54 protein-coding genes and 6 tRNA genes are annotated in these 56,065 nt (G+C 69.4%); 38 read left to right on the top strand and 22 right to left on the bottom strand.

Translation table 11 applies throughout. The annotated features are described in order from the left end of the window. Positions 1 to 1,122: alpha/beta hydrolase fold domain-containing protein (locus ACFU5V_RS10930; protein WP_378699113.1), on the top strand; the 1,122-nt coding region annotated here is incomplete at its 5' end. Position 1,123: 1 nt separating this feature from the next. Here the strand turns inward: ACFU5V_RS10930 and ACFU5V_RS10935 are convergent. Continuing rightward, entirely contained in the window at positions 1,124 to 1,717 is a 594-nt protein-coding gene (locus ACFU5V_RS10935) for a DUF3000 domain-containing protein (protein WP_072942294.1), read from the bottom strand. A 161-nt stretch (positions 1,718 to 1,878) separates the two neighbouring features. Here ACFU5V_RS10935 and hemE point away from each other — a divergent pair, with 161 nt between their 5' ends. From hemE to ACFU5V_RS10955, 4 genes are read left to right on the top strand one after another with little or no spacing between them, the layout of a single operon-like run. Further along, a complete protein-coding gene (gene hemE, locus ACFU5V_RS10940) occupies positions 1,879 to 2,946 on the top strand; it encodes a uroporphyrinogen decarboxylase (protein WP_378437852.1) in 1,068 nt (355 codons plus the stop codon). Then, the gene (locus ACFU5V_RS10945) at positions 2,943 to 4,304 is read left to right on the top strand and encodes a protoporphyrinogen oxidase (RefSeq protein ID WP_378699115.1); all 1,362 of its coding nucleotides are present in this window, start codon (positions 2,943 to 2,945) and stop codon (positions 4,302 to 4,304) included. Before hemE ends, ACFU5V_RS10945 begins: the two co-directional genes overlap by 4 nt. Positions 4,305 to 4,308: 4 nt before the next feature. After that, positions 4,309 to 5,004, top strand: coding sequence for a hydrogen peroxide-dependent heme synthase (gene hemQ, locus ACFU5V_RS10950; RefSeq protein WP_378437834.1), 696 nt, complete (start codon positions 4,309 to 4,311; stop codon positions 5,002 to 5,004). A 15-nt stretch (positions 5,005 to 5,019) separates the two neighbouring features. Then, complete coding sequence (locus ACFU5V_RS10955) at positions 5,020 to 7,368, top strand: molybdopterin-dependent oxidoreductase (protein ID WP_378699117.1); 2,349 nt, start codon at positions 5,020 to 5,022, stop codon at positions 7,366 to 7,368. Here ACFU5V_RS10955 and msrB read toward each other — a convergent pair. From msrB to ACFU5V_RS10975, 4 genes are read right to left on the bottom strand one after another with little or no spacing between them, the layout of a single operon-like run. Then, on the bottom strand, positions 7,328 to 7,765 hold the full coding sequence (gene msrB / locus ACFU5V_RS10960) for a peptide-methionine (R)-S-oxide reductase MsrB (RefSeq protein ID WP_378437838.1): 438 nt from the start codon (positions 7,763 to 7,765) through the stop codon (positions 7,328 to 7,330). The genes ACFU5V_RS10955 and msrB overlap by 41 nt on opposite strands. Positions 7,766 to 7,822: 57 nt before the next feature. Beyond that, the gene (locus ACFU5V_RS10965; RefSeq protein WP_378699119.1) at positions 7,823 to 9,133 is read right to left on the bottom strand and encodes a glycosyltransferase family 87 protein; all 1,311 of its coding nucleotides are present in this window, start codon (positions 9,131 to 9,133) and stop codon (positions 7,823 to 7,825) included. Between the two features lie 56 nt (positions 9,134 to 9,189). Then, positions 9,190 to 10,746, bottom strand: a complete 1,557-nt coding sequence (locus ACFU5V_RS10970) for an alpha/beta hydrolase (protein WP_378699121.1) — start codon at positions 10,744 to 10,746, stop codon at positions 9,190 to 9,192. Between the two features lie 23 nt (positions 10,747 to 10,769). Next, positions 10,770 to 11,558, bottom strand: coding sequence for a pyrimidine reductase family protein (locus ACFU5V_RS10975; protein ID WP_378437854.1), 789 nt, complete (start codon positions 11,556 to 11,558; stop codon positions 10,770 to 10,772). Between the two features lie 34 nt (positions 11,559 to 11,592). Between ACFU5V_RS10975 and zapE the strand changes: the two genes are divergently transcribed. After that, complete coding sequence (gene zapE / locus ACFU5V_RS10980) at positions 11,593 to 12,609, top strand: cell division protein ZapE (RefSeq protein WP_378437844.1); 1,017 nt, start codon at positions 11,593 to 11,595, stop codon at positions 12,607 to 12,609. A 9-nt stretch (positions 12,610 to 12,618) separates the two neighbouring features. Here the strand turns inward: zapE and ACFU5V_RS10985 are convergent, their stop codons facing one another. Both ACFU5V_RS10985 and ACFU5V_RS10990 read right to left on the bottom strand, forming a co-directional pair. Next, positions 12,619 to 13,149 (bottom strand): GNAT family N-acetyltransferase, encoded by a 531-nt coding sequence (locus ACFU5V_RS10985; protein WP_378699124.1) that lies wholly within the window; start codon positions 13,147 to 13,149, stop codon positions 12,619 to 12,621. Continuing rightward, the gene (locus ACFU5V_RS10990; RefSeq protein WP_378437848.1) at positions 13,146 to 13,487 is read right to left on the bottom strand and encodes a hypothetical protein; all 342 of its coding nucleotides are present in this window, start codon (positions 13,485 to 13,487) and stop codon (positions 13,146 to 13,148) included. The genes ACFU5V_RS10985 and ACFU5V_RS10990 overlap by 4 nt, the downstream gene beginning before the upstream one ends. 527 nt (positions 13,488 to 14,014) lie before the next feature. Here ACFU5V_RS10990 and ACFU5V_RS10995 point away from each other — a divergent pair. Beyond that, positions 14,015 to 14,503: a 2-isopropylmalate synthase gene (locus tag ACFU5V_RS10995; RefSeq protein WP_378699126.1), complete on the top strand. Its 489-nt coding sequence runs from the start codon at positions 14,015 to 14,017 to the stop codon at positions 14,501 to 14,503. Between the two features lie 70 nt (positions 14,504 to 14,573). Here the strand turns inward: ACFU5V_RS10995 and ACFU5V_RS11000 are convergent. From ACFU5V_RS11000 to ACFU5V_RS11020, 5 genes are all read right to left on the bottom strand, one after another. Then, positions 14,574 to 14,648: transfer RNA gene (locus ACFU5V_RS11000), tRNA-Val, on the bottom strand. 16 nt (positions 14,649 to 14,664) lie between these two features. Next, positions 14,665 to 14,737, bottom strand: a tRNA-Gly gene (locus tag ACFU5V_RS11005). A gap of 73 nt (positions 14,738 to 14,810) precedes the next feature. Continuing rightward, positions 14,811 to 14,882: transfer RNA gene (locus ACFU5V_RS11010), tRNA-Val, on the bottom strand. A gap of 1 nt (position 14,883) precedes the next feature. Beyond that, positions 14,884 to 14,954: transfer RNA gene (locus ACFU5V_RS11015), tRNA-Cys, on the bottom strand. 24 nt (positions 14,955 to 14,978) lie between these two features. After that, a tRNA-Gly gene (locus tag ACFU5V_RS11020) sits at positions 14,979 to 15,051 on the bottom strand. A gap of 251 nt (positions 15,052 to 15,302) precedes the next feature. On the opposite strand from ACFU5V_RS11020, the gene ACFU5V_RS11025 reads away from it, so the two are divergent. The 11 genes from ACFU5V_RS11025 (at position 15,303) to ACFU5V_RS11075 (ending at position 25,786) form a co-directional block, all read left to right on the top strand. Continuing rightward, positions 15,303 to 15,374, top strand: a tRNA-Val gene (locus ACFU5V_RS11025). Positions 15,375 to 15,529: 155 nt separating this feature from the next. After that, positions 15,530 to 16,732, top strand: coding sequence for an RtcB family protein (locus tag ACFU5V_RS11030; RefSeq protein ID WP_378699128.1), 1,203 nt, complete (start codon positions 15,530 to 15,532; stop codon positions 16,730 to 16,732). A gap of 29 nt (positions 16,733 to 16,761) precedes the next feature. Beyond that, positions 16,762 to 17,235 (top strand): TIGR02611 family protein, encoded by a 474-nt coding sequence (locus ACFU5V_RS11035; protein ID WP_378699130.1) that lies wholly within the window; start codon positions 16,762 to 16,764, stop codon positions 17,233 to 17,235. A gap of 95 nt (positions 17,236 to 17,330) precedes the next feature. Continuing rightward, positions 17,331 to 19,388 (top strand): threonine--tRNA ligase, encoded by a 2,058-nt coding sequence (thrS, locus tag ACFU5V_RS11040; protein ID WP_378440699.1) that lies wholly within the window; start codon positions 17,331 to 17,333, stop codon positions 19,386 to 19,388. Between the two features lie 5 nt (positions 19,389 to 19,393). Further along, positions 19,394 to 19,969 carry an HIT domain-containing protein gene (locus ACFU5V_RS11045; RefSeq protein WP_015890535.1) on the top strand — a complete coding sequence of 192 codons (576 nt, stop codon included), beginning with the start codon at positions 19,394 to 19,396 and terminating at the stop codon, positions 19,967 to 19,969. Positions 19,970 to 20,048: 79 nt separating this feature from the next. After that, complete coding sequence (pgsA, locus tag ACFU5V_RS11050) at positions 20,049 to 20,714, top strand: phosphatidylinositol phosphate synthase (protein WP_206005101.1); 666 nt, start codon at positions 20,049 to 20,051, stop codon at positions 20,712 to 20,714. Further along, positions 20,711 to 21,616: a phosphatidylinositol mannoside acyltransferase gene (locus ACFU5V_RS11055; protein ID WP_378699133.1), complete on the top strand. Its 906-nt coding sequence runs from the start codon at positions 20,711 to 20,713 to the stop codon at positions 21,614 to 21,616. Before pgsA ends, ACFU5V_RS11055 begins: the two co-directional genes overlap by 4 nt. Further along, entirely contained in the window at positions 21,613 to 22,740 is a 1,128-nt protein-coding gene (locus ACFU5V_RS11060) for a glycosyltransferase family 4 protein (protein ID WP_378699135.1), read from the top strand. The genes ACFU5V_RS11055 and ACFU5V_RS11060 overlap by 4 nt, the downstream gene beginning before the upstream one ends. Beyond that, positions 22,737 to 23,759, top strand: a complete 1,023-nt coding sequence (locus ACFU5V_RS11065) for an NUDIX domain-containing protein (RefSeq protein ID WP_378699137.1) — start codon at positions 22,737 to 22,739, stop codon at positions 23,757 to 23,759. The genes ACFU5V_RS11060 and ACFU5V_RS11065 overlap by 4 nt, the downstream gene beginning before the upstream one ends. Positions 23,760 to 23,910: 151 nt before the next feature. Beyond that, positions 23,911 to 24,813 carry a pyridoxal 5'-phosphate synthase lyase subunit PdxS gene (pdxS, locus tag ACFU5V_RS11070; RefSeq protein ID WP_015890540.1) on the top strand — a complete coding sequence of 301 codons (903 nt, stop codon included), beginning with the start codon at positions 23,911 to 23,913 and terminating at the stop codon, positions 24,811 to 24,813. Positions 24,814 to 24,964: 151 nt separating this feature from the next. Next, on the top strand, positions 24,965 to 25,786 hold the full coding sequence (locus tag ACFU5V_RS11075; protein WP_378699139.1) for an acyl-CoA thioesterase: 822 nt from the start codon (positions 24,965 to 24,967) through the stop codon (positions 25,784 to 25,786). 6 nt (positions 25,787 to 25,792) lie between these two features. On the opposite strand, the gene ACFU5V_RS11080 is transcribed toward ACFU5V_RS11075, so the two are convergent. After that, on the bottom strand, positions 25,793 to 26,416 hold the full coding sequence (locus tag ACFU5V_RS11080; protein ID WP_378439009.1) for a hypothetical protein: 624 nt from the start codon (positions 26,414 to 26,416) through the stop codon (positions 25,793 to 25,795). Between the two features lie 56 nt (positions 26,417 to 26,472). On the opposite strand from ACFU5V_RS11080, the gene ACFU5V_RS11085 reads away from it, so the two are divergent. Together ACFU5V_RS11085 and pdxT are read left to right on the top strand one after the other, a co-directional pair. Next, positions 26,473 to 27,327, top strand: a complete 855-nt coding sequence (locus tag ACFU5V_RS11085; RefSeq protein WP_378699141.1) for an acyl-CoA thioesterase — start codon at positions 26,473 to 26,475, stop codon at positions 27,325 to 27,327. Continuing rightward, positions 27,324 to 27,932 carry a pyridoxal 5'-phosphate synthase glutaminase subunit PdxT gene (gene pdxT, locus ACFU5V_RS11090; protein WP_087555886.1) on the top strand — a complete coding sequence of 203 codons (609 nt, stop codon included), beginning with the start codon at positions 27,324 to 27,326 and terminating at the stop codon, positions 27,930 to 27,932. Before ACFU5V_RS11085 ends, pdxT begins: the two co-directional genes overlap by 4 nt. Before the next feature lie 151 nt (positions 27,933 to 28,083). On the opposite strand, the gene ACFU5V_RS11095 is transcribed toward pdxT, so the two are convergent. Further along, positions 28,084 to 28,440, bottom strand: a complete 357-nt coding sequence (locus ACFU5V_RS11095; protein ID WP_378699143.1) for a GntR family transcriptional regulator — start codon at positions 28,438 to 28,440, stop codon at positions 28,084 to 28,086. A 144-nt stretch (positions 28,441 to 28,584) separates the two neighbouring features. On the opposite strand from ACFU5V_RS11095, the gene ACFU5V_RS11100 reads away from it, so the two are divergent. From ACFU5V_RS11100 to ACFU5V_RS11145, 10 genes are all read left to right on the top strand, one after another. Then, entirely contained in the window at positions 28,585 to 29,337 is a 753-nt protein-coding gene (locus tag ACFU5V_RS11100; protein ID WP_072942248.1) for a YebC/PmpR family DNA-binding transcriptional regulator, read from the top strand. 136 nt (positions 29,338 to 29,473) lie between these two features. Next, entirely contained in the window at positions 29,474 to 30,043 is a 570-nt protein-coding gene (gene ruvC, locus ACFU5V_RS11105; protein ID WP_087555889.1) for a crossover junction endodeoxyribonuclease RuvC, read from the top strand. Next, on the top strand, positions 30,040 to 30,642 hold the full coding sequence (ruvA, locus tag ACFU5V_RS11110; RefSeq protein WP_378439000.1) for a Holliday junction branch migration protein RuvA: 603 nt from the start codon (positions 30,040 to 30,042) through the stop codon (positions 30,640 to 30,642). Before ruvC ends, ruvA begins: the two co-directional genes overlap by 4 nt. After that, the gene (ruvB, locus tag ACFU5V_RS11115) at positions 30,639 to 31,736 is read left to right on the top strand and encodes a Holliday junction branch migration DNA helicase RuvB (RefSeq protein WP_378438998.1); all 1,098 of its coding nucleotides are present in this window, start codon (positions 30,639 to 30,641) and stop codon (positions 31,734 to 31,736) included. The genes ruvA and ruvB overlap by 4 nt, the downstream gene beginning before the upstream one ends. Positions 31,737 to 31,872: 136 nt before the next feature. After that, positions 31,873 to 32,265 carry a preprotein translocase subunit YajC gene (yajC, locus tag ACFU5V_RS11120; RefSeq protein ID WP_378438996.1) on the top strand — a complete coding sequence of 131 codons (393 nt, stop codon included), beginning with the start codon at positions 31,873 to 31,875 and terminating at the stop codon, positions 32,263 to 32,265. A 144-nt stretch (positions 32,266 to 32,409) separates the two neighbouring features. Further along, positions 32,410 to 34,071, top strand: a complete 1,662-nt coding sequence (gene secD / locus ACFU5V_RS11125; protein WP_378699146.1) for a protein translocase subunit SecD — start codon at positions 32,410 to 32,412, stop codon at positions 34,069 to 34,071. Next, positions 34,068 to 35,297 carry a protein translocase subunit SecF gene (secF, locus tag ACFU5V_RS11130; protein WP_378699148.1) on the top strand — a complete coding sequence of 410 codons (1,230 nt, stop codon included), beginning with the start codon at positions 34,068 to 34,070 and terminating at the stop codon, positions 35,295 to 35,297. Before secD ends, secF begins: the two co-directional genes overlap by 4 nt. 1 nt (position 35,298) lies before the next feature. Further along, a complete protein-coding gene (locus ACFU5V_RS11135; protein WP_378699150.1) occupies positions 35,299 to 37,035 on the top strand; it encodes an ABC transporter substrate-binding protein in 1,737 nt (578 codons plus the stop codon). Further along, a complete protein-coding gene (locus tag ACFU5V_RS11140; protein WP_378699152.1) occupies positions 37,032 to 37,565 on the top strand; it encodes an adenine phosphoribosyltransferase in 534 nt (177 codons plus the stop codon). Before ACFU5V_RS11135 ends, ACFU5V_RS11140 begins: the two co-directional genes overlap by 4 nt. A 103-nt stretch (positions 37,566 to 37,668) precedes the next feature. Further along, a complete protein-coding gene (locus ACFU5V_RS11145) occupies positions 37,669 to 40,044 on the top strand; it encodes a RelA/SpoT family protein (RefSeq protein WP_378699154.1) in 2,376 nt (791 codons plus the stop codon). A 91-nt stretch (positions 40,045 to 40,135) separates the two neighbouring features. Here ACFU5V_RS11145 and ACFU5V_RS11150 read toward each other — a convergent pair whose 3' ends face one another. Together ACFU5V_RS11150 and ACFU5V_RS11155 are read right to left on the bottom strand one after the other, a co-directional pair. Then, on the bottom strand, positions 40,136 to 40,930 hold the full coding sequence (locus ACFU5V_RS11150) for a peptidylprolyl isomerase (RefSeq protein WP_378699156.1): 795 nt from the start codon (positions 40,928 to 40,930) through the stop codon (positions 40,136 to 40,138). Positions 40,931 to 40,952: 22 nt separating this feature from the next. Next, positions 40,953 to 41,831, bottom strand: coding sequence for a peptidylprolyl isomerase (locus tag ACFU5V_RS11155; RefSeq protein WP_378441580.1), 879 nt, complete (start codon positions 41,829 to 41,831; stop codon positions 40,953 to 40,955). A 177-nt stretch (positions 41,832 to 42,008) separates the two neighbouring features. Here ACFU5V_RS11155 and ACFU5V_RS11160 point away from each other — a divergent pair, with 177 nt between their 5' ends. The 3 genes from ACFU5V_RS11160 to ACFU5V_RS11170 are packed head-to-tail and all read left to right on the top strand — an operon-like array spanning position 42,009 to position 44,598. Further along, a complete protein-coding gene (locus ACFU5V_RS11160; RefSeq protein WP_378441582.1) occupies positions 42,009 to 42,689 on the top strand; it encodes an MBL fold metallo-hydrolase in 681 nt (226 codons plus the stop codon). A gap of 15 nt (positions 42,690 to 42,704) precedes the next feature. Further along, the gene (gene hisS, locus ACFU5V_RS11165) at positions 42,705 to 43,976 is read left to right on the top strand and encodes a histidine--tRNA ligase (protein ID WP_378699158.1); all 1,272 of its coding nucleotides are present in this window, start codon (positions 42,705 to 42,707) and stop codon (positions 43,974 to 43,976) included. Beyond that, positions 43,939 to 44,598, top strand: coding sequence for a hypothetical protein (locus tag ACFU5V_RS11170; protein WP_378441586.1), 660 nt, complete (start codon positions 43,939 to 43,941; stop codon positions 44,596 to 44,598). The genes hisS and ACFU5V_RS11170 overlap by 38 nt, the downstream gene beginning before the upstream one ends. A 4-nt stretch (positions 44,599 to 44,602) precedes the next feature. On the opposite strand, the gene ACFU5V_RS11175 is transcribed toward ACFU5V_RS11170, so the two are convergent. From ACFU5V_RS11175 to ACFU5V_RS11185, 3 genes are read right to left on the bottom strand one after another with little or no spacing between them, the layout of a single operon-like run. Beyond that, complete coding sequence (locus ACFU5V_RS11175) at positions 44,603 to 45,988, bottom strand: hypothetical protein (RefSeq protein WP_378699159.1); 1,386 nt, start codon at positions 45,986 to 45,988, stop codon at positions 44,603 to 44,605. Then, positions 45,985 to 46,314 carry a type VII secretion target gene (locus tag ACFU5V_RS11180; RefSeq protein WP_378439681.1) on the bottom strand — a complete coding sequence of 110 codons (330 nt, stop codon included), beginning with the start codon at positions 46,312 to 46,314 and terminating at the stop codon, positions 45,985 to 45,987. The genes ACFU5V_RS11175 and ACFU5V_RS11180 overlap by 4 nt, the downstream gene beginning before the upstream one ends. Positions 46,315 to 46,374: 60 nt before the next feature. Beyond that, on the bottom strand, positions 46,375 to 47,088 hold the full coding sequence (locus tag ACFU5V_RS11185) for a TetR/AcrR family transcriptional regulator (RefSeq protein WP_378699161.1): 714 nt from the start codon (positions 47,086 to 47,088) through the stop codon (positions 46,375 to 46,377). Between the two features lie 221 nt (positions 47,089 to 47,309). On the opposite strand from ACFU5V_RS11185, the gene ACFU5V_RS11190 reads away from it, so the two are divergent. Genes ACFU5V_RS11190 through ACFU5V_RS11205 form a run of 4 tightly spaced genes read left to right on the top strand, consistent with a single transcriptional unit; the run spans position 47,310 to position 52,330 of the window. After that, complete coding sequence (locus tag ACFU5V_RS11190) at positions 47,310 to 48,848, top strand: amino acid permease (protein ID WP_378699623.1); 1,539 nt, start codon at positions 47,310 to 47,312, stop codon at positions 48,846 to 48,848. A gap of 1 nt (position 48,849) precedes the next feature. After that, a complete protein-coding gene (locus ACFU5V_RS11195) occupies positions 48,850 to 49,695 on the top strand; it encodes an urea amidolyase associated protein UAAP1 (RefSeq protein ID WP_378439686.1) in 846 nt (281 codons plus the stop codon). Continuing rightward, a complete protein-coding gene (locus ACFU5V_RS11200; RefSeq protein ID WP_378699163.1) occupies positions 49,692 to 50,348 on the top strand; it encodes an urea amidolyase associated protein UAAP2 in 657 nt (218 codons plus the stop codon). The genes ACFU5V_RS11195 and ACFU5V_RS11200 overlap by 4 nt, the downstream gene beginning before the upstream one ends. After that, entirely contained in the window at positions 50,345 to 52,330 is a 1,986-nt protein-coding gene (locus tag ACFU5V_RS11205; protein WP_378439691.1) for a 5-oxoprolinase/urea amidolyase family protein, read from the top strand. The genes ACFU5V_RS11200 and ACFU5V_RS11205 overlap by 4 nt, the downstream gene beginning before the upstream one ends. 51 nt (positions 52,331 to 52,381) lie before the next feature. On the opposite strand, the gene ACFU5V_RS11210 is transcribed toward ACFU5V_RS11205, so the two are convergent. From ACFU5V_RS11210 to ACFU5V_RS11220, 3 genes are read right to left on the bottom strand one after another with little or no spacing between them, the layout of a single operon-like run. Continuing rightward, complete coding sequence (locus ACFU5V_RS11210) at positions 52,382 to 52,858, bottom strand: SRPBCC family protein (RefSeq protein WP_378439693.1); 477 nt, start codon at positions 52,856 to 52,858, stop codon at positions 52,382 to 52,384. Further along, positions 52,855 to 53,211, bottom strand: coding sequence for an ArsR/SmtB family transcription factor (locus tag ACFU5V_RS11215; protein ID WP_378439695.1), 357 nt, complete (start codon positions 53,209 to 53,211; stop codon positions 52,855 to 52,857). The genes ACFU5V_RS11210 and ACFU5V_RS11215 overlap by 4 nt, the downstream gene beginning before the upstream one ends. Before the next feature lie 56 nt (positions 53,212 to 53,267). Continuing rightward, complete coding sequence (locus ACFU5V_RS11220; protein WP_378699166.1) at positions 53,268 to 54,353, bottom strand: dihydrodipicolinate reductase; 1,086 nt, start codon at positions 54,351 to 54,353, stop codon at positions 53,268 to 53,270. Positions 54,354 to 54,462: 109 nt separating this feature from the next. On the opposite strand from ACFU5V_RS11220, the gene ACFU5V_RS11225 reads away from it, so the two are divergent. Then, a complete protein-coding gene (locus ACFU5V_RS11225) occupies positions 54,463 to 56,055 on the top strand; it encodes an HD domain-containing phosphohydrolase (RefSeq protein WP_378699168.1) in 1,593 nt (530 codons plus the stop codon). Positions 56,056 to 56,065 lie beyond the last annotated feature (10 nt).

Genomic DNA, 56,065 nt, shown 5'->3' on the forward strand with positions numbered 1-56,065 from the left:
CCCCACCTCCTCGCCGTGACCGCCGCCGACGCCGCCCAGCACACCGCCCGTCACGGAACGCGGACCCGCAGCGACCGCGTCGGCCTCGCGCTGGCCGTCGCCTCCGCCGCCGGGCTCGCCGCCGTCATCGCGACCGGCCGGGGCGCCGGAGCCGAAGCCGAATCCGCGCTCGTCGAGACGCTCGGGGAGAACTACACCGACCGCGACCACGCCATCGACCGTCCCGGGCGACCGGTGTGGCGGCAACTCCTCAACCCGTTCTGGATGCGGAACAAGGCCGTCACCCGGGTCCGCAACCTCGCGTACGGGCCGGGCGGGCGCCGGGCCCGCCTCGACATCTACCACCGGCAGGATCTGCCGTCGAAGAGCCCGGTCCTCCTCCAGATCCACGGCGGCGGCTGGGTGATCGGGAACAAGGACCAGCAGGGTCTGCCGCTGATGCTCGAGATGGCCTCGCGCGGGTGGGTGTGCGCGGCCGTCAACTACCCGCTGTCGCCGAAGGCGACATGGCCGGAACACCTGATCGCGATCAAGCGCGCCCTGGCCTGGCTCCGGGAGCACGTCGACGAGTACGGCGGCAACCCCGACTTCATCGCCGTCACCGGAGGTTCCGCGGGCGGCCACCTCGCCGCCATGGTCGGTCTCACCGCGAACGACAGCCGGCTGCAGCCCGGATTCGAGGACGTCGACACGGCGGTCCAGGCGTGTGTGCCCTACTACGGCGTCTACGACTTCGCCGGCGACACCGGAATCAAGGCCGTCCTCCAGCGTGTGCACTCCGGACTGATGCCCATGGTGCTCGGCAAGAACGCCACGTTCCCCGACGACTACCGGGCCGCGTCGCCGCTCGCGCACCTCCGGGCGGATGCACCGCCGTTCTTCGTGATCCACGGCACGAGCGATTCGCTCATTCCCGTCGCCGAGGCGCGGATCTTCGTCGACGAACTCCGGCAGGTGTCCGACAACCCCGTCGTCTACGCGGAACTGAAGGGCGCGCAGCACGCGTTCGACGTGTTCCCCTCGATCCGCAGCATCTCGGTCACGCAGGCGGTCGGGCGGTTCCTGGAATGGTCGCGCAGCGCCACCACCGACGTGCCCGCGGCGGGCACGGAATCGGCCTGACCTACTTGCCGCCGAGCGTCTTCAACTGCGCCACCCCGGCGGGCGGCAGACCGGCCGCGTACGCCAGCACCTCGCAGAACGCCTCGACGTGCGCGGCCAGCTCGACCGACGTCGCCGTCCACGACGCGCGCAGCTCCAGCTGATGCGCATGCGGGGGACCGGCGATGTCGCCGTACCGCACCGACGTCGTCGCGGTCACCGTCCCGCCGAGCGCGTTGAGGGGTTCGTGGCGCGACTCCAGCGCGTCGACGAGCCAGCTCCACGCCACCTCGGGAAGCAGGGGGTCGGACGCCACGGCCGCGTCCAGGTCGGCCTGGATGTAGGCGACGAGCCGCATCGTGCCGTTCCAGGCCTCGTCGCCCTCGGGGTCGAACAGGAGGATCAATCTGCCGAACGCGTCACCCTCGCTCTGCTCGGCGACGACCCCGGTGTCCTCGTGCACGACCTCGGCGCCGACGGCGTAGCTGAACGGCGCGAGTCGTTGCGGGGGCCGGATGGGACCCAGCTCGATGTCCGCGCGGACCTGCGCGGAATTCATCGCTTCGACGGCGGCGCGGAACTCGGCCGGTTCGGCGGGCGATCCCGAAGTCGTCACAGCCCGGGACGTTAGACCCGGACCCACGCATCTCGTCGGAGGCGCGCCGAGCAGGGCCGATCGGCGGCGGAGCCGCGGCATGGCAGCATGAGAGCTGCCGAAATTCGAGCAGGCAGAGAGCGCGAGGACCGATGAGCGGGTTGGAAAGCACCAATGCAGGCATGAGCGAACGGGCGACGTACGCCGCGAGGCGGGTGCTCCCCGACGCGCCCCTCCTGGCGGCCGCGGAAGGCCGCGCTCCCGGCCGGCGCCCCGTGTGGTTCATGCGGCAGGCGGGTCGCTCGCTTCCCGAGTACCGCGAGATCCGGTCGGGGATCGGCATGCTCGAGTCGTGCTTCGATCCGGCACTGGTCTGCGAGATCACCATGCAGCCCGTGCGCAGGCACGGGGTCGACGCCGCGATCCTGTTCTCCGACATCGTGGTGCCGCTCAAGGCGGCCGGCATCGATCTGGACATCGTGGCCGGCACCGGTCCCGTCGTCGCGAATCCGGTCCGCTCGATCGCGGACGTCGCCGCCCTGCCCCGGCTCGTGCCCGAGGAGGTCGGCGCGGTCGCGCAGGCCGTGCAGCTGCTCACCGCGGAACTCGGGTCGACACCGCTGATCGGTTTCGCCGGCGCCCCGTTCACCCTCGCGTCGTACCTGGTCGAGGGCGGACCGAGCCGCAACCACGAGCGCACGAAAGCGCTGATGCACTCCGACCCGAAGACGTGGCACGCGCTGCTCGGCACCCTGGCCGACACCACCATCACGTTCCTGCAGGCGCAGTTGCGCGCCGGCGTCGACGCGATCCAGCTGTTCGACTCGTGGGCGGGTGCGTTGTCGTTGGCCGAGTACCGCGAATTCGTGCTGCCGCACTCGGAGCGGGTGTTCGCCGAGGTGGAGAGCGCGAAGGTGCCGCGGATCCACTTCGGTGTCGGAACGGGTGAACTGCTCGGCGCGATGGGCGAGGCGGGCGCGGACGTGGTCGGTGTCGACTGGCGCATCCCCCTGGACGTCGCGGCGCGCCGGGTCGGCCCGGGCAAGGCGCTGCAGGGCAACCTCGACCCCGCGGTGCTGTTCGCGGGACCGGCGGCCGTCGAGAAGCAGGTGCGCCGCATCACTGCGGAGGCCGACGCCGCGCTCGCCGCAGGCGCCACGGGGCACATCTTCAACCTCGGGCACGGCGTCCTGCCCGACACCGACCCGGGCGCGCTGACCGCGCTGGTCGAGTTGGTGCACTCGCTGTGACCGGGTCGTCGCCGAACGTACTCGTCGTCGGCGGCGGCATCTCCGGGCTCGTGGCCGCGTACCGCTTGCGGCACCACCTCGGCGCCGGTGCCCGGATCGTCGTCGCCGACGGCGCGGGGCGGCTCGGGGGCAAGCTGCGCACGGTGGATCTGGCCGGGGAACCCGTCGACGTCGGGGCGGAAGCCTTCATCGCGCGGCGCCCGGAACTGCCGGCCCTGCTCGGCGAACTCGGCCTCGCCGACCAGCTCGTGCATCCGGCGGGACTGCGTCCGCTCATCTGGTCCGAGAACGCTCTGCACCCGCTGCCCGCGGACACCCTCATGGGGATACCCGCCGACGCGAACAGCCTCCGCGGGCTCGTCGACGACCGGACCCTCGCGCGGGTGGCGGGGGAGCGGGCGGTGCCCCTCGACTGGCCGCCGGGCTCCGATCTCGCCGTCGGTGCGCTGGTCGGCGACCGGTTCGGCGCGCAGGTGGTCCGGCGGTCGGTGGATCCGCTTCTCGGAGGGGTCTATTCGGGGCTGGCGGACACCATCGGTGTCCGCGCCGCGCTCCCCACCCTCGCGGCCGCCCTCGACCGCGGTGCCACGAGCCTGTCCGCGGCCGTGGCGGAGGCGCTTCCCCCACCCGCCGCGGGACCGGTGTTCGGGGCGCTGCGCGACGGCTACGGCGTCCTGCTGCGCGCCCTCACGGACGCCGCGGGCGCAGAGATCGTGCACGAGCGAGTACGCGCGCTCGGCCGCGACGGCGACGGCTGGTCGGCGGACCCGGTGGGCCGGGTGGACGGCGTCGTGCTCGCCGTGCCCGCCCCGCAGCTCGCCGAACTGCTCGCCGGTATCGCACCCCGCGCGTCGGCGGCCGCCGCCGACATCCCGCTGGCCTCCTCGGCCGTCGTCGCGCTGGCGCTGCCCGCCGGCACCGACGTCCCGCAGAACTCCGGGATCCTCGTCGCCACCGACACGCCGCTCGGCGCCAAGGCGTTCACCCTGTCGAGCCGCAAGTGGCCGCACCTCGCCGAGCGGGAGGTCACCCTCGTGCGGGCGTCGTTCGGACGGTTCGGTGACGCCGCCGTCGTCGACGCACCCGACGACGAGCTGATCGCCGCGGCCCGGCGCGACCTCGCGACCGTCGCCGGGGTGTCCGCCGAGCCCGTCGCCGCGCACGTCCAGCGCTGGCACGGCGGACTGCCACAGTACGGTCCCGGCCACCTCGAGCGGGTGGCGGTGATCGAGCAGGAAGTCGCAGGTCTGGACGGTGTCGAGGTGTCCGGGGCGCTCCTGCGGGGAGTGGGTGTACCCGCGTGCGTGGCCGCTGCGACGACGGCGGCTGCACGGCTCTCCGGGCGAGTGGCACGATAGACCCATGGCACGCCTCGACTTCGACGCATTGAACTCTGAAATCCGCTACCTCATGTTCTCGGTGTTCCAGGTGGAACCCGGCGTACTCGGGGACGACCGGGAAGCTGTGATCAAGGAGGCGCGGATCTTCTTCGAAGGTCAGGCCGAGAAGGGCGTCGTGGTGCGCGGGCTCTACGACGTGGCGGGGCTGCGCGCCGACGCCGACTTCATGATCTGGACGCACTCGGCGAGCATCGAGGCACTGCAGGCCACGTACGCCGACTTCCGCCGCACCACCGCGCTGGGCCGTGCGAGCAAGCCCGTGTGGAGCAACGTCGCGTGCCACCGTCCGGCCGAGTTCAACAAGAGCCACATCCCGGCGTTCCTGGCGGGCGAGGATCCGGGCAACTACATCTGCGTGTACCCGTTCGTCCGCTCCTACGAGTGGTACCTGCTGCCCGACGACGAGCGCCGGAAGATGCTCGCCGACCACGGCATGGCGGCCCGCACCTACAAGGACGTGCGCGCCAACACCGTGCCCTCGTTCGCGCTCGGCGACTACGAGTGGATCCTCGCGTTCGAGGCGCCCGAGCTGTACCGCATCGTCGACCTCATGCGCGACCTGCGCGCGACCGAGGCCCGGCTGCACGTCCGCGAGGAGGTGCCGTTCTTCACCGGCCCGCGCGTGGATGTGGAGAAGCTCGTCGCGGCTCTGCCGTGATCTGACACCCGAGAGATGAGTGACGCCGACGGGGCCCGCAGGGCGCCCCGCTACCAGCACATGTCGCACTGGGGCATGTTCGAGGCCGAAGTCGCCGACGGCGACGTCGTCGCCGTGCACCCGTACACCGGTGACGCCGACCCGTCACCGGTGCTGGGCAACCTCGCCGGGTCGGTCCGCACCAAGGCCCGGATCACCGGCCCGGTGGTGCGCCGCGGGTGGCTCGAGAACGGCCCGGGACCGAGCACTTCCCGCGGCTCCGACGAGTTCGTGCCGGTGGACTGGGAAGAGCTGACCCAGCGGCTGGCGAACGAACTGCGCAGGGTGGTCGACACCCACGGCAACAGCGCGATCTACGGCGGTTCGTACGGGTGGGCCAGCGCGGGCCGGTTCCACCACGCGCAGAGCCAGGTCCACCGGTTCCTGAACACCCTCGGCGGTTACACCCGTTCGGTGCACAGCTATTCGCTGGGCGCGACGGGCGTCGTCATGCCGCGGGTGGTGGGCACGCACTGGAAGATGTTCGCCCGCTCCACGTCCTGGAGGCTCATCGCCGAGCACACCGACGTCATGGTGTGCTTCGGCGGCGTCCCCCTCAAGAACACCGGCGTCAATCACGGCGGCACCAGCGACCACCCCACCCGCGACGCCCTCGACGCCCTGCGGCGGCGCGGCGGATCCGTCGTGTCGTTCAGTCCGTTGAGCGACGACATGCACGGCGTCGCCGAACGGCATGCGCCGGTGCCCGGCACCGATGTCGCGATCATGCTGGCCCTCGCGTACGTTCTCGCGACGGAGGGCCTGCACGACACGGCGTTCCTCGCCGGCCACTGCGTCGGCTACGACCGCTTCGAGGACTACCTCCTCGGACGCTCCGACGGTGTCCCGAAGTCGCCGGCCTGGGCGGAGCAGATCTCCGGCATCGCCGCCCCGGACCTGGTGGCCCTCGCCCGGCGGATGGCGGCGGGCCGCACGATGGTGACCGTCACCTGGTCGCTGCAGCGGGTCCGGCACGGCGAGCAGGCCCCGTGGATGGGGGTCACCCTCGCCGCGATGCTGGGCCAGATCGGTCTTCCCGGTGGAGGTTTCGGTCACGGCTACGGTTCCATGAACGAGCCCGGGCTCGCCCCGGTCCCGTACCCGCTGCCCACCCTTCCTCAGGGTCTGAACCCGGTCCGCGACTTCATCCCCGTGGCCGCGATCTCGGACATGCTCCTGAACCCGGGCGCCCCGTTCGACTACGACGGTCAGCGGCTGACGTACCCGGACATCAAGATGCTGTACTGGGCCGGCGGCAACCCGTTCCACCACCATCAGGACATTCCGCGTCTGCGCCGCGCACTGGCCCGGCCCGACACGATCGTGGTCCACGACCCCTACTGGACGCCGATGGCCCGGCACGCCGACATCGTCGTCCCGTCCACCACGTCGCTCGAGCGGGCCGACATCAGCTGCACCCGCAACGATCCGCTGCTCGTCGCCATGCACGCCGCGGTGACGCCGTACGCCGACGCCCAGGACGACTACGACACGTTCGCCGCCGTCGCCCGGAAGCTGGGCGTCGGCGAGAAGTTCACCGAGGGCCGCACGTCGGGGCAGTGGCTCGAGCACCTGTACGGGCAGTGGCGGGACTTCGTCCGCGCGGACGGCGGACCGGCGCCGAGTTTCGACGACTTCTGGACGCAGGGCCACGTGCGGATGCGGACCGAGGACGACCTGATCCTGTTCGGCGACTTCCGGGCGGATCCGGTGAAGTTCCCGCTCGGTACCCCGAGCGGGCGGATCGAGATCTTCTCCGAGGACATCGACGGATTCGGCTACGACGACTGCGCCGGGCACCCCCGTTGGTACGAGCCGGAGGAATGGCTCGGCGGCGCGCGGGCCCGGCAGTTCCCGCTGCATCTGATCGCCAACCAGCCACGCACCCGTCTGCACAGCCAACTCGATCACGGCGGCACCAGCCAGCAGTCGAAGATCCGGGGCCGCGAACCGCTGCGCATCCATCCCGGCGACGCCGCCGACCGCGGACTGACCGGCGGCGACGTCGTCCGGGTGTTCAACGACCGCGGCGCCTGCCTCGCCGGGGTGGTGATGGACGAGGGTGTCCGCCGCGGGGTGGTGCAGCTGTCGACGGGGGCCTGGTACGACCCGCTCGACGCGACCGACCCGGATTCGCTCTGCGTGCACGGGAACCCGAACGTGCTGACCCCGGACGTGGGGACGTCATCACTCGCCCACGGCTGCACGGGCCAGCACGTGCTCGTGCAGATCGAACGCTACGACGGCGAGCTGCCGCCGATCCGGGCGTTCGATCCGCCCGCGATCATTCGCCGGCGGGTTCCAGAACCAGCGAGATCGAATTGATGCAGTACCGCTGATCGGTGGGGGTGGGGTAGCCCTCGCCCTCGAAGACGTGGCCGAGGTGGCTGTGGCACGTCGCGCAGACCACCTCGACGCGGCGCATGCCCAGCGAGGTGTCCTCGCGGAGGACGACGGCGTCCGAGTCGGACGGGTCGAAGAACGACGGCCACCCGCAGTGGGATTCGAACTTCTCGGTGCTGCGGAACAGTTCGGCGCCACAGGCCCGGCAGTGGTAGACGCCTTCCGTCTTCGTGTCGGTGTACTCGCCGACGAAGGGTCGCTCGGTGCCGGCCTGGCGCAGCACCGCGTACTCCTCGGGAGTCAGTTTCTCGCGCCACTCGCTGTCGGAGAGAGCAACCTTTGGGGCGGACTGCGTGGGATCCTGCTGCTGCGAACTCATGGCTCCACGCTAATACGTTTCGCCGATTCCGGCCGTGACGCCCGGCGTGTGACCGGGCTACGTCTTGGCGGCGGCCGACTCGACCTGCGGCTGCTCGTCCGGTTCCGGCTCCCGTGGAGTCTCGGGGGTCTTCTCGCCCGGTTCGAGGAGGAACGCCGGATCGATGCCCCGGTCGAGGCGGCCTTCGCGTCGCGCCGTGACGTAGCGGACGGTGAGCACACCGAAGATGACGAGGAGCATCAGACTCCACCCCAGCGTGGTCTTCATGTACTCGGCGGTCCGGCCGGCCTCGACGAACCGGCTCGACAGCCAGCTGTCGTAGCTCATGAAGCCGTACACGGCCAGCCAGGCAGGCCAGTTCCGCATCACCGAATTCTTCAGCACCACCGACATCAGGAGCGGGAACAGCATCATCGAGTAGTACATCTGGCCCAGCGAGCCGAGCAGCCACGACGCGGTCAGCAGAACACCGGACGTGGTGGCGACGAAGAACAGTTCGTCGTGGCGGTAGAAGCGGTGGAGCAGCCACAGCGACGAGAACACGATGGCGGCGAAGACGCCGCGCAGCGCCCAGATCATGCCGGTGGGCAGGCCGTAGTACTTGCCGTTGCCGACGATCGCGCTGTTGAAGTAGTCGCGCGACTCCATCAGGTACGGCACCGTGTGGTGCACGAAGTCCATCGGATCCGTGGACAGCGGCCACGCGACGGCGGTGAGGATCAGGGGGATGCCGATCGCGGTGACGAACACCTTCCACTGTCCGCGCACCAGTGGCAGCAGCAGGAGTGGGGCGAGGATCGGTTTGACCGCGAACGTCAACCCGATGGCGACACCGGACCACATGTCCCTGCGCTTCATGAGCAACACCAGGAACGCGATCTCGCCGAGCAGGACGAGGCCGTTGATGTTGGTGAAGACCAGGGTGTTGGTGACGGTCTCGGACGAGAACGTGGCGAGCAGCAGGATCGGGGCCGCGATCGAGTTCAGTCCCAGGCCGAACAGCCGCAGCAGCAGGTACAGGGCGATCACGATGGCGATCGCGTTGGCGATGATGAACAGCCAGCGGGACTTCTCGGGGTCGATCACCGCGATCGGCGCCATCAGCAGTGTTCCGGACGGCGGATACAGGTAGTGCGGGTCGACCCAGTTGAAGTTGGCGGTGTAGACGGGTCGCCCGTTCAGGAAGGCCAGCGCAGCGTTGTAGACCGGCCGGAAGTCGTCGGTGATGTACCCGTTGACCGCCTTGACGACCACTCGATGCAGCACGGTCATGACGGCGATCGGCCACAGCGCGAAGTTGATTACCTCGTTGGCAGTCCGCCCGGTGCGCGGTTCGAGTTGTCGAAGGAACACCACGGCACGGTACACCGATGCCCTGACGTGCGGTCACGCACCCCCTGTGGGTGTCGGGCGGAACACCTCCGCTAGGCGGGGCAGGCGCTGCCGTCCGGCGGCAGCTTCCCGTCCGTGACGTAGGTGACGATCGACTTCTGCGCGCAGTCCGAATGGGTGGCGGGGTGGCCGCTGCCGTGCCACGTCAGCGTCGCCGTCGCGGCGCCCGCGCTCGACACGGCCCCCGTCACCGTCCCCACCCCGGCGTTCCCGACGACCGGGTCGGCAGTGCCGCTGAGCACCAGGACCGGCAGCGTCAGCTCGCCGGGCAGGGCGGGGGGCGCGGTCGCGGGCCAGGACGTGCAGGTGAGCAGGCCGACGGCGGCGTTCGGGCCGAACAGCGGGAATCGTTCGCCCCACAGCTTCTGCAGTTCGCGGACCCGGTCCGGGGCGGGCCACTGCTGGCCGTCCGTGCAGCGGGTGATGAACTGGCCGTCGCTCTCGTAGGCGGCCTCGGCCTGCGCGACCGCCGCGAGGATCGGCGCCGTGTTCCCGGCGAGGGCGGCGGAGACCGCATCCGACAGGGCGCGGACGCGGCCCTGCTGGTCGCCGCCCGCCGCCGCGAGCGACCCGGACACCGCGGTGAGGAGGGCGTTCGCGGACACCTGCGGGATCTGCCCGTTCGCGGCGCGGGTGACGGCGTCCGTCACCGCCGCGCGGGGATCGGCGCCGAGGGAGCAGTTCAGGGCGGTGCACTGGCGGGCGAACGCGTCGAACGCCGCCTCCTGACCCGCCACCTGCTGCTCCGTGACGGTCGCGGCGTCCACGGTGGTGACGGCGGGGGAGTCGAGGACGAGCCGGCCGACCCGGCCGGGGTACTTGGCGGCGTAGCTGAGCGCGACGGCGCTGCCGTTGCCGGTGGCGAGGATGCCGAGCGCGTCGACGTCCCAGGTGCGGCGCAGTTCCTCGATGTCGTCGGCGGCATGGGTGCTGTCGAACGCGAGTTCCTGCGGCTGCAGGTAGTCGGTACACGCGATGGTGGCGTCGCGGCCCAGCGCGGTCACCTTGTCGACCTGGTCACCCGTCCCCGGGTCGAACTGCCCGAGATTCGCCAGGCTGCTGCGGAGCTCCGGGGTGAGGCACTCGATCTCCTGCGAGGCGGCGATCCCGCGGCGGTCCACTGCGACCACCGGACGCGTCGACAGCAGCGACGTCAGGCCGCCGGTGCTCAGCGCTGCGAGCGTCGCGGTCGACGACCGGTCCGATCCCGATGTGAGCACGAGCGGGGCCGCGTTCTCGGGGGTGTCCGCGAGCCGCGCCCGCATCGCGCCCATCGTGAAGGTCCCGGGTAGGGTGCCGCTCTCGTCGACGGCCGCCTCGTAGGAGCCGCATTCGAAGATGAGCCCGGCCGGGGGTGTCGTGCCCGGGCCGAGGGCGCCGAGAGTGCTCTGCGTGCAGTCGGTCCATGCCAGGTCGCTCTTCGGGGTCTGCAACACGGGCGGGGCGGCGTCGGGGTTCTCGGTCTCGGTCGCGGTGGGTTCGCTGCCGCCGCCCTCGCGCTCCACCGCCACGTGCGGGCGGTTGGACGGTCCGGCTCCGCACGCGGTGCACACCACGAGAACCATTGCGAGCAACACCGATCTGCGCATGGCGACCACCCTGCCAGGTTCCCCTACGGGCGGGGCAGCCGCACCCATCGGGTGAGGACGGTGCCGTCGGTGTCGGTGAGGATGTGCGCGGGAGTCATCGCGGTGATCCGGGCACTCGGTGCGGTGGCGACACGACCGGCGGCTCCGCCGGCGAGCACCGGCGCCGTGGTCAGGCAGACCTCGTCGACGGCGTCGTCCGCGATCAGCTGCCCGAACAGGCTCGGGCCGCCCTCACAGAGCACCCGCCGGTGACCGACGTCGTCCAGCGCCGCGAGCAGTCCTTCGCTGGTGATCTGCCCGTCGCCGGCCGTGACGATCCGGGCGCCCGCGTCGGCGAGGGCACGGATCCTGACCGGGTCGGCGTCGGCGCACGTGACGACGATCGGGGCCACCTCGGTGTCCGTGAACAGGCGGGCCCGCGGGTCGAGGTGGGCGCGGGCGGACACGACGGCGATCGGCGGGACCTCCGGCATCCCCGCTGCCACCCGCCGCCGCCGTCCCTCGGCGCCGATGCGCACCCCGCCGTAGTTCTCCGCCCGCACGGTTCCGGCCCCGACCAGCACGACGTCGGCCAGTTCCCGCAGCGTCGCGAAGACCAGTGCGTCCGCGGGGGTGCCGAGCGCCCCGCTGACCCCGTCGACGGAGACGGCGCCGTCGATGCTGCTCACGAAGTTGACGCGGATCCACGGCCGCGGCGTCCCCGGCGGATAGGCGTACAACTCACGCAACGCGTTCGCGGTCGATTCGCTGGACTCCTCCCGGGCGGGCGGACGGTCCGGTGTGAAAAATGTCGCAATATGTACACGGTGCATGTTGGTGATCACAGCACGTGGATACCCTGCTTGTATGCATGCACGTCTTGTCGATCGCAGCCCCGTGGTCCCCGCTGATCAGTTGGTAGCTCAGATGGTGCCCCCGGCCATGTTCGACGAGGTGAGCTTCGCGTCGTACATTCCCGATCCCGCAGAACCCAGCCAGGCCGTCGCGGTCCAGAAGGCGGAGGAGTTCGCGAAGAAGGTCGTGAAGATCCGCAGCGGCGGTCGACGCGGTCTGTTCGGGAAGAAGACGCCGGCCACCGGGGCCGGTCTCTACCTCGACGGCGGCTTCGGCGTCGGCAAGACCCACCTCCTGGCCTCGATCTTCCACAGCGTCCCGTCGCCCAAGGCGTTCGGCACGTTCGTGGAGCTGACGCACGTCGTCGGCGCCCTCGGCTTCAACAAGGCCGTCGAGCAGCTGTCCGACCACAGCGTCCTCTGCATCGACGAATTCGAACTCGACGACCCGGGCGACACCATGCTGGTCTCCCGCCTGCTGTCGGAGTTGTCGGCACGCGGCGTGTCCATCGTGGCGACGTCGAACACGCTGCCCGGCCAGCTCGGTGAGGGCCGGTTCGCCGCGCAGGACTTCCTCCGCGAGATCAAGAAGCTCGGCTCCATCTTCGAGACGATCCGCGTCGACGGACCCGACTACCGACACCGCGACCTGCCGCCCGCCCCGGACCCGATCTCCTCGGAGGAGCTCGCCGAGCGTGCCGACAGCATCCCCGGCGCCACCCTCGACGACTTCGACGCGCTGTGCAAGCACCTCAGCACGCTGCACCCGTCCCGCTACAACAAGCTGGTCGAGGGCATCCCGGCCGTGTTCCTGGACGGGGTCCACCCCGCGGAGGACCAGTCGGTCGCGCTGCGGCTGGTGGTCCTCGCCGACCGCCTCTACGACGCGAGCATCCCGGTCACCGTGGCGGGGGCCAAGCTCGACGCGATCTTCACCCCCGAGATGCTGGCCGGCGGGTACCGGAAGAAGTACCTGCGTGCCACGTCGCGCCTGCTGGCGCTCTCGCGTTTCGAGGTCGCGGCGAGTTGACCCGGCTCGCTACAGCGCCCGCTGCATCACGAAATCGTGGTGCAGCTGGGTGCCGACGAGGAACGTCTTCGTTCCGACCTGCGTGAATCCGTGCTTCGCGTAGAAGCGCTGGGCGCGCACGTTCTCCTGGTTCACGCCCAGCCACAACCCGGCACACCCGGCCGCGACCGCGCGTTCGACGATCGCATCCATCAGGGCGGACGCGACACCGGTCCCGTGATTGCCGGGCAGCACGTACAGCTTGCTGATCTCGGTGGTCGGCCGCAGGGTCACGACCCGGCCGACGTCCGGGTCGGCGGGTTCCCCGTCGATCAGCATCGCGTAGCCGACGATCGCCCCGCCGTGCGTGACCTTGAGAACGGTGCGGTCGGGGTCGGTGAGGTACTCGGAGAACCGTTCGGCGGACAGCACGTCGTCGATGAACGTGGCGATGTCGTCCTGCGTCGCCCCGGGCGGGCACGCGAGGGGGAACGTCGCCGCGGCGACGTCGGCGATCGCTTCGGAATCCCAGATTCCCGCCGGGTCGATTTCGACAGTCACAGCTGATCCACCGCGTCCTTCGCTTCCCGAACCGTCATCCCCGTACTGTCCCGCAGCAGACCGATCGCCGCAACGGTGCGGCCGTACTCGACCGTGGCTTTCGCGTGCCGCGCGCCGATTCCGTCCCGCGCGACGAGAAGCTTGATCGCCTCGGTGGTCCGGCCCCGGTCCAGGAGGCACGTCACTTCGCCCCGGGTGGCGTCGTCGAGTTGCCGCCACGTCGATGCGGGATGCAGGTCGGGCGGGGTGTGCGAGCCGCCGCGGCAGGACCGCGACGAGACCAGAACCGCGACGTAGACGTGTCCCACCGCGATCACGAACCATCCCCAAGTCGGCATGACCTAAGTAGAACATCTGCCGTCAGTCGTAATTCGGGGCCCACTCGGAATGCTCGTCGCGGTCCCGGTCCGGGGCGGGCGCGGGCGTGAGGAGCAGGCGCCCCACCGGGATACCAGTGCCGCGCACTGGTACAGGTCAAGTGTCAGGGAGGCGGTGCCCGCGGATCGGCGGGCGATATGTCCGAAGGCGACGGTCGGTGAGGTGCCCGGAACAAGACTGAGCCCCAGCCTTGGATGGGGGGTCATGGCTGGGGCTCATTGCCATCGGGGGGGTGGATGGCAAGTTCGACGATACATGAGGAATTCCTCACGTTCCAGAAGCAGGGGTAACGATTTCGTCACCCGGCCGTCGCCGGCACTACCGCATGCACCGGGGTTGTCTCGGCGGACGGTTGTCGCTTACAGTGTCCTCCATGCAGCGCATCCTCGTAGTTCTCCGCCGTAGCGGGGTCTGACACGGACCGACCCCTCGCTGCGGGTCGTTGAGCTACGCGTTGGTCCTCCCTTCTTTCAGGAAGACCACGAGAATGAGCGCCAACCCTTCTTTCGCTTCGACCTTTCCCTCGTCCACGCCGGCCGCCGATCCGTTCGCCGCGCGCCACGGCAAGTCTCTGCCGTCGGAACTCCGCACCGAGGCTGCCGGGATGACCTGGAACGCGTTCGACACCGTCTACGCGCCGTCCAACGGCCCGTTCCGCCTGGGTAGCTGGTCGGAAACGAAGACCGGACCCGGAATGTGGGATTTCGAAGCCACCCTCGGCATCGGCGAATCGATCTGCAAGACCGGTGCGAGCGCGCCCGGCCCCGTGGCCGCCATGACCTCGATGCTGTACGACGCGGGGTGCGCGATGGAGATCCTGTCCTTCCATCAGCACGAGATCGGGCACCGCACCGCTACCTTCCTGCTCTGCGAGAGCGCGGGCACCCGGCTCTGGGCGATGGGGATCGGTGAGTCCCACACGGAATCGACTCTGCGCGCGATGATCTCCGGCGCCAACCGGCTCCTGCCCGCCTGACGCGCAACGACGTGCGGCCCCGGTCGATGACCGGGGCCGCACATCGTGAACTCTTCGATTGAACGCGAAATGGTGCGCGATACTGGGATTGAACCAGTGACCTCTTCCGTGTCAGGGAAGCGCTCTCCCGCTGAGCTAATCGCGCGGGACGGAATAAAGAGAGCGGACGACGGGATTCGAACCCGCGACCCCAACCTTGGCAAGGTTGTGCGCTACCAGCTGCGCCACGTCCGCATTCGTGAAGGCCCCTTCCGGGGCCGACACTGTCGAGCAAGTCAAACATCTATCAGTCGAGCATCTATCTCGGTGCGCGATACTGGGATTGAACCAGTGACCTCTTCCGTGTCAGGGAAGCGCTCTCCCGCTGAGCTAATCGCGCGAGGTGGAGACGGGAATCGAACCCGTGTGCACGGCTTTGCAGGCCGTTGCCTCACCACTCGGCCACTCCACCGTGAAGGTTGAGTCCAACCTCTCGAGCGGACGACGGGATTCGAACCCGCGACCCCAACCTTGGCAAGGTTGTGCGCTACCAGCTGCGCCACGTCCGCATGCACCGTGTAACTCGTGGAGAATGTTCTCCGTGGTGCGGTTGAGAACATTAGCGGACCATCCGCGATAGTTACAAATCTGCAGGTCAAGGCATCAGACGGTGAACTGGGCGTGAACGGGACGGGGTCGCGGGCGTGCCGCGGGCAGGGTTCGGCGCGCATCCCACCCGAATCCCATCGGGGTGATTTTCGTTCGGCCGCTCGGTCTGTTAATGTTCCAACTCGTTCGAGCGCGAGTGTTTGCGCGTCTCGGTCCCGTGGCTCAGTGGAAGAGCGTCCCGTTCACACCGGGGAGGTCGCTGGTTCGATCCCAGCCGGGACCACCGAAAGAAGAGGCCGTTTCCGAAATCGGAGACGGCCTCTTCTTTTTCGTGTGCGCACCCGGAAAATCGGTTGTTGCCGCTCTCCGGTGCGACGGACAATGAACTGAGCCGGCCGAAAATTCCCGGGTGATCCGCTACCGAAGGACTGAAGTCCCATGTTCCCCGTGAGGCTGGAAGGCACCACCGCGCCGACATTGATGTGGGCCGAGGAGCAGACCATCGAGCAGGCTGCGTTGCAGCAGCTGCGGAACATGGCCGACCTGCCGTGGGTGCACGGGGTGCGCGTCATGCCCGACGTCCATGTGGGCAAGGGCGCGACGGTCGGTTCCGTCATCGCGATGCGGGAGGCGGTCGCCCCCGCGGCGGTCGGCGTCGACATCGGCTGCGGGATGACGGCGGTCCGCACCGATGTGACCGCGGGCGACCTGCCCGACAGCCTGCGGTCGATGAGGTCGCACATCGAGCGGGCGGTGCCCGTCGGGTTCGCGATGCACGAGCATTCGGTGAACGTCGGCGCCCTGGGTGCTGATGCCGGGGGAGTGACGAAGGGGTGGCACCGCTTCTGGCAGGAGTTCGGCGAACTGCATTCCGGTGTGCAGTCCCGGGAATCGCGGGCGATGAAGCAGATCGGCACACTCGGCGGCGGCAACCACTTCATCGAGGTGTGCCTGTCGGACGCCGACGAGGTCTGGCTGATGCTGCACTCCGGGTCACGCAACATCGGCAAGGAACTGGCGGAGCGGCACATCGCGGTGGCGCGGGCCCTGCCGCACAACCAGCGGCTCGTCGATCGCGATCTCGCGGTGTTCCTCGTGGGCAGCACGGAGATGGACGCGTACCGCCACGACCTGACGTGGGCGCAGGAGTACGCCGCCCGCAACCGCGCCGTCATGCTCACGTTGGTGATGCAGGCCTTCCGGCAGTCCCTGCCCGGCAGGACGGTGCGCTTCGACGAGCCGATCTCCTGCCACCACAACTATGTGTCGGAGGAGATCGTCGACGGCGAGCCGATGCTCGTCACGCGTAAGGGCGCCATCCGGGCGGGCCGGGGTGATCTCGGCCTCATCCCCGGGTCGATGGGCACCGGGTCCTACGTGGTGCGGGGCCTGGGCTCCGAGTTGTCGTTCAATTCGGCGTCGCACGGGGCGGGACGGACGATGAGCCGCACCAAGGCAAAGAAGCGGTTCACCGTCGACGACCTCGTGCGGCAGACGTCCGGCGTCGAATCACGCAAGGACGCCGGCGTGATCGACGAGATCCCCGGCGCCTACAAGGACATCGAGCAGGTGATCGACGCGCAGGCCGATCTCGTCGAGGTCGTGGCCCACCTGCGGCAGGTCGTCTGCGTGAAGGGGTGACCGCAGGTCGCGGTCGGTAGGGTGGACTGGTGACCAGCAGAGAAGCCCGACCGGGTCCCGCGCCCGAGAACAGGGACGTCGACGACTCGGACCTGTCTCCGTTCCAGGAAGCGGAGAGCCGCTGGCGCCGGTGGCGCGCACACGTCGCCGCGCGCCCGAGCCTCAACCTGGCGTACCGCATCGGGGTGGGGGTGATCGGCGCTTTCGTGCTCGCCGCCGGGATCGTTGCGATCCCGTATCCCGGCCCCGGTTGGCTGATCGTGTTCGCGGGGCTCGGAATCCTCGCGTCCGAGTTCGCGTGGGCCCATCGGTTGCTGCACTACGCGCGGCAGCGTTACGACAAGTTCATGGACTGGTTCTCGCGGCAGTCGCTGGTGGTGAAGGGGCTGGGCGCGGTGCTGACGTGTGCCGTCGTCCTCGCCACGCTGTGGTTGCTCGGGACGTTCGGTCTCGTCGGGACGTGGATCGGCCTCGACTACCCATGGCTGGAGAGCCCGCTCTAGCCGGACGCATGATTGGGTGTCACTGCTGGGCCGATAACATGGGCTGGCACATTCACCATGTCTGCACCGCACACCTCACCTAGGAGAACATCGCCGTGAGCACCCCCGCATCCGCCGCCCCAGCCGCCCTCGTCCGGGTGCCCGCGGGGACGACGGCCGGTACAGCGGTTCGGGAGGCCGGCTACCCGAGCAAGGGCCCGGACGTCGTCGTCGTGGTCCGTGACGCCGAGGGCCAGCTCAAGGACCTGTCCTGGGTGCCCGACGCCGACGTCGAGGTCGAACCGGTCGCGGCGAACACCGACGACGGACGCAGCGTCATCCGCCACTCGGCGGCGCACGTGCTCGCGCAGGCCGTCCAGCAGGAATTCCCCGACGCCAAGCTCGGCATCGGCCCGCCGATCAAGGACGGCTTCTACTACGACTTCGCCGTCGACCGCCCGTTCACCCCCGAGGATCTCGCGAATCTCGAGAAGCGGATGAAGAAGATCGTCAAGGGGTCGCAGCGGTTCTCGCGCCGCGTCGTCGATTCGCTGGAGGAGGCGCGCACCGAACTGGCGAACGAGCCCTTCAAGCTCGAACTCATCGACGACAAGTCGGGAATCGACGACCCGGAGATCATGGAGGTGGGCGGCAACGAGCTCACCATCTACGACAACCTGGATCCGCGGACCGGCGAGAAGGTGTGGGGCGACCTGTGCCGCGGCCCCCACATTCCCACCACCAAGCACATCCCGGCGTTCAAGCTCACCCGCAGCTCGGCGGCGTACTGGCGTGGCAATCAGGACAACGCCGACCTCCAGCGCATCTACGGCACCGCGTGGGAGTCGGCGGAGGCGCAGGAGCAGCACCTGGAACTGCTCGCCGAGGCCGAGCGCCGCGACCACCGCAAACTGGGGTCGGAACTCGACCTCTTCAGCTTCCCCGACGAGCTCGGCTCGGGACTGCCCGTGTTCCATCCGCGGGGCGGGATCATCCGCACCGAGATGGAGGACTACTCCCGCAAACGCCACGTCGAGGAGGGGTACGAGTTCGTCAACACCCCCCACATCACCAAGGGCCACCTCTACGAGGTGTCGGGTCACCTGGACTGGTACCGCGACGGCATGTTCCCCGCGATGCACATCGACGAGGAACTGAACGAGGACGGCACCGTGCGCAAGCCGGGCCAGGACTACTACCTCAAGCCGATGAACTGCCCGATGCACAACCTGATCTTCCGTTCCCGCGGACGGTCGTACCGCGAACTGCCGTTGCGGCTCTTCGAGTTCGGTTCGGTGTACCGGTACGAGAAGTCGGGTGTCGTCCACGGACTGACCCGCGTGCGGGGCATGACGCAGGACGACGCGCACATCTACTGCACCCGCGAGCAGATGCGCGACGAACTGGCGACCACCCTGCAGTTCGTCCTCGGGCTGCTGAAGGACTACGGGCTGGACGACTTCTACCTCGAGCTCTCCACCAAGAACCCGGACAAGTTCGTCGGCGACGACGCCGTGTGGGAGGAGGCGACGGCGACGCTCGCCGAGGTCGCGGAGTCGTCGGGGCTGAACCTCGTTCCCGATCCGGGCGGCGCGGCGTTCTACGGTCCGAAGATCTCGGTGCAGGTGCAGGACGCCCTGGGGCGCACCTGGCAGATGTCGACCATTCAGCTCGACTTCAACCTGCCCGAGCGATTCGACCTCGAATACACCGCCACCGACGGCACCAAGCAGCGCCCCGTCATGATCCACCGGGCCCTGTTCGGGTCCATCGAACGGTTCTTCGGTGTGCTCACCGAGCACTACGCGGGTGCGTTCCCGGCCTGGCTGGCGCCCGTCCAGGTGGTCGGCATCCCGGTGGCCGAGACGTTCGCCGATCACCTCTTCGACGTGGTGAAGCGGCTGAAGGCCGCCGGTGTCCGCGCCGAGGTCGACGCGAGCGACGACCGCATGCAGAAGAAGATCTTCAACAACACGGCGCAGAAGGTGCCGTTCATGCTGCTGGCGGGTGCGCGTGACGTCGAAGCCGGCGCCGTCAGCTTCCGGTTCCGCGACGGCACCCAGGTCAACGGCGTGCCCGTCGACGACGCCGTGCGCATCGTCACCGAGTGGATCGGCCGCCGCGAGAACGCGTCGCCGACGGCGGAACTGCTGCAATCCGGTCAGGAAGGGTGACGCACATGACCGGAGGTGACGACGTGACCGCCGACGAGATGCTCGGCGGCCCCGGCCGCCTCGTCGACCGCGGCCCCGGCGAGCCCGATCACCTTCAGCGGATCTGGTCGCCGCACCGCATGTCGTACATCGCCGAGACGCCGAAGTCGCGCGACACCCCGAACGAGCCGTTCATCGACATCCCGAAGATGGACGACGAGGACGGGCTGATCGTCGCCCGCGGGGAGCACGTGTACGCGGTGCTCAACCTGTACCCGTACAACCCGGGGCACCTGATGGTGGTGCCCTACCGCAAGGTCGCGGCGCTCGAGGACCTGACGGAAGAGGAGAGCGCCGAGCTGATGTCGTTCACGCAGCAGGCGCTGCGCGTGATCAAACGGGTGTCGCGGCCGGACGGTTTCAACGTCGGCCTCAATCTCGGTGCGGCGGCGGGTGGTTCGCTCGCCGAGCACCTGCATCAGCACATCGTTCCGCGCTGGGGCGGGGACGCGAACTTCATCACGGTCCTCGCCGGGGTCAAGGTCATGCCGCAGTTGCTGCGCGAGACCCGGGGGCTGCTGGCGAAGGCCTGGAATGAATGACGCGATAGATGAGTGACGCGCGAGTCGCTGACTCACGCGTTCGGGGTTCCTGTCGGGAAGTGAAGAACGGGGTGGAGAGGTGCTGAGCTTCTTCGGGCGGGCATCGGTGTCCAAGGTGACGGCGCCGCTGGGGAAGGCCCTGGTCAAGACCGGGCTCACCCCCGATTCCGTTACCGTCATCGGCACCGTCGCGACCGTGGCGGGTGCGGTCACGCTGTTTCCCAGCGGACATCTGTTCTGGGGAGCGATGTTCATCTGGCTGTTCGTGATGTTCGACATGCTGGACGGCGCGATGGCACGCGCGCGGGGCGGCGGGACCCGGTACGGCGCCGTCCTCGACGCCACCTGCGACCGGGTGGCCGACGGCGCGATCTTCGCCGGCCTCGCCTGGTGGGCCGTCTACCACGAGAACAGCAAGCCGCTGCTGATCGCGACGCTGCTGTGCCTCGTCACCTCGCAGGTGATCTCGTACGCCAAGGCGCGCGCCGAGGCGAGCGGACTGTCCGCCGACGGCGGGCTCATCGAACGACCCGATCGGCTGATCATCGTGCTCGTCGGCGCCGGCGTCACCGGGCTCGGAGTGCCGTGGGCCGTGCACGTCGCGATGTGGTTGCTGTCGGTGGGCAGCGTGATCACCGTGTTCCAGCGCGTCCTGGCGGTCCGCCGGTCGCCGGGGGCGCGGGACGTGCTGCCCCTGCCGCCCGCGGACGCGACGCCGGAAGACGGACAGGCGACTGCGCAGTGAGCGGCGTGTCCGAACGCCTCAGCGACCTGGGGTACGCGGCCGGCTGGCGGTTGGTGCGTGCCCTGCCCGAGAAGGCCGCGGTCACCCTGTTCGACAAGGGAGCGGACTTCGCCGTCCGGAACGGTGGCCCGGACCAGTTGCGCCGCAATCTCGCCCGCGTGCTGGGTGTGCCCGCCGCGGAGGTGCCGGACACGCTGATGCGGGCGTCGATGCGGTCCTACGCGCGGTACTGGCGGGAGGCCTTCCGGCTGCCGTCGATGGATCTGGTGAAGACCGGCGCCGCCCTCGACGAGCTGATCGAGGGACAGAAGCATCTCGACGCCGCGAAAGAAGCAGGCACGGGCGCGATTCTCGCACTTCCGCACAGCGGGAACTGGGACATGGCCGGCGTGTGGTGCGCCCAGCACTGGGGTGGCCTGTCCACGGTCGCCGAACGGCTGAAACCCGAATCGCTGTACCAGCGGTTCGTCGACTACCGCGAAGGCCTCGGCTTCGAGATCTTCCCGCTCAGCGGCGGCGAGCACCCCCCGTTCGTGGAACTGTCGGAGCGGCTGCGGGACAACGGCATCGTGTGCCTGCTCGGTGAACGCGACCTGGCGAAGAAGGGGGTCCCGGTGACGTTCTTCGGGGAACCGACCCGGATGCCCGCCGGTCCTGCCAAGCTGGCGATCGACACCGGTGCGCCGCTGCTGCCGGTGCACTGCTGGTTCACCGACGGCGGGTGGGGTTTCCGCATCGACCCGCCGATCGACACGACCGCGGGAGTGACCGCGGCGACACAGGCCCTGGCGGACCGGTTCGAGGCCAACATCGCGGCACATCCCGAGGACTGGCACATGCTTCAGCCGCTGTGGCTGTCCGACCTGTCGCAGGCGAGGCTCTCCCGCATGGAGAACTCGTGAAGATCGGTATGGTCTGCCCGTACTCGTTCGACGTCCCGGGCGGAGTGCAGGCCCACGTCGTCGACCTCGCGGAGGTCCTGATCGAGCGCGGGCACAAGGTGAGCGTCCTGGCGCCGGCGTCCGACGACGTCGACCTGCCCGGTTTCGTCGTGTCGGCGGGACGCGCCCTCGCCATTCCCTACAACGGTTCGGTGGCCCGGCTGAGTTTCGGCCCCGCCGCGAGTGCCCGGGTCCGGCGCTGGATCTCGGACAACGACTTCGACGTCCTGCACATCCACGAGCCCAACGCGCCGAGCCTGTCCATGCTCGCCATGCGGGTGGCGGAGGGGCCCATCGTGGCGACGTTCCACACCTCGACCACGAAGTCGTTGGTGCTGAGCACGTTTCAGGGTGTACTCCAGCCGTATCTCGAGAAGATCAGCGGGCGCATCGCGGTATCGGAGCTCGCGCGGCGCTGGCAGGTGGAATCGCTCGGCTCCGACGCCGTCGAGATCCCCAACGGTGTCGACGTCCCGGCGTTCGCGAACGCCGAACCGCTGCCCGGCTACCCGCGCCCCGGCAAGACCATCCTCTTCCTCGGCCGCTACGACGAGCCCCGCAAGGGCATGGCCGTGCTCCTGAAGGCGCTGCCCGCGCTGGTGGAGAAGTATCCCGACCTCGAGGTGCTGGTCGTCGGCCGCGGCGACGAGGACAAGTTGCGCCGCGAGGCGGGCCCGGTCTTCGGGCATCTGCGTCTGCTCGGCCAGGTCGACGACGCCGAGAAGGCGTCGGCGCTGCGGAGCGCCGACGTGTACTGCGCCCCCAACCTCGGCGGTGAGAGTTTCGGCATCGTGCTGGTGGAGGCGATGGCCGCCGGAGCGGCCGTCGTTGCGAGCGAACTGGACGCGTTCCGCCGGGTCCTGCGGGACGGCCAGGCGGGCGTGCTGGTGCCGGTGGGGGATGCGGCGGCGCTCGCCGCCGGGATCGACTCGGTGCTCGGCGACCCGGAGCACAGCGCCGCGCTCACCGACGTCGGCCGCACGGTGGTCACCGAATACGACTGGCCGGTGGTGGCCGAGCAGATCCTGCGCGTCTACGAGACGGTCACCGTCGGCCGCGACGGCGTCCGGGAGGTCGGCTCGTGACGCTCTCCGCCCTCACGATCCTGGTTCTCGCGCTGGTCGCGGCCGTCGTCCTCGCGATCGGCCTGTGGGCGTACGGCACGGCGAACCGCCTCGACCGCCTGCACGTCCGCTCCGACCTGTCCTGGCAGGCCCTCGACGCGGCCCTCGCCCGCCGGGCGGTGGTCGTCCGCGCGGCGGCCGCGGCGATGGACCCACCCGACGGCAGGTCGCTGGCCGCGCTGGCGGCCAGGGCCGAACGGTCGGACCGGGCCGACCGGGAGATCGCCGAGAACGCGTTGTCCAGCGCACTCTCGTCGCTGGACCCGGACACCCTGCGCCCCCAGCTGGTGGCGGAACTCGCCGATGCCGAGGCGCGGGTGCTGATCGCCCGCCGATTCCACAACGACGCCGTCCGCGACACCCTCGCCCTGCGCACCCGGCGGCCCGTCCGGTGGCTGCACCTCGGCGGCACGGCCCCGCTGCCGACGTACTTCGAGATCACCGAACGCTCGTCCGCCGCCGCGGTCACCGAGGGCCTGTCCCTCGACTCCGTCAGGACGTCCGCCCGGGTGGTGCTGCTCGACGGTGACGGCCGGGTGCTGCTGCTGCGGGGACACGACCCCACCGTCCCCGACATCTACTACTGGTTCACGATCGGCGGCGCCGTCGAGAAGGGCGAGAACTTGCGGGCGGCCGCGGTCCGGGAGATCGCCGAGGAGACCGGGCACACCGCATCACCCGAGTCGCTGCGCGGACCGATGTGGCGCCGGGTGGCGATCTTCTCCTGGAACGGGCAGCTCATCCGCTCCGAGGAGCTGTTCTTCGCGTTGCGTACCGACGGGTTCGAGCCGCACCACGGCGGCTTCACCGAACTCGAGAGCCGCACCATCACCGGTCACCGGTGGTGCACCGCGGACACGGTGCGGGACCTGGCGGCGGCGGGCGAAGCCGTGTACCCGCACGACCTCGCGGATCTCCTCGACGAGGCCGAAGCGGTCGCCGTTGCCGACGACGACCCCGAGGTGCGCGCGATCACCTGAGCCGCCCGCAGGTCCGGAGAAAGCCAGCAATCGCGGACTGGCTACGGAAGTGGACTGGCGTTCGTCCTAGAATCGGGTACTGCAGCGTGAACGTCGTCGCTCACGCATGCCGCTATCGCAACCAATCCACGCCACACCTCAGGAGTTCGCTGTGAGCACCCCCGACACCACCCCCACCACCGGTACGGCGCGCGTCAAGCGCGGCATGGCCGAGATGTTGAAGGGCGGGGTCATCATGGACGTCGTCACCCCCGACCAGGCGAAGATCGCCGAGGATGCCGGTGCCGTCGCGGTGATGGCACTCGAGCGGGTGCCCGCGGACATCCGCGCCCAGGGCGGCGTGTCCCGGATGAGCGACCCGGACATGATCGACGGCATCATCTCCGCCGTCTCGATCCCGGTGATGGCCAAGGCCCGGATCGGGCACTTCGTCGAGGCCCAGATCCTGCAGTCGCTCGGTGTCGACTACATCGACGAGTCGGAGGTCCTGACGCCCGCCGACTACGCCAACCACATCGACAAGTGGAAGTTCACCGTTCCGTTCGTCTGTGGTGCCACCAATCTCGGTGAGGCCCTGCGCCGCATCACCGAGGGTGCGGCGATGATCCGCTCGAAGGGTGAGGCCGGCACCGGCGACGTGTCCAATGCGACCACCCACATGCGCACCATCGGCGGGGAGATCCGCCGGTTGACGTCGCTGAGCGAGGACGAGCTGTACGTGGCGGCCAAGGAGCTGCAGGCCCCGTACGATCTGGTCGTCGAGGTCGCCAAGGCCGGGAAGTTGCCGGTCACCATGTTCACCGCCGGTGGCATCGCCACCCCGGCGGACGCGGCGATGATGATGCAGCTCGGCGCGGAGGGTGTGTTCGTCGGATCCGGCATCTTCAAGTCGGGCAACCCGGCCGAGCGCGCCGCGGCGATCGTCAAGGCGACCACGTTCTTCGACGACCCGGACGTTCTCGCGAAGGTGTCCCGCGGGCTGGGCGAGGCGATGGTCGGCATCAACGTCGACGACATCCCCGTCCCGCACCGGCTCGCCGAACGCGGCTGGTGATCCCCGCGCTCGAGCACTGATCGAGCGTCGGCGCTCCCGGCACTGCTCTTCCGCTCGCACCGCACGAGGCCCCACCGGGGCCCGTGCGGTGCGGTCCGGTGCGCGGGCCCGTGGGAGAGTGTCAGCGGACGAGCATCGGAAAGGGCCGTGGATGGCGACGATCGAAGAGATTCTGGAAGTGGAACGCCTCGAGGAGAACATCTTCCGGGGCATAGCGACCGAGACTCTCCTGCCCCGCACGTTCGGCGGGCAGGTGGCGGGTCAGGCACTGGTGGCGGCGGTCCGCACGGTCGAACCCCGGTTCGCGGTGCATTCGCTGCACGGCTACTTCCTCCGTCCCGGCAATCCCGCGATGCCGATCGTGTACCTCGTGGACCGGATCCGGGACGGCCGCTCGTTCGTCACCCGGCGGGTCAGCGCCGTGCAGGACGGCCAGGCCATCTTCACGATGTCGGCGTCCTTCCAGGTCGACGACGTGGGCATCGAGCACCAGGACGAGATGCCGGTGGTCCCGCCGCCGGATTCGCTGCCGTTCGCCAGCGAGTCCGAGGACCCGGAGATCGCCTGGCTGGCCCGCGAGTGGTCCGACTGGGACATCCGGATCGTCGGACACGGCGAGGTCGACCGCATCCGCGGTGCGGCAGCGCAACAGCAGGCGTGGTTCCGGTCCCGCCGGACGCTGCCCGACGACCCCGTCTTCCACGTCTGCGCGCTGGCGTACATGAGCGACATGACGCTCATCGGTTCCGCGATGACACCGCATCCCGGTGTCGAGATCGACGGTGCCTCACTCGATCACGCGCTGTGGTTCCTGCGCCCGTTCCGCGCCGACGAATGGCTGCTGTACGACCAGACGTCGCCGTCCGCCGGCTTCGGCCGGGCGCTCGCGCAGGGACGGATCTTCGACCGGAAGGGGAATCTGGTCGCCGCCGTGGTGCAGGAAGGACTGACCCGGTTCCTGCGCGCGAGGTGACCGGTCTCAGCGGCCCGCCCGGACCGCGGGTTTCGGCGGATGGTCGTACCGCACCAGCAGATCGGGTTCGCCCGTGACGTCGGCGGCGCGGCGCAGCAACGCGGGCACGGTCCATCGTTGATCGGCCGGGGTGCGGCGCAGCAGGGCACCTTCACCCAGGTGGAGGTGCACGGTGACGTCGAAGTCGAGGTCCCGGCCGAGCAGCATCGGGCCGGTCACGAGAAGCACCTGCCCGTCGGCCGCGGGCACGCGGGCACAGCGGGCGGAGCGATCCTCGGCCTCGTCCCACAGCCGCGGCAACCACCGGCGGTCGGCGCGGACCGACCGCACCACCTCCCGGTTCAGTGCGTCGTAGTCGAACCAGAGCGTGCGGTAGCTGAGTTCGTCGTCACGTCCGTGCTCGAACCGCAGGGAGGCCGGCCGGACGTAGTCGTGGACGGACACGACGTCGCAGGGCCGGCCGCGTTCGCGCAGCGACGCGCAGATCGCGTCCGCGAGGGGGAGCGGCTGCGCGGCGTCGGGGGCATCGATCGCGACGACGGCGGTGCCGTCCACCGCGAGACAACGTTCGGCGACGAGTGCGACGAGACCGTCCGGGCTCGTCGGTGTGAACATCGTCATGGCACCCATGGTGCCTCGAGCCCGAACCGGGCGGATAACCTTGACCAGGCACAGAAGGAGGGCGGATGGCGAGCATCGAGGACATTCTCGAACTCGAAGCGCTGGAGAAGGACATCTTCCGCGGGTCGGTTCATCCGTCCGTGCTGAAGAGGACGTTCGGCGGGCAGGTCGCTGGTCAATCGCTCGTCTCCGCCGTCCGCACCGTCGACGAGAGATTCGAGGTGCACTCCCTGCACGGGTACTTCCTGCGCCCCGGAAATCCGGTGGAACCCACCGTGTACCTCGTCGACCGGATCCGGGACGGCCGGTCCTTCTGCACCCGGCGGGTCACGGGCATCCAGGACGGCAAGGCGATCTTCACCATGTCGGCGTCGTTCCACTCGCAGGACGAGGGCATCGAGCACCAGGACACGATGCCGTCGGTCCCCGAGCCCGAGGAACTCGTCGACGCACAGACCGTCGAGGAGCTTGCCGCCACCGATCTCTACCGGGAGTGGAAGGAATGGGACGTCCGTATCGTTCCGGCCGACTGCACCAGGAAGACTACCGGAATCGCCGCACAGCAACGCGTGTGGATGCGCTATCGCAGCAAGCTGCCCGACGATCAGGTCTTCCACATCTGCACCCTCGCCTACCTCAGTGACATGACGCTCCTCGGTGCGTCGAAGGTCCCGCACCCGGGGGTGATCACCCAGACCGCGTCGCTCGACCACGCCATGTGGTTCCTGCGCCCGTTCCGCGCCGACGAGTGGCTGCTCTACGACCAGACCTCACCCTCCGCCGGCTTCGGCCGCGCCCTCACCCAGGGCCGCATGTTCGACCGGAACGGCACCATGGTCGCCGCCGTGGTGCAGGAGGGGTTGACCCGTATTCAGCGCGATCAGGACCAGCGCGACATCGAGACAGGAAACATGGCATGACCCGCCCCCTCGTCGGAGTACTCGCCCTGCAGGGCGACGTCCGTGAACACCTTGCCGCACTGAACGATTCGGGCGCCGACGCCGTGGGCATCCGTCGCCCGGAGGAGCTCGAGAAGATCGACGGCCTGGTGATCCCGGGCGGTGAGTCGACGACGATGAGCAAGCTGCTGCAGATCTTCGAGCTGCTCGAGCCGCTGAAGGCCCGTCTGCGCGACGGGTTGCCCGCCTACGGGTCCTGCGCCGGGATGATCCTCCTCGCGAGCGAGATCCTCGACACCCGGCCCGACGCCCAGCATCTCGGCGCCATCGACATGACCGTGCGCCGCAACGCATTCGGCCGTCAGGTCGATTCCTTCGAGTCCGACCTCGAATTCGAGGGAATCGTCGGCGACCCGATGCGGGCCGTGTTCATCCGGGCCCCGTGGGTGGAGCGCGTCGGCGACGACGTCCAGGTCCTCGCCCGGGTGCCCGAGTCGGGTGGCGCGGCCGCCGGGCGCATCGTCGCCGTGCGGCAGGGTTCCGTGGTGGCGACGTCGTTCCACCCGGAGGTCACGGGGGACCGGCGAGTGCACGAGTTGTTCGTCGACATCGTCCGCGGGGTCTGACCCGCCGGGCGAGGCGCGACGAGCGTGTTGAGGAGCGCCGCACCCTGGGCTGCGCCGTCGACGGTGGCGGGGAGTCAGAGCGCGGCGTCGGTGCGGATCCGGGCCGCGACGACACCGGCGATGCAGGCGGGGAGGCGCGTGCGGGACGTCGTCATTGTGTCGTGGTCTCCTTGATCACGTCGAGCATCTGTTCGGTGTCGAGTCCGAGGCGTCGTGCCTCGGCGACGAAAGTGCGTGCGGCTTCGGTCAATCCGGTGCGGATCGGGTCCGTGTCGGCGCGCACGACCGCGCCCCGGCCACGGCGGAGGTCGATCAGCCCCTCGTCGCGCAGAACGGCGTAGGCACGGAGCACCGTGTGGAGGTTGACGTCGATGGACTCGGCCAGCGCCCGGGCGGAGGGCAGCCGGTCGCCCGCGCCGATCTCGCCGCGCAGGAACGCGCCGCGCACATTGGCGGCGATCTGGTCGCCCAGTGGGGTGCCGGAGCTGTGGTCGACCCGCATCAACATGTTTGCATTCTATGCAAACAATGGTGACTTGTGCGAGTTGTTACCCCGGGATCGCGCAGGGGCGGCCGGGCTGCGGGTAACATCGTCAAAGCTGAAACCGCGCATTCGGCGTGCCAAAAGCAGCAGGAAAGGGGCTTGAATCGCATGAGCGGCCACTCCAAATGGGCCACCACCAAGCACAAGAAGGCTGTGATCGATGCCAAGCGTGGCAAAGCCTTCGCGAAGCTGATCAAGAACATCGAGGTGGCGGCCCGTACCGGCGGTGGCGACCCTGCGGGAAACCCCACCCTGTACGACGCCATCCAGAAGGCCAAGAAGACGTCGGTCCCCAACGACAACATCGAGCGTGCCCGCAAGCGCGGTGCCGGTGAAGAAGCGGGCGGCGCCGACTGGCAGACCATCATGTACGAGGGCTACGGACCCAACGGCGTCGCCGTCCTCATCGAATGCCTCACCGACAACCGCAACCGTGCGGCCGGCGAGGTGCGGACCGCGATGACCCGCAACGGCGGCAACATGGCCGACCCGGGTTCGGTGTCCTACCTGTTCGCCCGCAAGGGCGTCGTCACCCTGGAGAAGGGCGATCAGACCGAGGACGACGTGCTCATGGCGGTCCTCGACGCGGGCGCCGAAGAGGTCACCGACCTCGGCGAGACGTTCGAGATCGTGAGCGAGCCCACCGACCTCGTGGCCGTGCGCAGCGCCCTGCAGGAGGCGGGCATCGACTACGACTCCGCCGAGGCCGACTTCCGTGCATCCGTCGAGGTCCCGGTCGACGCCGACGGGGCCCGCAAGGTGTTCAAGCTCGTCGACGCGCTCGAGGAGTCCGACGACGTGCAGAACGTCTACACCAACGTCGACCTCTCCGACGAGGTGCTCGCCGAACTCGACGATTGATCACGCGGACGCACGGCGCGGGGCGGGGGAGCGGTGCTCGCCCGCCCCGCCGCGTTCTGCGTGTTGGTGCGCCGGCACGTCCGACCCCACGGCTAAGCTATCGAACAGCTGTTCGGCGTGGGAGAGGTGGCTGTGCGTGCGTGTGCTGGGTGTGGATCCCGGTCTGACCCGGTGTGGATTCGGAGTGGTGGACGGCGGCAACGGTCGCACCGTCACACCGGTCGCCGTCGACGTGGTCCGAACCCCGGCGGACCTCGAATTGTCGTCCCGGCTGCTGCGGATCTCCGAGGCCGCCGAATCGTGGATCGATCTGCACCGGCCCGAGGTCGTGGCGATCGAGCGGGTGTTCTCCCAGCACAACGTGCGCACCGCGATGGGTACCGCGCAGGCCGGCGGCGTCGTCGCCCTCGCCGCCGCGCGCCGCGGCATCCCCGTGTGTTTCCATACCCCCAGTGAGGTCAAGGCGGCCGTCACCGGAAGCGGATCGGCAGACAAAGCTCAGGTGACGGCAATGGTGACACGCATCCTCAAGCTGGCGGCCGCGCCCAAACCGGCCGACGCCGCGGATGCGCTGGCCCTGGCGATCTGCCATTGCTGGCGAGCGCCGATGATCGAACGCATGGCCCGCGCCGAGGCCGCGGCCGCCGAACAGAAACGTCGCTACCAGGCCCGACTGGCCGAAGTGAAGAAGGCAGGTACACGATGATCGCGTCCGTCCGCGGCGAGGTGCTCGAGATCGCCCTCGACCATGCGGTGATCGAATCCGCGGGAGTGGGGTACCGCGTGAACGCGACCCCGGCCACGCTCGGTGGGCTGCAGCGGGGAACCGAGGCCCGGCTGGTCACGGCGATGATCGTCCGCGAGGACTCGATGACGCTGTACGGGTTCCCCGACTCGGAGTCCAAGGAGTTGTTCGGGCTGCTCCAGACGGTGTCGGGGGTCGGTCCGCGCCTGGCGATGGCGACACTCGCCGTCCTCGAACCGGAAGCGTTGCGGGCCGCGCTCGCCGAGGGCAACGTCACGGCACTCACCCGGGTGCCGGGCATCGGCAAGCGCGGGGCCGAGCGGATGGTCGTCGAACTGCGAGACAAGGTCGACGCGGTCGCGTCCACGTCCGGGGCGGTGCCGCTCGGCGCGGGCGGCGGCGGATCGGTCCGCGACCAGATCGTCGAGGCGCTCGTCGGGCTCGGGTTCCCTGCCAAGCAGGCCGAGCAGGCTACCGACTCCGTCCTCGCCGAGGCGCCCGAGTCGACCACCTCGTCCGCGCTGCGCTCCGCCCTGTCCCTGCTCGGGAAGACCCGATGACTTCCGAACCCGGCGGCGACTACGACGACGAGTCCCCGGTCTCGGCCGGTCTCGTCGCCGGCGACGGCGACATCGAGGCCAGCCTGCGGCCGAAGAACCTGCACGATTTCATCGGGCAACCGCGGGTCCGGGAGCAGTTGCAACTCGTCCTGACCGGCGCGAAGATGCGCGGCGGCACCCCGGATCACATCCTGCTGTCCGGTCCGCCCGGGCTGGGGAAGACCAGCATGGCGATGATCATCGCCGCCGAACTGGGCTCCTCGCTGCGGCTGACGTCGGGTCCGGCGCTCGAGCGTGCCGGCGACCTGGCCGCCATGCTGAGCAATCTCGTCGAGGGCGACGTGCTGTTCATCGACGAGATCCACCGCATCGCCCGTCCGGCGGAAGAGATGCTCTACCTCGCGATGGAGGACTTCCGGGTCGACGTGGTGGTCGGCAAGGGTCCCGGCGCCACGTCCATCCCCCTGGAGGTCGCGCCGTTCACCCTGGTCGGGGCCACCACCCGGTCGGGTGCGCTCACCGGGCCGCTGCGCGACCGATTCGGGTTCACCGCCCACATGGACTTCTACGAACCGGCGGAGCTGCAGCAGATCCTCCTGCGATCGGCGGGCATCCTCGGGGTGCGACTCGGCGAGGAGGCCGGCGCCGAGATCGCGAGCCGGTCGCGGGGCACGCCCCGGATCGCGAACCGTCTGCTCCGCCGCGTCCGCGACTACGCCGAGGTCCGCGCCGACGGCGTCGTCACCCGCGAGATCGCGCACGCGGCCCTCGCCGTGTACGACGTCGACCAGCTGGGACTCGACCGCCTCGACCGCTCCGTCCTCAGCGCCCTGGTGCGCAGCTTCGGCGGCGGACCGGTCGGGGTGTCGACCCTGGCCGTCGCGGTGGGTGAGGAGCCCGCCACCGTCGAGGAGGTGTGTGAGCCGTTCCTCGTCCGGGCCGGAATGATCGCCCGCACACCCCGCGGCCGTGTCGCCACTGCGGCCGCGTGGATGCAACTGGGCCTGACCCCGCCGCCGGACGCCGTGACCGGCGGAATCGAGGTCCGCGTCAACGAGCCGCAGGCCTCCCTGTTCGATCCTGAAGACCCCTGATCGACGCCGGGAGAAACGCCCGCCCGGTGCCGACCGAACCGGTGCCCGGGCCGGTGATGGCACACTGGTGTATTGCATCGGTCCAACCGGGACCAGTGCTTCGGACCGTGCGACATACCTCGAGGTTGACTTACAGATGGATTTTCTCTTCCCGCTCCTGATTCTGGCGCTGCTCGTCCCGATGTTCCTGGGGATCCGCCGGCAGAAGAAGGAGGCGGCCAAGGTGACCGCTCTGCAGGACTCGCTCTCGGTGGGCGACCGCATCCTCACGACCGCCGGACTGCACGGCACCGTCGTCGCGCTCGGCGACGACACGATCGACCTCGAGATCGCTCCCGGCGTGGTCACCACGTGGTCGCGTCTCGTGGTCCGCGAGCAGATCGTCGACGCCCCGCTGCAGGGTGACGGTGCCATCGACCACGAGTCGATCGATCAGGAATCGATCGGCACCGAGGCCCCCGCCACCGACATCGTGCGCGAGGATCGTGAGAACGGCGGCGACACCCCGCCGCGGTTGAACAAGGACTGACCGGCGCTTCGGCAGCGCACCCGCGCAGCCGTCGCGTCGCGAACGCCCCGGGCACGGCGACCGGGGCACAGCCCTGCGTCGGCCGGTCCCGTGCGCTGTGAGCGCTCCCACCCGAACTGCACGTACTGAGGAGACATAGAGATCGTGGCACCTTCCACAGGATCGGTGCATCCCGTCCGCTACCTCACCGTTTTCGCGGTGCTCGTGGCGGTTCTGTATGCCCTGGTGTTCTTCACCGGCGACAAGTCCGCGACACCCAAGCTGGGCATCGACCTGCAAGGTGGGACCCGAGTCACCCTCACCGCACGCACCCCGGACGGCAGCAAGCCGACGCCGGACAGCCTGCGGCAGGCGCAGGAGATCATCGAGACCCGTGTGAACGGACTCGGCGTGTCCGGCTCCGAGGTGGTCATCGACGGCGACAACCTGGTCATCACCGTGCCCGGCGACGACAGCGCCCAGGCCCGGTCGCTCGGCCAGACGGCGCGGTTGTACGTCCGCCCCGTCCAGACGTCGCAGGCCGCGGCCGCTCCCGGCACGCAGGTGCCCGCCGCCGGTGAGACACCGGCGCAGGCGCCCGCCGGAACCGAGACCCCCGCGCCGCAGAACCGGCCGTTCCCGGCGCAGGATCCGTCCACGTCACCCGAGCCCGCCCCCACGGCGCCCACCGACGAGTCCGGGACCGAGACCGCCGAGGCAGCCGACGAGATCGCGGCCGCCCGGGCCACGCGCCAGAGCACCGACCCCGCGGTGCAGCAGCAGGCGATGGCGACGCTCGACTGCACCGTGCCCGACCCGCTGCGCGGCAACGACGACCCGGCACTGCCGCTGGTCGCGTGCTCCACCGACGGTCAGGCCGTGTACCTGCTCGAACCGGCGATCATCGACGGCCAGGAGATCGCCGACGCGACGTCCGGGTACAACTCCCAGCAGTCGCGGCACGAGGTGAGCCTGACGTTCAAGTCCGAGGGCAGCAACACCTGGGCCACGTTCACGTCGCAGAACATCGGCAAGCAGGCCGCGTTCACGCTCGACTCCAAGGTGGTCAGCGCGCCGGTCGTGCAGGGTGCAACACCCGCAGGCAGTTCGACGTCGATCACCGGTTCGTTCACCGCGGACAGCGCGAAGGAACTCGCGAACACCCTGAAGTACGGTTCGCTGCCGCTGTCGTTCGCGGCGTCGGAGGCCGAGACGGTGTCCGCGACCCTGGGTCTCGCCTCTCTGGAGGCCGGTCTCATCGCCGGTCTGGTGGGTCTGGTCCTGGTGTTGCTCTACTGCCTGCTCTACTACCGCATGCTCGGAGTGCTCACGGCGCTGTCCCTGGTCCTGTCCGGGGTGATGGTCTACGCGATCATGGTGCTGCTCGGCCGGTACATCAACTTCACTCTCGACCTCGCAGGCATCGCCGGCCTGATCATCGGTATCGGCATGACTGCCGACTCGTTCGTGGTGTTCTTCGAGAGAATCAAGGACGAGATGAGAGAGGGCCGCAGTTTCCGGTCCGCCGTTCCGCGCGGCTGGGCCCGTGCACGCCGGACGATCCTGTCCGGTAACGCGGTCAGCTTCATCGCCGCCGCGGTGCTGTACATCCTCGCGGTCGGCCAGGTGCGCGGCTTCGCGTTCACACTCGGCCTGACCACCATCCTCGACGTCGTCGTCGTGTTCCTGGTGACGTGGCCGCTGGTCCACCTGGCCTCGAAGTCGCCGTTCTGGTCCAGGCCGGGTGTCAACGGGCTGGGTGCCGTGCAGCAGATCGCCAAGGAACGCAAGGCTGCCGCAGCGTCGGCGAAGGAGTCACGAGTATGAGCGAATCGACCACGTCGCCCAAGTCTGCCTCGCAGACGGACCCCGAGTCTTCGCTGTCAGATTCGGGCGTCAACCAGACGTCGATGCCCCAGCACAGCTGGCTGTCCCGGCTGTACACCGGAACCGGCGCCTTCGAGGTGGTCGGCCGCCGCCGCTTCTACTACATCCTGACCGGCACGATCGTGCTGATCTCGCTGCTGAGCATCCTCGTCCGCGGATTCACCCTCGGTATCGACTTCGAGGGTGGATCGCGGATCCAGTTCCCCGCGGGCGACGGGATCGACACCGCGCAGGTGGAGAACGTCTACTCCGAGGCGCTGGGTATGGACCCCGTCTCGGTGCAGACGGTCGGCTCCGGTTCGAGTGCAACGGTGCAGATCCGCTCGGAGGCGCTCGACGCGGCCCAGGTGGTGAAGCTTCAGGATGCGCTGTACGACGAGTTCCAGCCGAAGGACAGTGACGGCACCGTCAACGAGAACGTGATCAGCGTCGCCGACGTCAGCGAGACGTGGGGCGGGCAGATCACCCAGAAGGCGCTGATCGCGCTGCTTGTGTTCCTCGTGATCGTCAGCGTGTACATCGCGGTCCGGTTCGAGCGCGACATGGCGATCGCCGCGATCGTCGCACTGTTCTTCGACATCGCCGTCACCGCCGGTGTGTATTCGCTCGTCGGCTTCGAGGTGACCCCCGCGACCGTCATCGGTCTGCTGACGATTCTCGGGTTCTCGCTCTACGACTCGGTGGTGGTGTTCGACAAGGTCGAGGAGAACACCCGGGGAATTCTGCACCTGACCCGACGCACGTACGCGGAGCAGGCGAACCTGGCGGTCAACCAGACGTTGATGCGCTCCATCAACACCACCCTGATCAGCGTGCTGCCGGTGCTCGCGCTGATGGTGGTCGCGGTGTGGATGCTCGGTGTCGGAACGCTGAAGGACCTGGCGCTGGTGCAGCTCGTCGGCATCATCGTCGGTGCGTACTCGTCGATCTTCTTCGCGACTCCGTTGCTGGTCACCCTGAAGGAGCGGTGGGGTCCGGTGGCCGCGCACACACGCAAGGTCCTGGCCCGCCGGGCGACCCTGGCCGGAGGCGGAGCGCACAAGGCCGGCGCCCCGGCGACCGCGGCCGCCACGACGGAGGCCGCCGTGCCGCGCTCCCGAACCGCGTCGACCGCACCCGCTCCGGGCTCCCGCCCCACCGGGAAGCGCAACAAGAAGAGGCACTGACATGCCCGCATCGCACAGCACCCGGCGCGGTGCGCCCACCCGACCCGGCCGGACGGCGGCCGTGTCGGGTGCCGGTCTCCTCGCGACCGTGCTCCTCGCAGGCACCCTCGTCGGGTGTGCCGAGGAGGGCGAGCAGATCCCGTCGATCGGCTACGCCATCGACAACACCGTCACCACCTACAATGCGAACACCGTCGCGGGTGCCGTATCCGGGGCGCGTCAGGCCTTCGCCCGGGTACTGCCCGGGTTCACCTACACGGGGCCCGAAGGCGGACCGGTGGCCGACACGGACATCGGCACCGCCAACGCGATGCCCGGGGACGCTCTCACCATCCAGTACAAACTGAACCCCGACTCCGTCTACTCCGACGGCGTCCCGATGTCCTGCGACGATCTCGTGCTCACGTGGGCGGCGAACAGTGGCCGGTTCCCGATGTTCGATGCGGCGAGCACCGCCGGCTACGCGGACATCGACCGGGTCGACTGCCAGACCGGCGCGAAGGACGCCGTCGTCACGTTCAAGGCGGGACGCAACGTCACGGACTGGAAATCGCTGTTCGGTGCGACGTCGATGATGCCCGCCCATGTGGTCGCCGCCGCGGCGGGGGTCCCCGACATCGTTGCCGCCGTGCAGAGTTCCGATACCGGCGCACTGTCGCGCGTCGCGGACTTCTGGAACGGCGGATGGACGATGATACCGGGCGACCTCGACCTCGCCAAGTTCCCCGCGTCCGGCCCCTACAAGGTCGAATCGTTCTCCGCGGACGAGGGCCTGGTGCTGGTGGCCAACGACCGTTGGTGGGGGAACCGCCCCGCCACGTCCCGGATCGTGGTGTGGCCCAAGTCTTCCGACGTCCGCGCGCGGATCGGTGACGGTTCCGTCGAGGTCGTCGACGTCGCCGCGGGTTCGGCGCCGGATCTGGACCTCGGCGGGTTTGACGTGACCGAGGTGGCCTCCCGCAGCGTCGAGCAGTTCGTCCTGTCCACCTCGGGTCTGTTCGAGAACGCAGCCGGACGGCGCGCGTTCGCGGCCTGCCTGCCCCGCGACGAGCTGGCGTCGAAGTTCGGGCTCGCCGCCGAACCGGACACGGACGGCGCCGGCTCCGGCGCTGCGGTCGACACGCGGGTCACCGCACCCGACAGCCTGGTCCATCAGTCGGTGGCCGGCGCCGTCGGCGGCCGGTACGAGACGGCGGACACCGCTGCGGCCACCGCCGCGCTGGCCGAGACCGACAACACGTCGGCGACCGTCCGGATCGGATATCTGGGGCCGAACCCGCGGCGCGCCGAGATCGTGTCCGCGGTCGCGGCGGCCTGCGCCCCGGCGGGGATCACCGTGCAAGATGTCGCCTCGCCCGACTTCACGCCGTCGATGCTGCGCGGCGGACAGGTGGACGTGGTGCTCGCGGGCACGGCGTCCGCTCCCGGTGCGGCGGGCACCGCCGCGGCCACCACCGCGATGTACGCCCTCCGCAGCGGAAACGGCTCGAATGTCGGCGACTACAGCAACAGTCGCGTCGACCAGATCGTCGACCAGCTCGCCGTCGACGACTCGACCGCCACCCAGCTGTCGCTGTCGACGGAGGCGGAGAACATCCTGTGGTCGGACGTGCCGACGGTGCCGCTGTTCGACCAGCCGCGGACCGTCGCGTTCGCCTCGGGTCTGCAGTCGGGAACGGTCAATCCGACCGTGTCGGGCGCCGGATGGAACATGGACAGGTGGGTTCTGCGCCGGTGACCGATCATTCCGCGGCCCGCGACGCCGTCACCCGGCTCACCCGGTGGGCCGACGACTTCCCGCAACCCGGCGTGCGGTTCGCCGATCTGACGCCCGTCTTCTCCGACGCCGACGGTTTCCGCGTCGTCGTCGACGCGCTCGCCGCGTGCGCCCCGGCGGCGGAGGTGATCGCCGCCGTCGACGCGCGGGGGTTCCTCCTCGGCGGCGGCGTGGCCCGGGAGCTGGGATCCGGTGTGGTGGCCGTGCGGAAGTCGGGCAAACTGCCGCCGCCCGTGCTGTCGCAGGCGTACACCCTCGAATACGGAACGGCCACGCTGGAGATCCCGGCCGGATCGATCGGCCTGGACGGGCGCTCCGTGCTCGTCGTCGACGACGTCCTCGCCACCGGCGGCACCCTCGACGCGACGGCGCGGCTCGTGGAATCCGCAGGTGCCCGCGTGATCGGCATCGCCGTGGTCCTGGAGATCGCCGCGCTGGGCGGCCGGGAGCGCCTCGGAAAGTACCCGCTCACGTCCCTCGTCACGGTCTGAGTACTAAAGTTGGGCCTGGTGGTCGCCACGGCCACCGGGGCGCATGCCCGAGACCAACCAGGGCCCCAGAGCCCGAGCCATTTCAGTGGTAGGAGGTGACGGCATGACTTCGAATCTTGATCGGTCGCAGAACACGGGAACACCCGCGTCTGCGCAATCCGATGCCGAGTCACCTGCAGCGAACCCGGCTTCCGGTAACAACCGTGGAGCACAGGGATTCGCCGTTCCGGCGTCCGCATCGCGCCGGGTACGAGCGCGACTCGCCAGGCGCATCACAGGACAGCGGAACACGACCATCCGGCCGGTTCTCGAACCCCTCGTCAGTCTGCATCGCGAGCTCTACCCCAAGGCGGACCTGGCGCTCCTGCAGCGCGCCTACGACGTGGCCGAGGAGCGGCACGCCAGCCAGCGCCGCAAGTCGGGCGACCCGTACATCACCCATCCGCTCGCCGTCGCCAGCATCCTCGCCGAACTGGGAATGGACACGACCACCCTCGTCGCGGCACTGCTCCACGACACCGTCGAGGACACCGGCTATTCCCTCGAGCAGCTGACCGACGAGTTCGGCGAAGAGGTCGCGCACCTGGTCGACGGGGTCACCAAACTCGACAAGGTGGTGCTCGGCAACGCCGCCGAGGGCGAGACCATCCGCAAGATGATCATCGCGATGGCCCGCGATCCGCGCGTGCTGGTGATCAAGGTGGCCGACCGGCTCCACAACATGCGGACCATGCGGTTCCTGCCACCCGAGAAGCAGGCCCGCAAGGCCCGCGAAACGCTCGAGGTCATCGCGCCGCTGGCCCACCGGCTCGGCATGGCCACCGTGAAATGGGAACTCGAGGACCTGTCGTTCGCGATCCTGCATCCCAAGAAGTACGACGAGATCGTGCGGCTCGTCGCCGACCGGGCGCCGTCCCGCGACACCTACCTGGCGAAGGTGCGCGCGGAGATCAACGCGACCCTCACTGCGTCGCGCATCAACGCGGTCGTCGAGGGCAGGCCCAAGCACTACTGGTCGATCTACCAGAAGATGATCGTCAAGGGCCGCGACTTCGACGACATCCACGACCTGGTCGGGGTGCGGATCCTGTGCGACGAGGTCCGCGACTGTTACGCGGCCGTCGGTGTCGTCCACTCGCTGTGGCAGCCGATGGCGGGCCGGTTCAAGGACTACATCGCGCAGCCGCGCTACGGCGTATACCAGTCGCTGCACACCACCGTCGTCGGACCCGAGGGCAAACCCCTCGAGGTGCAGATCCGCACCCACGACATGCACCGGACCGCGGAGTTCGGCATCGCCGCGCACTGGCGGTACAAGGAGACCAAGGGCAGACACTCCGGTGACGTCGCCGAGGTCGACGACATGGCGTGGATGCGTCAGCTCCTCGACTGGCAGCGTGAGGCCGCGGACCCGGGGGAGTTCCTCGAGTCGCTGCGCTACGACCTCGCGGTCAAGGAGATCTTCGTCTTCACCCCCAAGGGCGACGTGGTGACTCTTCCGGCCGGGTCGACGCCCGTCGACTTCGCGTACGCGGTGCACACGGAGGTCGGGCACCGTTGCATCGGCGCCCGGGTCAACGGCAGGCTGGTGGCACTCGAACGCAAGCTCGAGAACGGCGAGGTGGTGGAGGTCTTCACCTCCAAGGCCGTCAACGCCGGTCCCAGCCGCGACTGGCAGACGTTCGTCGTCTCCCCGCGCGCCAAGACGAAGATCCGGCAGTGGTTCGCCAAGGAACGCCGCGAGGAGGCGCTCGAGGCGGGCAAGGACGCCATCGCGAAGGAGGTGCGGCGGGTCGGCCTGCCGCTGCAGCGCCTGATGAACGCCGAATCGATGGCGTCCATCGCGCACGAACTGCACTACACAGACGTGTCGATGCTGTACACGGCTGTCGGCGAGAGTCACGTGTCGGCGCAGCACGTCGTCCAGCGTCTGGTGGCGCACCTGGGCGGAGTCGGCGACGTCGAGGAGGAGCTGGCCGAGCGGTCCACCCCGTCGACCATGCCGATGCGTCCGCGGAGCACCGGCGACGCGGGCGTGCTGGTTCCCGGTGCGGAGGGCACGGTCGCCAAACTGGCCAAGTGCTGCACACCGGTGCCCGGCGACGAGATCATGGGCTTCGTGACCCGGGGCGGCGCGGTCAGCGTCCACCGCACCGACTGCACCAACGCCGGCTCCCTGCAGGAGCAGTCCGAGCGGATCATCGAGGTCAAGTGGGCGCCGTCCCCGTCGTCGGTGTTCCTGGTGGCGATCCAGATCGAGGCGCTCGATCGGCACAGGCTGCTGTCGGACGTGACGAAGGCGCTCGCCGACGAGAAGGTCAACATCCTGTCGGCGTCGGTGACGACGTCCGGCGACCGGGTGGCGATCAGTAAGTTCACGTTCGAGATGGGCGACCCGAAGCACCTCGGGCACGTGCTGAACGTGGTCCGCAACGTCGAGGGCGTGTACGACGTGTACCGGGTGACGTCCGCGGCGTAGCGGTCGTCCCCGGCGACGAACGGGACGGTCGTTCGATCAGATCGAACGACCGTCCCGTTCGTGCATCCGGGGAGTGGGCAGCCGGCAGGGGTCAGCCGACCTTCGCGGTCTCGATCTGCACCGGGGTGTTCGGCTTGCCGCCGCCTGCGGACATGGATCCGTCGTCGCCGTCCGCCGCGATCTTCTCGACGGTCGCGAGGCCCTCCTCGGAGATCGACCCGAAGACGGTGTAGTTGGGCGGGAGCACCGAGTCGGCGTAGACGAGGAAGAACTGGCTGCCGTTGCTGCCGGGCTGCCCGCTGTTGGCCATCGCGACGGTGCCGCGGGGGTAGACCACCGGATTCGCGAGTGCCGGATCGTTCGGCGCGAACGCGGTCTCCGGGTACTCCGTGTCGAATCCGTAGCCCGGGCCGCCGGTGCCCGACCCGCTCGGGTCGCCGCACTGCAGCACCTGCAGACCCACTTCGGTCGTCAGCCGGTGGCAGGGGGTGTCGTCGAAGTATCCCTGCTGGGCCAGGCTGGTGAAGCTGTTCACCGTGCACGGGGCCTCGGCGCGGTCCAGGACCAGCCCGATCGGTCCGGCGCTGGTCTGGAGATCCACAGGAACCGTGCCCACCGTGGACACACCGGACGTGGGCGGCGGGGTGACGTCCTTGACGGCGGGCCGCCCCGCCGGGTACGTGCAGTCCACGGTGGCCCCGGCGGGAGCCGGGACCGCGGGGAGCGTGCCGAACCTGGACAGATCGAGCGACTGCTCCGCCGCGCTCGTGGCGGCCGCCTTCGACGAGGTGCCGGTCGACGAGCCGCCGGAGTCGGACGAATCCGAACAGCCGGCGAGGAGGACCGCGAGGCTCACGCCTGCGACGAGAATCGAGGTGCGTTTCATCGGTCCATCCTCACACGAGACGTCAGTCCATCCGGACGGACGTGATGTCGATCGGCAGGTTGGGCTTGCCGCCGCCGGCCTGCATCGATCCGTCGTCGCCGGCCGCCGCGACCTTCTCGATGGTCGCGAGACCGGTCTCGTCGACCTTTCCGAACGCGGTGTACTGCGGGGGCAGCTGCGAGTCGGCGTAGACGAGGAAGAACTGGCTGCCGTTGCTGTCGGGCTGACCGCTGTTGGCCATCGCGATGGTGCCGCGCGGGTACGTCACCGGAACCTGCAGCGACGGGTCGGACGCCTCGTACTGGTCGGTGGGGAATTCGTTGGCGAACCCGTAGCCCGGTCCGCCGGTGCCCGCGCCGGTGGGATCGCCGCACTGCAGGACCTTCAGTCCCTCGGACGTGACGAGCCGGTGGCAGGGGGTGTTGTCGAAGTAGTTCTGGCTCGCCAGGCTCAGGAAGTTGTTGACCGTGCAGGGGGAGTCGGCGTTGTCCAGGACCAGGCCGATATTGCCCTGCGTCGTCTGCATGCTGACGCTGACTTCCCGGAGCGTGGTGTCGATCTCGTCGGTGCGCGGCGGGTTCACCTGCTTCGCCGGCGGCTGACCGTCGGGGGTGTACGTGCACGACACCTTCTCGGGCAGCGGTTCGGACCGGCCTGCGGGCATCACACCGGGCGACTGCGGTGATGCCGTCACCGACTCCGCCGCCGATGCCTCCGTCGCCTCGTCGTCGCCGCGGGTGAGGGAGAAGACGACGGCGCCGGCGGCCACCACGAGCACGACACCGAGCACCGAACCGGCGATGGTCAGCTGCTTACGCTTGCGTGCTCTGTCGGCGCGGCGTTCGAGCTGACGCTCGAGCTTTCGTTTCGCTGCTTCCCGGCGCTGCTCGTTGCTCGGCACTGCGGTGGTCCTCCCGTGTCGGTCTGGCTGGAAGTCGGTCGATAGGGCAGGTGGCCGGTGCGAACTGCCCCCGGCACACGACCTCCAGAGTCTGCCATCCGAACCTGAGAACATCCTGGCGGGGCGGCGGCTTAGGCTGTAGCGACTGCAAGGACCACTCGAACAGGAGCGTCGCGCGTGCTCGTCACAGGATTCCCGGCCGGGATGTTTCAGACCAACTGCTACATCCTCGCCCAGGACGACGCCCCGGAGTGCGTCGTCGTCGACCCAGGACAGGACGCCGCCGAACCGCTGTTCGAGTTCCTGGACCAGTCGAATCTGACCCCGACGGCGGTCCTGCTGACCCACGGTCATCTCGACCACGTCTGGAACGCCTACGACGTGTGCGAGAAGTTCGGGATCCCCGCGTACATCCACCCCGAGGACCGGTACATGCTGTCGGACCCCGGCCGCGGCATCGGCCCGACGATGAAACCGTTCATCGAGGGCATGACGTTCGTCGAGCCCGGCGAGGTCATCGAACTGGCCGACGGCGACGTGCTCGAACAGGCCGGGATGTCGTTCGCCGTCGATCACACGCCGGGGCACACGCAGGGGTCCGTCGTCTTCCGGACCCGGGTCGACACCGAGAACGGCCCCGTCGAGATCGCCCTCACCGGTGACACGCTGTTCCAGGGATCGATCGGCCGCAGCGACCTGCCCGGCGGCAACCACGAACAGTTGCTGCAGTCGATCGCCGACAAGCTTCTGGTCCTCGCCGACGACACGGCGGTCCTCCCCGGGCACGGCGGCTCGAGCACCGTCGGCGCCGAACGTGGGTCGAACCCGTTTCTCGTTGGACTCCCGGGATCGAAATAAGGAAAAGTAACGACAGTGAGCAAAGCCAGCACCTTCTCCGCCCCCAAGGGCGTCCCCGATTACGTCCCGCCGCAGTCGTCCGAGTTCGTCGCGGTCCGTGACGGACTCACGCGCGCCGCGCGTCTGGCCGGATACGGCCACATCGAACTGCCCATCTTCGAGGACACCGCGTTGTTCGCTCGGGGTGTCGGTGAGTCCACCGACGTCGTCAGCAAGGAGATGTACACGTTCGCCGACCGCGGTGATCGTTCGGTGACACTGCGGCCCGAGGGCACCGCGGGCGTCATGCGGGCCGTGATCGAGCACGGCCTGGACCGCGGCCAGCTGCCGGTGAAGCTGAGCTACGCCGGCCCGTTCTTCCGTTACGAGCGGCCGCAGGCCGGCCGGTATCGCCAGCTGCAGCAGGTCGGGGTGGAGGCCATCGGCGTCGACGACCCGGCACTCGACGCCGAGGTCATCGCCGTCGCCGACGCCGGTTTCCGCGGCCTCGGTCTCGAGGGTTTCCGGCTGGAGATCACGTCCCTCGGCGACGACACGTGCCGTCCGCAATACCGGGAACGGTTGCAGGAGTTCCTGTTCGCGCTCCCCCTCGACGAGGAGACCCGCCGACGGGCGGAGATCAACCCGCTGCGGGTGCTCGACGACAAGCGCAAGGAGGTGCGCGAGATGACGGCGGACGCCCCGCTCATGCTCGATCACCTCTCGGACACGGCGAAGGCGCACTTCGACGAGGTGCTCGCGCACCTCGACGCGCTGGGGGTGCCGTACGTGGTCAACCCGCGGATGGTCCGCGGCCTCGACTACTACACGAAGACGACGTTCGAGTTCGTCCACGACGGTCTCGGCGCGCAGTCGGGTATCGGCGGCGGCGGACGGTACGACGGTCTGATGGCCCAGCTGGGTGGTCAGCCGTTGTCCGGCATCGGTTTCGGGCTCGGTGTCGACCGCACCGTCCTCGCGCTCGCCGCGGAAGGCAAGACCGCGGGCTCGACGGCCCGCTGCGACGTCTTCGGCGTCCCGCTGGGCGAGGACGCGAAGGCGAAACTGGTGGTGGTCGCGCAGCAGTTGCGCGCCCAGGGAATTCGAGTCGATCTCGCGTACGGCAACCGCGGCGTGAAGGGCGCGATGAAGGCCGCCGACCGGTCCGGCGCCGCGCTGGCGCTGGTGCTCGGCGACCGCGACATCGCCGAGGGCACGGTGGGAATCAAGAATCTCGCGACCGGCGATCAGGAATCGGTGTCGTCGGCGGATGTTGTCGCGCGCGTCGGAGCCATCCTTGGCGCCTGACGACACCGCGCCGGTGTCGCTCGATCTCGTCCCGATCGCGTTGATCGCACCGCGGCTCAAGAAGGTCGCGGCGATCGCCGTGCTGATCGGTGTCGTGGTCGGCGTCGTCGTCGGGTTCTTCGGTCCGGTGTGGGTCGGTGTGACGGTCGGGGCCGTGATCGCCGTCCCGACCGCCGCGTCCGCGCTCCTCACGTTGCGGCGTCGCATCACGCTGCAGGCCGGGCGGATCCGGTCGACGGGCGGACTGCGCAGCCGGCACGTCGACGTCACCCGCGCGGTCGCCGCGGAACTGGTGGTCCGTTCGGCCCGGGTCAGTGAGGTGAGCGTGCGGATCACGGATCCCGACGGGAGCCTCGCGGTTCCGCTCGCCCTCTACACGACGGACGGCGGCCGGGAACTCGAGATCCTCGGGCTCCGCCGGCTCGCCGACGCCCTGACGACCAGCGAACTCGTGCCGGCCGCCGCGATTGCGTCGGTCCTCATCGAGCAACTCCGCGCGGAAGCGCGTGGCGCGGCCCTGCCCGAACGCGCGTTGTTCCGGGCCGTGGAACTGGTGCGTTCGGAGGGCCGCGTGCCGACCACCACGCTCACCGATCACGAGGTGGCGGCACTGCTCGACTGAGTGATCAGCCGCGATCGCCGAACGCGGCGTCGTCGAGATCCTCGCCGCCGATCACGGCGGGCGCGACCATCGGCAGGTCGCCGGCGAACGCGTTGTTCTCGCCGGCGTTGACGAGGTAGCTCGGAGTGGACCGGCCGCTCAGCTGTTCGTCGCCGCCGCGCCCGGCGCCCGCCATGCCGGTCCCGCCCATTGCCCCGCCCGGTGCGAGAGGGGACGAGGCGGCCGGAGTGGCGCCGGGTACCGGAGCGGTGCCCGGTGTCGTCGGGGTCGCGGTCGCCGGCGGCACGATCGCCCCGGAAACCGCTCCGCGGGGTACCGAACCGCTTCCCGCCGAGGCGCTGCCGCCGTACAGGCCGATGCCCGCGCCGCCGGCCGTGCCCACCGCGCCGGGAACTCCGCCCGCGGCCCCGTGTGCCGCGGTGGCGCCGGATTTCGCCGCGACGGTGTCGGCGGGGAGATCGGACGCGGAGGCACTGGCCGCCTGGGTGCTCGCCGACACCAGGTCGCCGACACCGTCGGTGACGGTGGAGATCATCGGTTTGCCGACACCCTCGATCACGGTGGAGGCGATGGCGAACGGTGATGTCGGGGCGGCGCCCGCCATCGCTGCGGGCGCCGGCGGCGGCGGAACCGGAACGGGCGCGGCCAGACCGTTCATCGTGAGGGTCTGCTCGTTCAGTTCGGTGCGCGTCTGGGTCACGACCCCGATGGCCGCCTTGAGGTGCTCGGCCGCGGACGCGAGAAGCATCGCCTGCCCGGGCGGCGTCAGTACCATCGGCGCGGCGGCGACCGCGGTGGCCGCGAACGACTCCGAGATCGTCATCAGGTTCGCGTTGCCCCGGGCCACGGACGCGGCGGCGGTCTGGGTGGTGGTCGAGATCTCCGTGCCACGTTCGCTCAGTTCGGTGCCGCTCGCCTGGGCCTGCACACCCTGGGACTGCGCTGCCTGCGCCGCCTGACTCTGCCAGATCTGGTCGAGGACCTTCAGGCCCGACAGGCTCATCGACATCGCCTGGTCGATCAGGCCCGAGGACATGTCGAGGACGGACGTGGGGTCGAATGCGCCGAACGTGCCGGTGCCGAAGCTCCCGGCGAGATCGGTGAGCGGCTTGAACAATTCGTCCACACCCGGCAGTGCGGGCAGAGCGTGCCCCTGCAGCAGAGCCTCGACCGGGTTCGGTGGCAGGGGCGGCAACGACGGCAGGGCCGGTAGAGGTGGCAGCTCACCGAGCGGCGCATCCAGTAACGGGCCGAGCGGGGAATTCTGCACGGCCTCGAGCGGGGTGTTCGGCAATGGTGTGGCGAGGGCGTCGCCGACGGGTGAGCCCTGGATCAGGTCGAGGATCGATCCGGGCGCGGCGGGCTGTCCGGCGGATTCGGGGGACGTCATGCGAGGCCCCCGAGCGTGTCGCCGACGGCGCCGAGCGCGGCGCCGTTGGCGCCGTCGACGGAATCGTAGGACTGGGCGGTGGCGTGGGCCGCGATCGCGGTCTGCGCGTAGTGCGTTGCGAGTTCGGCGACCGAAGCGGCGTGACTTGCCTGCGCGGCAGCGAATGACGCGAGAAAGTCGGCTCCGATCGGGCCGAACACGGGCGCGAGCGCCGCGAGATTCGCGCCGAGATCGAGTGCGGCGGCGCTGGTGATCTGTTCGGCGGCCTGCGCAGCGGTGGCGCCGTATTTCCTGATGCCGTCCGTGACGACGAAGACTTCGCTCAAGATAACCCCCCAGTGACTAAGCGTTCGCCAGACTTTATCGCACGGGGACGACATGCACGGCTAGAGGTGAACGGATGTTCCGCCCTCGGTCTCGGCGAGCAGTGCGCGCGACTTCGCCCGGATGTCGTCCAGCGGTTCCGTCCATCCGAGTGCGCGGAGGCAGGTGTCGGCGAGGAGTCCGGCAGCGCCCTCGTTCTCGGGCCCGGGGAGCAGTCCGCGTTCGATGTCGGCGCGGGTTGCGATGGCGCTCTCGACGATTCGGAACGGCAGGTCGGCCAGGGCGGGGAAGGTGCTGCCGGAGACGCCGGTGATTTCCGTGAGCGCCCGGTCCGCCAGCTGCCGATAGTGACCGCGCAGCAGGGTGCGCTGGGTGCGGAACGGCTCGAACCGATCGGTCAGCAGTTCCGGGAGAAGGTACAGCGCACCGAGATTCCATCTGGTGGCCGTCAGTTGCGTGACGTCGTAGGTGGCCAGCGCATGCAGGCGCACCGTGGCGGCGGCGTCGGCGTCGGCGCCGGTGAGCCGCTCGGCGGCGGCGAGCGCGGGGGAGACCGTTTCCTCGAGCAGCGCCGCCAGGATCTCCTCCTTGTTGGGAAAGTGGTGGTAGAGCGACGCCTGCCGGATGCCGACCATCTCCGCGATCCGCCGGGTCGAGGTGGCGGCGAAACCCTTGGTGGTGAACAACTCTCCGGCGGCGTCGAGGATCTCCTCGGGAGTGGTCTGCCCTGGTCTGCGCTGACTGGTCAGTCGGGGTCGTCCCGGCCCTGTGGTCACCGCTCCATGATGTCAGGTCCTGTCCGGACCCGACCCCGACCATCCTCCGTGAGGGTTTCGTCACGCGGCCGAAACGTCGGCAACGATGCTGTTACGGCGGACCGTGATCTGGATACGCGGGCGTCACCCATCGAGGCCTCTCCGCGAGAAAACTATCGAGCGACAGATATTGCTCTCGCCGAAGGAGTACGCCCTTGAGTACACCCACAAGGACTGCGCACGTGCTGTCCGCGCCGGCTCCCGCACCTCCCCGTCCGGCCGGCGTCGACGACACGGGCGACCTCGGCGAATTCGGCTACGAGCAGCAGCTTCACCGCTCGCTGGGTAAATTCGCGTCGTTCGCCGCCGGCTTCTCGTTCGTCTCCATCCTCACCACCATCTTCCAGCTGTTCGGCCTCGGATTCGGCTTCGCCGGGCCGGCCTTCTTCTGGACGTGGCCGGTGGTGTTCGCCGGCCAGTTCATGGTGGCGCTCAACTTCGCCGAACTGGCCGCCCGGTACCCCATCTCCGGGGCGATCTACCAGTGGTCGCGCCGGATGGCCGGTGAGATCGTCGGCTGGTTCGCCGGCTGGTTCATGATCCTCGCGCAGATGGTGACGGCGTCCGCCGCGGCCATCGCCCTGCAGGTCGTCCTCCCCAATGTGTGGAGCGGGTTCCAGATCATCGGCGACGACAGCACATTGACGTCCGCGAGCGGTGCGTCGAACGCGGTGCTGCTGGGCTCCGTCCTCCTCGTGCTGACGACGTTCATCAACTGCATCGGCGTCAACTGGATGTCCCGGATCAACAACATCGGGGTCACCTGCGAGATCATCGGCGTCATCGCGGTGATCGGCATGTTCCTCACGCACGCCCAGCGCGGACCGGACGTCGTGTTCGACGCCGGCACGGCGGGAGCGTCGCCCGGTTACGGCTGGGCGTGGATCGTGTCCGGGCTGATGGCGGCGTACGTGATGGTGGGATTCGGCTCCGCGGGCGAGCTCGCCGAGGAGACACGGAATCCGCGCCGGGTGGCGCCGCGCACGATCCGCCTCGCGCTGTCCGTGTCGGCGCTCGGCGGCGGGCTGATGATCATCGGTGCACTGATGGCCGCGCCCAGCCTCACGGACGGGCGCCTCGCCGCGGAAGGTCTGCCGTACGTGCTGTCGTCGATCCTCGGCTCGCCGTGGGGCACGCTCCTGCTCGTCGACGTCGCGATCGCCGTGTTCGTGTGCACCCTCGCCATCCAGACGGCGGCATCGCGGCTGGTGTTCTCGATGGCCCGCGACGGGCGCCTGCCCGCCTCGCGGATTCTGTCGAACGTGAACACCCGCACGGGAACACCCGTGGCGCCGTCCGTCCTGATCGGCCTGGTCTGCGTCGGCATCCTCGCCGTCAACGTCGGGAACTCCGCGATCTTCGCGACCCTGTCGAGCGTCTGCATCATCCTGATCTACCTCGCCTACCTGATGGTCACCGTGCCGCTGCTGCTGCGCAGGCTGAAGGGCTGGCCGCACGGCGGACCGCAGGTCGACGCGGACGGGCGGACGTTGTTCTCGCTCGGACGGTTCGGGCTTCCCGTCAACATCCTGGCCGTCGGCTACGGCGCGGCGATGGTCGTCAACCTGTCCTGGCCGCGCGCCGAGATCTTCGACCCCAGCGGCGACTACCCCCTGCTGCGGTGGGCCGCCCCCGTCACCGTCGCCGCCGTGGTCGCGCTCGGAATCGCGTGCTTCCCCCGTGGCCGCACCACACCCAACCCCGTCACGATCGGAGCCTGACATGACCTCAGTGGACACCTCGACCACCAGCGCGGCGAGGGAACACGCGCGCGCCCAGTCGGGAGTGGTCACCGACTCGATGCCGGTGGTCCCCGCGTCGTCCTGGCCCACCCCTCCTTCCGACGTCGATCCGGCGCTGCTGACGTGGGCGGAGACCGTCCCCGGCGGCCGGTACACCACGAAGGTGCTCGCCCGGGGAACGCGACTGCGACTGCGGGACGTCGACGGCCGGGCCTGCGCCCACCTGCTGCTGTACCGGGCGGACGCGCCGTGGGAGCGGCTCAACGTCGCCGACACGGTGAAGGTGCCCTGGCAGGCGTACACGGGGACCGGGCATCCACTGCTGTCCGATCAGGGGCGCGTGCTCGCGACCGTCGTCTCGGACGGGTCGGGGCGGCACGACGCCCTCTGCGGCACCACGTCGCTCGCCACGAACACCGCGAAATACGGTGACGGCAGCCTGCATTCGGAGTCTCCGGCCGGCCGTGAACTCTTCACGGTGGCCGCCGCGAAGCACGGACTCGAACGTCGCGACCTCCCAGCGTCGCTGTCGTTCTTCCACGGGGTGCGGGTGGGTGCGGACGGATCGCTGAGCAGCATCGGATCCGCCGGCGCGGACACCGCCGTCGAACTCGTGATCCACCTCCCGGTGATCGTCCTGATCGCCAACACGGCGCACCCTCTGGATCCGTCGCCGACGTACGACACGACCGCGCTCGAAGTGCTCGCCTGGACCGGCGCCGACGTGGCCGAGCCCGTCGACGCCGACCCGGAGTACCGGCGCGCCTTCCTCAACACCGAAGACGTCTGGGCTGCCGCGCAGCGCCAGGGACGGGAGCAGGCATGACCACCACCATCGAGACCGCGCCACTGGTACCGGGAACGGTGATCCTGGACGAGGAGGTCGGCGCCCGCGGACCCTGGTCCGCCGTCGTCGCGGGCGGCGACGTCCTGACCATCGTGGATCTGTGCGGCAACCAGGCCGTCGACACCCTGATCTACGCGGCCGACGACCACCGGCAGCGCTACTCGGCCGCCGCGACGGTGTCGGCGCAGCGAAATCTGTTCCTGACCACGGGAAGTGTGCTCCGCACCGACGATCACGACGCGCTGATGACACTCGTCGCCGACGAGGTCGGCTCGCACGACACGGTGGGCGGAGCCTGCTCCCAGGAGTCGAACACCCTGCGGTACGGCCACCACACCAAGCATCAGCACGCCTGCGTCGAGAACTTCCTCGCGGAAGGGGCGCGGTGGGGGATCGGCAAGCGGGATCTGGTGTCGAACATCAACTTCTTCATGAACGTGCCCGTCGACGCCGACGGCACACTCGGCATCGTCGACGGCCTGTCCGCACCCGGCCGCCGGCTCGCGCTCCGCGCGGACCGCGACGTTCTGGTACTGGTGTCCAATTGCCCGCAGATCAACAACCCCTGCAACGGTTTCGATCCGACGCCGGTGCGGATGATCGTGACCCGGCCGGCGGGAGCTCCCGCATGAGCGCCAAGATCACGGTTCAGCGGCCCGGGATGCTCACCACGGTGCAGGACTTCCCGGGCCGGACCGGGTACTGGCACGTCGGGGTACCGCCGTCAGGGCCGATGGACGACCTGTCGTTCCGGCTCGGGAACACCGCGCTCGGCAACGACGAGGGCGCCGCCGGAATCGAATGCGCCATGTCCGGCCCAGCGTTGCAGTTCGACGAGGAGACGGTGGTCTGCGTGACCGGTGCGCCCGCCCCGGTCACGGTCGACGGTGTGCTGCACGCGCAGTGGCGTCCGGTCCGGGTTCCGGCGGGCGGGACCCTGGACGTCGGCGCGGTCGCCGGGCCCGGCTTGCGCATCTACCTCCTCGTCCAGGGCGGGCTCGACGTCGAGAACTTCCTCGGCAGCGCCTCGACGTTCACACTGGGCAAGTTCGGCGGTCATCAGGGCCGCACGCTGCGCCAAGGCGATGTGCTCGCGGTCGGTGAGCACGACGGCACCCGCACGGCCGCCGTTCCCGCAGAACACGTCCCCGCCCTGTGCCGTCGCTGGGAGATCGCGGTCACCGAGGGCCCGCACGGCGCACCCGAATTCTTCACCCGCGCCGACATCGACACGCTGTACCGGACCGACTACGAGGTGCATTTCAACTCGGACCGCACCGGGGTGCGGTTGATCGGGCCCAAACCCGACTGGGCTCGCACCGACGGCGGCGAGGCGGGACTGCACCCGTCCAACATCCACGACAACGCGTATTCGGTCGGCGCACTGGACTTCACGGGAGACACCCCGATCCTCCTGGGCCCGGACGGGCCGAGCCTCGGCGGGTTCGTGTGCCCCGTCACGGTCGTCGCCGCGGAACGCTGGAAACTCGGACAACTGGCGCCCGGCGACACGGTGCGCTTCGTGCCGATCCGGGCCGACCGGGCCGCGTCCACGCGTGCGCTGGGGCCTGCGCGGCGGGCGGCGTTCTCGACGGTCTTCTCCACCACCGGTGACCGGGACGACGGTGTGATCGCCCGGCGCGACGGCGAGACCGCCGTGACGTACCGGCGGTCCGGCGACGACAACGTGCTGGTCGAGTACGGCGACATGAGCCTCGACCTCGCCTTGCGGGCCCGCGCACACGCGCTGCATCAGCGCCTCGAGGTCGCGAAACCGGCCGGGCTTCTCGACCTGACACCCGGCATCCGGTCGTTGCAGGTGCGGGTCGACCCCGACGTGCTGCCGATCCCGAAGTTGATGGGGCTGCTCGCCGAGGCGGAGGGCGCGCTGCCCGCGGCGAACGAACTCGTGGTGCCGAGTCGGTCCGTGCGGATGCCGCTGTCGTGGGACGACCCCTCGACGCGGGAGGCGATCCAGCGGTACATGCACGGTGTCCGCGCCGACGCGCCGTGGTGCCCGTGGAACATCGAATTCATCCGCCGCATGAACGGCCTCGGCAGCGTCGACGACGTCTTCGACACCGTCTTCGGGGCGGAGTACATGGTGCTCGGACTCGGCGACGTCTACCTCGGCGCGCCCGTCGCGACACCCCTGGACCCGCGGCATCGGCTGGTCACCACGAAGTACAACCCCGCCCGCACGTGGACGCCGGAGAACGCGGTCGGCATCGGTGGGGCATACCTCTGCATCTACGGGATGGAGGGCCCCGGCGGCTACCAGTTCGTCGGCCGCACCACCCAGGTGTGGAACCATCGGCACCCCGAGAAGTCCGGACCGTTCGAGGACGGCACCCCCTGGCTGCTGCGCTTCTTCGACCGGATCTCCTGGTACCCCGTGGAACCGGACGAGCTGATGGACCTGCGATCCGACGTCGCCGCCGGCCGCGGCGGCGGAATCGAGATCACGGAGGGCACGTTCTCGCTCGCCGAGCACCAGCAATTCCTCGCGGCCAATGCCGAATCGATCGGCGGATTCCGAGCCGAACAGGCCGTCGCGTTCGCCGCCGAGCGGCAGCGATGGTCCGCGGCAGGGGAATTCGCGACGGTGGACTGAACCTGCGCTGGTCACGCGCCCAAGACTCTTGCGCATGTCCGGCCTCCTCGGTTACACCTGTCGTTCGGCGAGTTCGGCGAGTTGCTCCGTGACGGTGCCCCAGCCGTCGTAGAAGCCCATTTCTTCGTGGGTGTTCCGGTCGGAGTTGTTCTTGTGCATCACGTGGGCGACGTATTCGGTGCCCGTCGGATGGTCGGTCAACGTGATGATCGCGGTCATGAACGGCTGTTCGGCGGGTCGCCAGCCACCGACGAGGGAGTTGGTGAACACGATGCGTTCGAGTTCGTCGACGGCGAGGAAGCAGCCGCTCAGGTGGGGCACGAATTCGCCTCCGTCCTCGCTGATCTGGGTGGTGAGCGCGCCGCCCGGGCGCAGTTCCATGTCGACGACCCGGCACCGGGAGGGCGCGGGGACCCACCATTGTTCGAAGCTGGCGGGGTCGGTCCAGGCGCGCCACACGACGGCCCGGGGCGCCCGGATGATGCGCGAAATCGTGAGGTCGAGATCGGGTCTCGCTGTGTCGGTCATTGCGGGGTGTCCTTCGCGTGAGTGGTGACTGTGTGTTCGGTGACGAATTGTTCGAGCCTGTCGGTGCGGCCCTCCCAGAGTTCCTGTTGCTCCGCGAGCCACGATTCGACTGCCGTGAACGGCGCCTTCTCGATCGTGCACGTCCGTACCCGGCCTTCCTTGCGTGTCCGGATCCACCCGCTGTTCTCCAGGAAGTGGATGTGCTTCATGAAGGAGGGCAGGGCCATGTCGAACGGTTTCGCGAGTTCGCCGACCGTGGCCGGGCCGCGGCTCAGGCGGCCGAGCACCGCCCGCCGGGTGGGGTCGGCGAGCGCCTGGAAGATGCCGTTCAGCTGCTCCGGATACTGAGCCACAAGGCAAAGTATTCACCGCGACGACAGTTAGCGCAAGGGCTCACTGTCGGGGTGGGTCAGCCGAGTTTGCCGTGACCGGGAACGAGCGGGACGTCCAGGGCGTCGTAGAGCCCCGGCGCGGCCGTCCGCAGCCACGGAATCGCGTTGACCAGGCGCCCCACCGCGGTGGCATTGCCACCGGCCGCCCGATTGCCGCCCTCGTCGGTGGCCTCCACATTGACCTGGATCCGTGGGCGGCCCTCGATGATCACCTTGTGGGCGCCGTCCCCGCCGTCCGGTGGCACTGGCCAGTCCGGGGCGCACGACGGGTGGATCCGCGTCACGTGCTCGATGACGATGCGGGGTTCGCCGCCCACGATGCCCTGGACCTCGAAACGCAGTGCCCCCTGGGTGCCCGCCTCGAACTCGCCCATGAGCTCGGTCATGATCGTCTCCTCGAGCGGCCGGCGGAGCAGCGTCTCCCGGATCTCGTCGAGTTCCACCCCGAGAGCGCGGGCGATCAGCCGGATCTGCCCGCCCCACACCATCGTCGGCACCGTCGCCGCGACCATTGGCGGTTCGTAGTCCATCGGCTGGCCCATGCCGACGAGGTACCGCACCGAATCGTGTTGGTCGTACGTGGTGTAGTCGAAGATCTCCTGGCAGCGGATCCGATCGATCGTGCCCGCCAGGCCCGTCATCAGGACCGGCAGGATGTCGTTGCCCCATCCCGGATCCACGCCCGACACGAACAGCGCGCCGCCGCCGGACTTCGCGGCCGCCTCGATCGGGTCGCGCAATTCGGCCGGCGCAGTGCGGTGGTCGTAGAGCGCATAGATCGACGGGGTCACGACGACCGCCCCGGCATTCAACGCGCGGGTGATGTCGGCCGCGGCATCGTCCGGGCGGATGTCACCCGACGCGGCGTAGACGACGGCGCCGGGAGAGTTCGCGAGCACGGCGCCGGCATCGTCGGTTGCCGCCACCCCGAGCGAGCGGCCGAGGCGCGCGAGGTCGCCGGCGTCGCGTCCGACCTTCTCCGGGTTCGCCACGAGCACCGCCGACAGTTCGAGTCCGGGGTGGGCGTCGACGGCGCGGATCGCCGCCCGCCCCACGTTCCCGGTTCCCCACACCACGGTCCGGATCTTCCCCTGGTCGGCCATGAAATCGGACCCTACCCAGTGTGCGCGACGGGCATACCCCGAATCGGGCAACGCCGGCCCGCTCGTGGACCGTGTTCAGGTGGACCGTATGCAGGTGGACAATGGGTAGATGCACCCGCACGGGACGCTGCCCGGCTCGGACAAGGGATTGAGCAGAGCCGAACTGCTGGCCGCGGTATCGCTGGCGATCGACCTCGGTCTGGGTCAGCCGATGGAGCACATGCTTCGATCGTCCCTGATCGCGATACGGATCGCCGAGCGGATGGAACTCGACCCCCGGCAGCGGGCGACCGTGTACTACGCCAACCTGATCGGATGGATCGGTTGTCACGCCGACTCCCACGAACTCTCGGCACTCGTCGGCGACGACATCGCTTTCCGAGCCGACACCTACGCGGTGGACATGACCGGTCTGCCGTTTCTTCGACTGATGACGAGTCACGTGGGGCGCGGGTTACCCGGCTGGGAGCGCGGAATCAGCGCCGCCGGATTTCTGGTCGCGGCTCGCAGCCAGGTCGCCACGCTGATCCATTCGCATTGCAGTTCCGCCGGGGTTCTGTCCGACCGGATGGGCTTGGACGGGCAGGTCGGAAAGGCGCTGGCCTACGTCTTCGAGCGCTGGGACGGTCGAGGGCTGCCCAACGGGTGTCGCGGAGAGGGCATCCCGGTCGAGATCCACATCGCTCACGTGGCAGACGTCGTCGAGGTGCACCTGCGGACGGGTGGGCTGGGGCACGCGAAGGACGTTCTCCGTTCCCGGCGCGGCAGTCAGTTCAGCCCGGCCGTGGTGGACGTGTTCGAACGTGACGCGGCGGCAATCGTGGACGGGTTGTTCGACACGGACGTCTGGGTTGCGGCGTTGACCGCAGCACCGGATCGTGACCGAACCCTGACGGCCGAGGAGAGCGACGAGTTGCTCAGGGCCATGGCTGATTTCGTCGACCTCAAATCCCCGTACACGCTGGGGCATTCGCGTGGCGTCGCGAATCTGGTTGGTGGGGCGGCCCGCCACCGGGGCATGTCACCACCGGACGTCGGCCTGCTCTACCGTGCCGGCCTCGTGCACAGCCTCGGCAAAATGGGAGTGTCCAACCAGATCTGGGAGAAGAAGGGGCCGCTGACGACGGCTGAATGGGAACGGGTACGGATGTATCCGGATCTGACCGGCCGGATCCTGAGGCGAGTGAACGGCTTGGAGTCGGTGGTGTCCGTCGCGATGAAGCACCGGGAACGGATCGACGGGTCCGGCTTTCCCCGGGGGATCGCCGGCGCGGAATTGACTCCGAAGGACCGGCTGCTCGCCGCGGCGGAGGCGTACCAGGGTCTGCTCGAGCCGCGTCCCCACCGGCCGGCGCTCGATGCGCGGGGCGCCGCCGATCGGCTGCGCGGGGACGCGCGTGCCGGGCGCCTCGACGCCGAGTCGGTGGCCGCCGTGCTGGCGGCGGCCGGACAGCGGCTGTCGAGGCGCACGCCCTGGCCGGCCGGGCTGACCGACCGCGAGGTCGAGATCCTGCGACTCGTCGCGCAGGGCCGGTCCAACCGGGAGATCGCCGCCGACCTGTTCATCGCCGAGAAGACGGCACGCAACCACGTCGAACGTGTCTACGCCAAACTCGGTGTCAACAACCGCACGCAGGCCAGTCTCGCTGCGATCGATCGGGGTCTGGTGGGCTTCCCGGTCAATGAGGTCGCAGGGAAGTGACGCGTCCGGC

Origin of the sequence: Rhodococcus sp. NPDC057529, from assembly GCF_042802055.1 — a bacterium.
GTDB lineage: Bacteria > Actinomycetota > Actinomycetes > Mycobacteriales > Mycobacteriaceae > Rhodococcus_F.

Bases quoted from the DNA above. Each gene is read 5' to 3' on its own strand.
- hemE (WP_378437852.1), top strand. From the start codon at position 1,879: ATGAGCGAACGGGCGACGTACGCCGCGAGGCGGGTGCTCCCCGACGCG.
- hemQ (WP_378437834.1), top strand. From the start codon at position 4,309: ATGGCACGCCTCGACTTCGACGCATTGAACTCTGAAATCCGCTACCTC.
- ACFU5V_RS10955 (WP_378699117.1), top strand. From the start codon at position 5,020: ATGAGTGACGCCGACGGGGCCCGCAGGGCGCCCCGCTACCAGCACATG.
- msrB (WP_378437838.1), bottom strand. From the start codon at position 7,765: ATGAGTTCGCAGCAGCAGGATCCCACGCAGTCCGCCCCAAAGGTTGCT.
- ACFU5V_RS10970 (WP_378699121.1), bottom strand. From the start codon at position 10,746: ATGCGCAGATCGGTGTTGCTCGCAATGGTTCTCGTGGTGTGCACCGCG.
- ACFU5V_RS10975 (WP_378437854.1), bottom strand. From the start codon at position 11,558: ATGCACCGTGTACATATTGCGACATTTTTCACACCGGACCGTCCGCCC.
- zapE (WP_378437844.1), top strand. From the start codon at position 11,593: ATGCATGCACGTCTTGTCGATCGCAGCCCCGTGGTCCCCGCTGATCAG.
- ACFU5V_RS10990 (WP_378437848.1), bottom strand. From the start codon at position 13,487: ATGCCGACTTGGGGATGGTTCGTGATCGCGGTGGGACACGTCTACGTC.
- ACFU5V_RS10995 (WP_378699126.1), top strand. From the start codon at position 14,015: ATGAGCGCCAACCCTTCTTTCGCTTCGACCTTTCCCTCGTCCACGCCG.
- ACFU5V_RS11030 (WP_378699128.1), top strand. From the start codon at position 15,530: ATGTTCCCCGTGAGGCTGGAAGGCACCACCGCGCCGACATTGATGTGG.
- ACFU5V_RS11045 (WP_015890535.1), top strand. From the start codon at position 19,394: ATGACCGGAGGTGACGACGTGACCGCCGACGAGATGCTCGGCGGCCCC.
- ACFU5V_RS11075 (WP_378699139.1), top strand. From the start codon at position 24,965: ATGGCGACGATCGAAGAGATTCTGGAAGTGGAACGCCTCGAGGAGAAC.
- ACFU5V_RS11080 (WP_378439009.1), bottom strand. From the start codon at position 26,416: ATGGGTGCCATGACGATGTTCACACCGACGAGCCCGGACGGTCTCGTC.
- ACFU5V_RS11085 (WP_378699141.1), top strand. From the start codon at position 26,473: ATGGCGAGCATCGAGGACATTCTCGAACTCGAAGCGCTGGAGAAGGAC.
- pdxT (WP_087555886.1), top strand. From the start codon at position 27,324: ATGACCCGCCCCCTCGTCGGAGTACTCGCCCTGCAGGGCGACGTCCGT.
- ACFU5V_RS11095 (WP_378699143.1), bottom strand. From the start codon at position 28,440: ATGTTGATGCGGGTCGACCACAGCTCCGGCACCCCACTGGGCGACCAG.
- ACFU5V_RS11100 (WP_072942248.1), top strand. From the start codon at position 28,585: ATGAGCGGCCACTCCAAATGGGCCACCACCAAGCACAAGAAGGCTGTG.
- ruvA (WP_378439000.1), top strand. From the start codon at position 30,040: ATGATCGCGTCCGTCCGCGGCGAGGTGCTCGAGATCGCCCTCGACCAT.
- ruvB (WP_378438998.1), top strand. From the start codon at position 30,639: ATGACTTCCGAACCCGGCGGCGACTACGACGACGAGTCCCCGGTCTCG.
- yajC (WP_378438996.1), top strand. From the start codon at position 31,873: ATGGATTTTCTCTTCCCGCTCCTGATTCTGGCGCTGCTCGTCCCGATG.
- secF (WP_378699148.1), top strand. From the start codon at position 34,068: ATGAGCGAATCGACCACGTCGCCCAAGTCTGCCTCGCAGACGGACCCC.
- ACFU5V_RS11135 (WP_378699150.1), top strand. From the start codon at position 35,299: ATGCCCGCATCGCACAGCACCCGGCGCGGTGCGCCCACCCGACCCGGC.
- ACFU5V_RS11145 (WP_378699154.1), top strand. From the start codon at position 37,669: ATGACTTCGAATCTTGATCGGTCGCAGAACACGGGAACACCCGCGTCT.
- ACFU5V_RS11150 (WP_378699156.1), bottom strand. From the start codon at position 40,930: ATGAAACGCACCTCGATTCTCGTCGCAGGCGTGAGCCTCGCGGTCCTC.
- ACFU5V_RS11170 (WP_378441586.1), top strand. From the start codon at position 43,939: ATGTTGTCGCGCGCGTCGGAGCCATCCTTGGCGCCTGACGACACCGCG.
- ACFU5V_RS11175 (WP_378699159.1), bottom strand. From the start codon at position 45,988: ATGACGTCCCCCGAATCCGCCGGACAGCCCGCCGCGCCCGGATCGATC.
- ACFU5V_RS11195 (WP_378439686.1), top strand. From the start codon at position 48,850: ATGACCTCAGTGGACACCTCGACCACCAGCGCGGCGAGGGAACACGCG.
- ACFU5V_RS11200 (WP_378699163.1), top strand. From the start codon at position 49,692: ATGACCACCACCATCGAGACCGCGCCACTGGTACCGGGAACGGTGATC.
- ACFU5V_RS11205 (WP_378439691.1), top strand. From the start codon at position 50,345: ATGAGCGCCAAGATCACGGTTCAGCGGCCCGGGATGCTCACCACGGTG.
- ACFU5V_RS11210 (WP_378439693.1), bottom strand. From the start codon at position 52,858: ATGACCGACACAGCGAGACCCGATCTCGACCTCACGATTTCGCGCATC.
- ACFU5V_RS11220 (WP_378699166.1), bottom strand. From the start codon at position 54,353: ATGGCCGACCAGGGGAAGATCCGGACCGTGGTGTGGGGAACCGGGAAC.
- ACFU5V_RS11225 (WP_378699168.1), top strand. From the start codon at position 54,463: ATGCACCCGCACGGGACGCTGCCCGGCTCGGACAAGGGATTGAGCAGA.